We start from the raw sequence: 55,255 nt of genomic DNA, 5'->3' as shown, positions 1-55,255 counted from the left end.
GGGGCCCTTGGTCACGGAGACCGCGATGGACAGGTCCTGCGCCGGAAGGTAGGCCGAGACGGCCGCGTAGCCGGAGAAGGAAGGATTCGTCGCGATCCAGTCGCGCAGGACCAGGACGCCGAAGCCGAAGTGGAGGGCCTCGGTGTTCTTCCGGCAGTACGGGGCCGGGCACTCCTTGGTCGGGGTGCCGAGGCCGACCGTGCCGGGGTTCAGCTGGGTGCGGAAGGCTTCCTTCGACAGCAGGGCTCCCGTGCCGATGCCGCGGGCGGAGGTGGCCAGGTCGCAGATGTCCCCGGTGAGGACCGCGCCGGGGGCGGTCGTCCACGAAGGGTTCCAGTAGCTCGACTCCTCGTACTTACCGCGCTCCGAGGTGAAGGCGTGCAGGGCCGGGACCGGGATCTCGGGGGTCGCGGAGTTCCTCGTCTCGCGCAGGCCGAGCGGGCCGATCACGAGGTCCTGGAGCACCTGGTCGAGCGGCTTGCCGGTGATCTTCGCGAGGGCGGCGCCGAGCAGCTGGAAGTTCTCGTGGGAGTAGCTGAAGCTCGTGCCCGGCTCGTACCAGAGCGGGTGGCGGCTGGTGATGGCCAGGGTTTGCGCCGGGGTCCACGCGCGGAACGGCTTGGCCTCGATCTCCTTGAGGAACACCGGGTCGGTGACGTAGTCGTGGATGCCCGAGGTGGAACTGCCCAGCATGCGCAGCGTGATCTCGTCGGCGTGGGGGACGTCCGGCAGCCACTTCGAGATGAGGTCGTCGAGGCCGACCTGCCCCTCGTCGACGAGGGTGAGCAGTGCGGTGGCCATGTAGACGATGCCGACCGAGCCGGTGCGCAAGTGCATGGAGGGGTCGGCGGGGACTCCGGTCATCGAATTGCCGAGCGCTCCGGTGACGAGGTCCTGCTTGCCCGAGGTCACGCGCAGAATGACCGAGTTGAGCCCGAACTCCCTTTGTGCCGCACGGGCGATGTCGAGGACGCGGGCCGCCTGTCCCGAGGCCGTGGCCGGGTCCGGGGAGCTGACACACTTGCGCGCGGGTTCCGCGACGGCCGCGGCCGGGGCGGTCCCCGCCCCGAGCGGCAGGACCGCGGCGACCAGAGCGGCAGCGCAGACGCACGCCGTCCGAGTACGCGTCACGCCCCTCAGTATGGGACCGCCCCGCGCATCCTGCGCGGCGGCGAGCCGCTCGGCGGGCCCGCCGGCAGTTCGCCGCTCAGCGCGCCCGCTGGACGCGGCGTTCGTCCCAGACCGGCTCCGCGGTCTCCCTGACGACCCCGTCCGAGCCGAAGACCAGGTAGCGGTCGAAGGAGCGGGCGAACCAGCGGTCGTGCGTCACCGCCAGCACCGTGCCCTCGTACGCCGCCAGCCCCTCCTGCAGTGCCTCCGCGGACTCCAGGTCGAGGTTGTCCGTCGGCTCGTCGAGGAGCAGCGCCGTGGTGCCGGCCAGCTCCAGCAGCAGGATCTGGAAACGCGCCTGCTGGCCGCCCGACAGCTTGTCGAAGGGCTGGTCGCCCTGGCGCTCCAGCTCGTACCGGCGCAGCGCCGACATCGCCCCGCCGCGGTCCTTGGCGTGCTCCGTCCACAGGATGTCGACCAGGGTGCGCCCCATCAGCTCGGGGTGCGCGTGCGTCTGTGCGAAGTGGCCGGGAGCGACCCGGGCGCCCAGCTTCCACGTGCCGGTGTGGGCGACGGCATCGCCCGCCAGCAGCCGCAGGAAGTGGGACTTGCCCGAGCCGTTCGAGCCGAGGACCGCCACCCGCTCCCCGTAGAAGACCTCCAGGGAGAACGGCTTCATCAGGCCCGTGAGCTCCAGGTCCTCGCAGACCACCGCCCGTACGCCCGTCCTGCCGCCCTGCAGCCGCATCCGGATGTCCTGCTTGCGCGGCGGCTCCGGCGGCGGGCCGATCTCCTCGAACTTGCGCAGCCGGGTCTTGGCGGCCTGGTAGCGCGAGGCCATCTCGTCACTGCGCGCCGCGTACTGCTGCATGTCCTGCACGAGCCGCTTCAGCTGCGCGCGCTTCTCGTCCCAGCGCCGGCGCAGCTCGTCGAAGCGCGCGAACCGCTCCTCCCGCGCCTCGGGGAAGGTCGCGAAGCCGCCGCCGTGCACCCACACGTCGGATCCGGCCGGGCCGGGCTCCACCGCGACGATCCGCTGCGCGGCCCGGGCCAGCAGTTCCCGGTCGTGGGAGATGAACAGGACCGTCTTGCGGGTCTCCCGCAGCCGCTCCTCCAGCCACCGCTTTCCCGGCACGTCGAGGTAGTTGTCCGGCTCGTCCAGCAGCAGCACCTCGTCCGGCCCGCGCAGCAGCGCCTCCAGTACGAGCCGCTTCTGCTCGCCGCCGGACAGCGTGCGCACCTCGCGGAACTGCGCCCGGTCGTACGGCACGCCGAGGGCCGCCGTCGTGCACATGTCCCAGACGGTCTCGGCCTCGTACCCGCGGGCCTCGGACCAATCGCTCAGCGCCTGCGCGTACTTCAGCTGTGCGGCCTCGTCGTCCACCGTCATGATCAGGTGCTCGGCCGCGTCCACGGCCGCCGCGGCGGCCCGGATCCGCGGCTGCGACACCGATACCAGCAGGTCGCGGACCGTGCGCTCGTCCCGTACCGAGCCGACGAACTGGTGCATGACGCCGACGCCGCCGCTGGAGGTGACGGTTCCGCCGTGCGGGCGCAGCTCGCCCGAGATCAGCCGGAGCAGCGTCGTCTTGCCCGCGCCGTTGGCGCCGACGAGAGCCGCCACCGAACCTTCACCGACTCTGAACGAGGCATCGCCGAGCAGCACGCGCCCATCGGGCAGGTAGTACTCCAGGTGCGAGGCTTCCAGATGTCCCATGCTCCGCAACCCTGCCCGCCGTACGGCGGGGGCACAACGCGTTTTCGGCGTGCGCGGCGGGAGCGGTGCGGGGGGTGTGGAGGAGTGGGGTGGGTTCGTCCACGGGGTGCGCGGGGGCTGGTCAGGTGGGTTACCCGTAGGTAAATTACCGGCGGTAACTCCGGAGTCTAGTCGAGGAGATCGCCGTGGAAGCCGTACCCCATCTGGTACCGCCCGTGTTGACCGTCGTCGACGGGGTGGTGCGGGAGGCGGAGGTGCCCGCGCTGGTCGGGGTGCCGGGGAGCGGATCGCTCGGGGACATCCCCTTCCGGAACGCCCGGGAGGCCCCCGGTGAGGCGGTGCTCGCCCGCAAGGAGCGGGACGGCAGCTGGCGCGACGTCACCGCCGCCGAGTTCGCGGCCGAGGTGACGGCCGTCGCCAAGGGCCTGATCGCGGAGGGGCTGCGCGAGGGGGACCGGCTCGCGATCATGGCCAGGACCACGTACGAGTGGACCCTGCTGGACTTCGCGGGGTGGGCCGCCGGGCTGGTCACCGTACCGATCTACCCGACCTCGTCCGCGCTGCAGGCCCGCTGGATCATCCAGGACTCCGGGGCCGTGGCCTGCGCCGTCGAGGACACCGCGCAGGCCCGCATCATCAGCGCCGAGCGGGCCAACCTGCCCTGGCTGGCGCACCTGTGGGAGTTCGACACGGGCGCGATCGCGCGGCTGGTCAAGGCCGGCGAGGACCTGCCCGACGCCGTCGTGCACGCGCGCCGGTCCGTCCGTACGCCGGACTCCGTGGCCACGCTCATCTACACGTCCGGTACGACGGGACAGCCCAAGGGCTGCGTGATCACGCACGCCAACTTCTTCGCCGAGGCCGACAACGCGGTCGAACTCCTGCATCCCGTCTTCAAGTCCGCGACCACGGACGCGGCCTCGACGCTGCTCTTCCTGCCGCTCTCGCACGTGTTCGGGCGGATGGTGGCCGTCGGGTGCATGCGCGCGCGGGTCAAGCTCGGGCACGCGCCGAGCATCAAGACCGAGGAACTGCTCGCCGACCTCGCCGGGTTCCGGCCGACGTTCCTGCTGGCCATCCCGTACGTACTGGAGAAGGTCTACAACACCGCGCGCGCGACCGCCGAACGGATGGGCCGGGCCTCGTCGTTCGACCGCGCCGCGCGGATCGCGCAGCGGTACGGGGAGATCGCCGAGGGCCGTACCCCGGGGGTGAGCCTGAGGGCGGCGCGGGCGCTGTACGACCCGCTCGTCTACCGGCGGATCCGGGCGGCGCTGGGCGGGCGCGTCCGGTACGTCCTGAGCGGGGGCTCGCCGCTGGGGCGCCGGCTCGCGGCGTTCTACACGGGCGCCGGGATCGACGTCTTCGAGGGGTACGGGCTCACGGAGACCACCGGCGCCAGCACCGTGACCCCGCCGCTGAAACCGCGGCTCGGGACGGTGGGGTGGCCGCTGCCGGGCACCGCGGTGCGGATCGCGGAGGACGGGGAGGTGCTGCTGCGGGGGCGGCACGTGTTCGCGGGGTACTGGAACTCGGGGGAGGCGGTCGGGGGCTGGTTCCCGACGGGGGACATCGGGGAGCTGGACGCCGAGGGCTACCTGACCATCACCGGCCGGAAGAAGGACCTGATCATCACCTCCGGCGGCAAGAACGTGGCCCCGGCCCCGCTGGAGGACTGGCTGCGGGCCCACCCGCTGGTCGGCCAGTGCATGGTGATCGGCGACAGCCGGCCCTACATCACGGCGCTGATCACGCTGGAGCCGGAGGGGCTGGCGCACTGGCGGCAGATGCACAAGAAGACGGGCGTGCCGATGCGGGAGCTCGTACGGGACGAGGACCTGCGGGCGGACCTGCAGCGCGCGGTGGACGAGGCGAACCGGCTGGTCTCGCGGGCGGAGTCGATACGCCGCTTCGCGGTGCTGCCGGTGGAGTTCACGGAGGCGGGGGGCCACCTGACCCCGTCCCTGAAGCTGAAGCGCACCAGGATCGCCCGCGAATTCGAGCGCGAGATACACGACCTGTACCGCAGGTCGTGACCCCGGGGCGGGGGATGGGGGCGGGCCCCCGCCCCCGCCGGCGCGGCTATGCCGGGATCGCGGCGAGGCCGGCCTCGGCGATCTTGACGTCGTCCGACCAGTGGCCCCCCGAGACGCCGATACCGCCGACCAGCTGGCCGTCGACGACGATCGGCAGGCCGCCGCCGAAGGTGACCAGGCGGTCGATGCCGGTGCGGGCGCCCTGCGCCAGCTGCGCGTCGTTCTCCACGAACTCGTGCCAGTCGGTGGTGCTCAGGCCGAAGGCGGCGGCCGTGTAGGCCTTGTCCTGGGCGACCTGGATCGTCATCAGGCCCGAGCCGTCCATCCGCGCGAAGGCGCTGAGGTGGCCGGACTCGTCGACCACCGCGACGGCGTACCGCACCTCCGTCTCCCGTGCCGCGGCGAGGGCGGCGTCGACGACGGCACGTGCGAGGTCGTTGCCGAGGGCGGGGCGGGTACGGGCTGCGGTCATGGCGGGCTCCTTGCGGAAGGATGGCTGGTTGTTCGTACGCATGCAGCTAACAGCATGCTGATGGCTCTACGCAAGCTGCCTGCCATCTCGGCGTGAACTGGTGGCCGTCTCCTACACTCGGCGCATGCACTACTCCGAGCGGCTGCTGATGCACATCAAGCAGGCCGAGCGCATCACGCAGGCCGCCAAGGAGGCCGCGGTGCGCGAGGCCGGGATCACCGCTGCTCAGCAGGCGGCCCTCGCCGTGCTCAGCGACAACCCCGGCATCAACGCCGCCGAGCTCGCCCGCAAGCTCTCGGTGACTCCGCAGACGATGAACAGCCTGCTCGGCCGGCTGGAGGCCCGCGGCCTGGTCGCCCGTACCCCGCACCCGATACACGGCACTCTCATCGAGATCCGGATGACCGAGCGCGGCGCCGAGGTCTTCGCCCAGGCCGACGCGCTGGTCGCGAAGCTCGACGCCCGCCTCGCCGAAGGCCTCTCCCCGGACGAGGTGGCAGCCGTACGCGACCTCCTCGCCCGCATCGTCCGAAACGCCGAGGCCCCGGGCCGCTAGGCCCTGTCGTCGAAGTCCCGTCCGGCCGGCGGGGCGGCCGGCGTCAGCAGTCGGTGTGCGTCGGGCGGCCCGCGAAGCGGTCGGCGAGCCAGTTGCCTGCCGTCAGGGAGTGGGTGATCACGCCGCTGACGTGCTCGCCGACCAGGATGGTCCGCCACTCCACGTCGGCGCCCTTCGCGCACCACTCCGAGCGCAGCTGCCGCCCGACCGCGTACGGGATGAGCTCGTCGCCGAGCGCGTGGTACTGGTACACCGGCGCGGCCGGGGCCGTCCGCCCCAGCCGGCTCTGGTTCAACCGGGCCTGCCAGTCCGGCTGTTCGAGCGGGTTGCGGGTCGTCAGGTCGGAGATCCGCTTGAAGGAGCCCGCGATGGCGTCGATGGCCACGCACTTCTCCTTCATCCCGGCGACCAGCGCCTTGCCCGCCGGGTTGAGGTACGAGTCGAGCCGCAGCTCCGGGAAGGCCGCGTCCTGCCCGGCCGCCGCCATGAAGACGAGCCCCGACCCGTACGAGCCGTCGTTGAAGTCGGCCACCTTCAGCAGGTCGGCCGGGACCCCGCCCGTCGCCGTGCCCTTCACCTTCAGCTCGGGGGCGTACGAACCCTGCAGCTCGGCGGCCCAGCTGCTGGCCTGGCCGCCCTGGGAGTACCCCATGATCCCGACCGGGGTGTCGGCCGACAGCCCCGCTTCGGGGAGACGGGTGGCCGCCCGGGCGGCATCGAGCACGGCCCGCCCGGCCGACGGGCCCACCGTGTACGTGTGCACCCCCGGCGTGCCGAGCCCCTCGTAGTCGGTGACGACCACGGCCCAGCCGCGCAGGGTGAGCTGCTGGATGAGGTTGGCCTCCACGGCGGTGCCGTACGGCAGGTTGTTGCTCGGCGCGCAGGAGTCCCCCATGCCGACGGTGCCGACGGCGTACGTGACGAGCGGCCGCGGGCCGGTCCGGCCGTCCTGGGGGACGATCACGGTGCCGGAGACGGTGTCGGGGACACCGTCGGCGGTGGTGGACCGGTAGTGGATCTTCCACGCCCTGGTGCCGGTCGGCTGCCCGGGCAGCGGGTGGAAGGCGGACGGCGAGACACCGACGATGTCCCCGGCCCGGCCCTCCGCTGCGGACGCGGCGACGGGGGACGCGACGGGGGCGGCCAGCGCGGCCGCGATCGCGGCCACGGCTGCGGGGGTTCGAACACGCATGGGCGGCTCTCCCAACGGAACGTTTCGTGCGGGGAAGTGGGTGAGGAGAACGTAGTGACCGACCGGTCGGAACGTCGCTGACCGCACAGCTCACCTTTCCTGACCCGTCCTCGCACCCCGGGCCCGCCACCCGTAGGAGGGACAAGACGCGGCAGCCGGGCCAGTGCCCGCTTGCGGGGCGGGGGTGGGTGGGAGGGGTTGCGGTGCCGCTGCCGACCATCTTCGGAGGACCCGCATGGCTCGCCCCGTCATCACGGCCGGAGTCGTCACCGCCGCGCTGTTCGCCCTCGGGATGCCGGTCGCCGGAGCCGCCGCCGCGCCCGTGACCTGTTTCGGCGTCCCGGCCACCATCACCGGAAGCGGCACCCTCACCGGCACGCCCGGCGACGACGTCATCGTCGGCTCCGCGGGAGCCGACACCGTCAACGGGCTCGGCGGCAACGACCGCATCTGCGGGCTCGGCGGCGACGACCAGCTCGTCGGGGGCCTGGGCAACGACCGGCTCGACGGCGGCTCCGGCGGCGACGTCCTCCGCGGTGACACGGCCGTCGCCGCCGGCAACGCCACCGGAGGCGGCAACGACGAACTGCGCGGGGGCGACGGCGACGACGACATGGTCGGCGACTCGTTCACCGCGAGCGGCAACGCCACGGGCGGCGGCAACGACCTCCTGGACGGCGGTCCGGGCGCCGACTTCATGGTCGGCGACTCCGAGAGCGACGACGCCGGGACCGCCGCCGGCGGCGGCAACGACCGCATGTTCGGCGGCGACGGCGACGACGAGCACATGACCGGCGACAGCGTCGCCCTCGGAGGCGACGCCACGGGCGGCGGCAACGACCTTCTGGACGGCGGCAACGGCGACGACGGCCTGGTCGGCGACTCCGCGGCCCCCTTCCAGGGGACGGGAACCGGAGCCGGCAACGACATCCTGCGGGGCGGCGCCGGAACGGGCGACAGCATCCTCGGCGACAGCGAGGGCATCACCGCGGCCGTCGGCAGCGGCGGCAACGACCTGCTGGACCTGGGAGCCGACGGCGGCGTCTTCGCCGTGGGCGACCACAACATCGGCGACCCGGCCGGCGGACGGGCCAGGGGCGCGGGCAACGACCGGATCATCGGCGGGGCCGCGGCCGAGATCCTCATCGGCGACAGCTCGGTCGGCGACGCCTCCGTCACCACGGCCGGAAATGACACGATCGACGGCGGGGGCGGCGACGACACCCTCTTCGGCGACAACTCCAACTTCGACGGGGACGCGACCGCCGGCACCGCGGGCGGCCGGGACCAGCTCCGCGGCCAGGCCGGCGACGACTCGATCTTCGCCGGCCCGGCCGACGACTTCCTCGACGGCGGGGCGGACACCGACTTCTGCGACGGCCAGGGCGGCACCGCCGACGTCGCCGTCCGCTGCGAGACGACCGTCAACATCCCCTAGGGGCTGTCCGCGAAGTCCCGCCTGCCCCGCCCTCCGGGCGGCCGGCGCTACTTCGCGGACCTCCCTGGCCGGACGACTACGGCGCGCCCGACGCGATCCTGTACGCCCCCGGCGTCGTGCCCGTCCAGCGGCGGAACGCGCGGTGGAAGGCCGTGTCCTCCGAGAAGCCGAGGCGGGCCGCCAGCTCCGCGATCGGCTCGCCGCTCTCCGCCAGCCCCGCGATCGCCGCGTCCCGCCGTACGTGGTCCTTCAGCTGCTGGAACGACGTGCCCTCCTGCCGGAGCCGGCGCCGCAGCGTCGCCGGGGACACCGCGAGGCGCGCCGCCACCTCCCCCAGCGCCGGCAGCCGCGGCGAGGTCCGCAACTGCCCCGCCAGGGCCCGGCGGACCTGCTCCGCGACCGTCGTCCCGTACTCCGGCCGCGACAGCAGGTCGAAGGGGGCCCGCCGCAGCATCGCGTCCAGTGCCGCCTCGTCCCGTACGAGCGGTGCGGCCAGCCAGTGCGCGTCGAAGGCCGCCCCCGTACGGTCCGCCCCGAAGCGGACCGGGCAGTCGAACAGGATCTGGTACTCCGCCTCGTGCGGCGGCGCGGGGTACGCGAACGCGGCGTACGCCAGCGGGATGCGCCGCCCGATCAGCCAGCTGCTCAGCCGGTGCCAGATGGCGAGCACGCACTCGGTCAGGAAGCGCTCCTCGTCCCGCGCGAAATCGTTGCGCACCGTGAAACGGGCCTCCGCGCCGACGACCTCCAACACCAGTTCCGGGCCGCCCGCGAACAGGCCGTAGAAAGTCGCGGCACGCTCCACCGCCGCCCCGAGGTCCCGGCAGCCCAGCGAGGCGTGACACATCATCGCGAACGTGCCCGGGCGGCTCGGCACCCCCGACAGGCCGAGGAACTCGTCCTGCGTGGTCCGGTAGAGCGCCCGGAACAGCCGGGCGAACTGCGCCGGCGTGATCCGCGCCCGGTCGTCGCCGAGCAGCAGCGGCGGGATCTGCGCCTCCTGGAGCAGCGGCACGGTGTCGATGCCGCCCCGTGCCGCCCCCGCGAGCAGGGCGCGCACATGGTGCACGGTGATCGTCCGCCTCCCCATGGCTCCGACGGTAGCCCGGATGAGCGCTGCGGTCAGGGGGCATGACGCTTCCGGTCATGTCGCGCGGAGGGGTTGGCGCTCTAGCGTCGGTCCGACGTACGTCGTACGTACCCCAGGGAGGCGAACGCGATGGACGCTGTGCGACCGGAGACGCTGGCGGTGTTCACGGAGTGGACGGGGGAGCGGTACGGCGGCGAGAGCGCGATGCGCCACCGGGACCCGGGCGGCGGCTGGACCACCGTCACGTACGCCGAACTGCGCGAGCGCGTACGGCGGACCGGCCGGGCGCTGATCGGGCTGGGGGTCGGGCCCGGCGAGCGGGTGGCGGTCCTGGCCGAGACCCGCCCGGCGTGGACGTACACCCACTTCGGGGTCCTGGCGGCCGGCGCCGTACTCGTCCCGGTGTATCCGACGGCGGGGGAGGAGGAGCTGGCCTGGGTCCTCTCGGACGCCGAGGTGGTGGCCGTCGTCTGCGACGACGCGGCGCAGGCGGAGCGGGCGCAGGCGCTGCGGGCGAAGCTGCCGGCGCTGCGCGCGGTCGTGCGGATGGACGCGCTGCCGGGCCTCGAAGCGGCCCCGGAGGCGGAACTCCTGGAGCGGGCCCGGCGGGTGACCCCGGCCGCCGATGCGTCGATCATCTACACCTCGGGGACGACGGGCCTGCCGAAGGGCTGCCGCCTCACGCACGGCAACATGGGCGCCATCCAGGACGCGACACGCCCGCTGATCCACGGAGGACCGGGCGACTCCACGTACCTGTACCTGCCGCTGGCGCACGTGCTGGCCCAGCTGATCCAGTTCACGACCCTGCTGGAGGGCGGGGAGCTCTGCTACTTCGGCGGCCGGATCGAGGACGTGCTGTCCGAGCTGGCCGAGGCGCGGCCCACCCATCTCCCCTCCGTACCCCGGCTGTTCGAGAAGGTGCACTCGGTGGTGCTGTCGATGGCCGAATCCCAGGAGGGCGGCGCGCAGCGCTTCCGGGAGGCGGTGCGGATCGGGGTGCTCGCGGCGGAAGGGCGGCTGCCCGAGTCCGACCGGCCGGCCTGGGAGGAGGCGGAGAAGAACCTGTACTCGCTGGTCAGGAGCGCCTTCGGGGGTCGGCTGAACCAGGCGGTGACCGGCGCGGCGCCGATCGCCCCGGCGACCATGGACTTCCTGCGGGCCTGCGGGATCACCGTCTACGAGGGCTACGGCATGACCGAGACCGCCGGGCTGATCAGCATGAACCACGCGGAAGCCACCCGCCACGGCACGGTCGGCAAGCCCATCGCGGGCTGCGAGGTCCGCATCGCGCAGGACGGCGAGATCCTGGTCCGCGGGCCGATGGTCTTCCCCGGCTACCACGCCAACCCGGCCGCCACGGCGCAGGTGCTGGACGCGCAGGGCTGGCTGCGCACCGGGGACCTGGGGGAACTGGACGACGACGGGTTCCTGTCGATCACCGGGCGCAAGAAGGAGCTGATCATCACCTCGGCGGGCAAGAACATCACGCCGACGGAGGTCGAATTCGCCGTCCAGCGCTCCCGGTACGTCTCGCGGGCGGTCCTCATCGGTGACCGCCGGCCCCACCCCGTCGCCCTGATCACCCTGGACGCGGAGGAGGTCGCGGCCTGGGCGCGTCGCGAGGGCCTCGACCTGGCCCCGCCGGCCGCGGCCGCCCACCCCGCGGTCCGCGCCCTGGTCGAGGAGGCGGTCACGGCGGCCAACGCCACGGTCTCCCGCCCGGCCCGCATCCGCGCCTTCCACGTCCTGCCCGAGGACTTCACGGTCGAGGCGGGCACCCTGACCCCGACCCTGAAGCTCCGCCGCACGGCGGTGGCGCAGCGCTACGCGGCGGAGATCGGCGCGCTGTACGGGGACTGAGACCGCGGGCGCTGTCAGTGGGTCGGGCTACGGTGCCGCCATGGCGAACTACGTACTGGTGGCAGGCGCATGGCTCGGCTCGTGGGCGTGGGAGGAGGTGGCCGCGCCGCTGCGCGCGGCAGGGCACGAGGTCCACCCGCTGACGCTGTCCGGCCTCGCCGAACGCAGCGGCGTACCGGCCGGACAGCAGACGCACGTCCGGGACATCGTGGCCGAGGTGGAGCGCCTCGACCTGCGTGACGTGGTCCTGGTCGGCCACAGCTACTCGGGCATCCCGGTCGGCCAGGCCGCCGAGCGCATCGGCGACCGGCTGGCGCGGGCGGTGTTCGTGGACGCCAACGTCCCGGTGGACGGACGGTCGTTCTCGGATGGTTGGCCGGTGGAGGACGAGATCGCCGCCCACGGCGGCTTCTGGCCGCCCCTGACCGCGGCCGACTGCGCGGGCCAGGGCCTCACCGGGGAGCAGATCACCCGCTTCGTGAAGGGCGCGACCCCCCACCCGGGCGCCACCCTGACGGAATCGGCCGAGCTGGAGGCCCCGCTCTCCGAGCTCCCGGCGACGTACGTCAAATGCCTGCTGGACGGCGAGGACCCGGGCCCGGTCGTGAACGAGCTCCTGAAGAGCGAGCTCTGGACCCTGGTCCGCATGAACACCGGCCACTGGCCGATGTTCTCGCAGCCGGCGGAGCTGGCCCGGATCCTGGCGGCGGCGGGCACCCCCTAGCCGTCAGTCGCGCGCGTACGAGCCGAGCCCGACGAGGCGGGTCCCCCGGTCGAACGGGCTGGGGGCCGGCTCCTCGGAGGGCGGGGCGAGGGCGCCGGTGTCCGAGCTCACGGGCTGTGGGACGGGGACCGGCGGCCGGGTGGGGGAGGTGTACGAGGGAACGGGCGCCGGCGAGGCTGCGCCGTCACCGTCGTCGCCCCCGGTGTTCAGCAGGACCACGCCCACCACGACGGCGATGGCGACACCCAGCGCCACCAGGCACCCCCGCCCGTTCGACACGGGCGCCTGCGGCGCCGGCGCCCCGGCGACCCGGATCCGCACGAGCACCTCGCCCTGCCCGACCCGGGCCCGTACGAGGTCCCCGTCCCGGGAGGGCGGAATCCGCAGCCGGGCATGGCCCGTCGGCAGCGGCACGCTCAGGATCACCCCGTGGGCGGCCTGCTGCGGGGTGATCGTGATCGGTATCTCCGAAGACTCCACGGCGGCTCCACGGGGTGAGGGAATCGGCACGACGGACCCTCATCGAGTGTGCAGTGCGCGGGACTTGGGACGCAGTGGTTCCGCAGCGGTTCCGCCCGGGGAGCCGTAGGGGATCGGTCCGGGGTCAGCCGAACTGGCCGGGCTGGTAGCCGCCGGCCGGCTGCCGGACGAGCACGTTCATCCGGTTGTAGGTGTTGATCAGGGCGATGAGGGAGACCAGGGCCGCCAGCTGGTCCTCGTCGTAGTGCTTGGAGGCTTCGGTCCAGGCTTCGTCCGTGACGCCGCCGGCCGCGTCGGCGATGCGCGTGCCCTGCTCCGCGAGCTCCAGGGCCGCACGTTCGGCGTCGGTGAACATCGTGGCCTCACGCCAGGCCGCGACCAGATTGAGCCGCACCGCGTCCTCCCCGGCGTGCACGGCGTCCTTGTAGTGCATGTCGGTACAGAAGCCGCAGCCGTTGATCTGGCTGGCCCGCAGCTTCACCAGTTCCTGCGTGGCGTGCGGCAGGGTCGAGTCCGCGATGACCTTGTTCGCCGAGTTGATGTACCGCGCGAACTTGGCGGCGAGGGCGTTGCCGAAGAAGTCGAGCCGGGCGTCCATCGTCCTGATCTCCTTGCCGTGTGGGGCTGTTGCGCAGCACTGACGCAACAGCCCCAACGGACGCGCCGCCCCGCAGACACGGCCGGACGGCGCACGGGTCTCACCCGGCCGGCCGGCCGGCGGCTTCGGGGGCGGGGTCTGCCGGCTCGGGCCGGCCGTCGGCAGGCTCGTCCATGGGCCAGGCGATCTCCACGCGGTTGTCCGGGTGGTCCGGTGTCCCGGTCCACCGGCGGTAGACCATCCGGGTCGGGCCCGCGAAGACGAAGCCGTGCTCGGTGATCCACTCGGCGACGGCGTCGTACGCGCTGAGGATCTGCGGGAACGCGGCGGCCTCGCCCTCGACCTCCGTGCAGGCGAGGGCGGTCCCGGGCAGCTCGCGCACGGTCATGCCCTCGGGGAGGTCCGTGGGCTGCGCGCCGTCTTCCCAGAACGGCAGGCAGGCCTCGACGAGCGTCTCGTTCTCGTCGTCGCACACCCCGTGGAACCGGACGAAAGCGGGCCCGGTGAAGGTGAGCGGGCCGCGGCCGGCGACCGCGTACAGCTCCTGGTAGGCGACGCGGAGGAAGGCGTCGAGCCCGGAGTTGTCCAGGGTCGCCCCGCGGACGAGGATCCGTTCGGCGGCGCCCTGGCGGACGGTGACGCGGTGGGTCATCTCTGCTCCTTCGGCCAGTCGGCTCAACAGGCTGTGGACCACGGAGCGCTGCACCTCCAGCCGCCGCTCGGCCGTCCGCAGATGCGCCCGCAGGGCGGCGCCGATCCCCTCCTCGCCGCCGCCGAGCAGCCGGCGCACCTCCTCGACCGGGATGTCCAGCTGCCGCAGCGCCCTGATCGACTGCGCCGTACGCACCTGGTCACGCCGGAAGTACCGGTAGCCGCTGACCGGATCGACGAACGCCGGCAGCAACACGCCACTGGCGTCGTAGTGCCGGAGCGCGGTGACCGAGAGGCCGCTGGCCTGCGAGAACTGCCCTATCGGCAGCAGGTTTTTCCTGTCCACGGCATTGACTGTGCCGTCTCGCGTCACCCGAGAGTCAAGCCCGTCCCCGGATGGCGGCACCCGACCGGATCGGGCACAGGATGTCGGGTCCGCCAGGGTGGGTGCTGCCTAGCGTGGTGAGCGTAAAGAGGAAGGACACCGGACATGCTGGACCGGCTGAACCAGGCCATGGAGCACATCGAGCGCCATCTCGGCCAGGCGATCGAAGCGGACGAGCTGGCCCGCATCGCGGCCACCTCGGAGTACCACCTGCGCCGGATGTTCTCGGCACTGGCGGGCATGCCGCTGTCGCAGTACGTACGGCGCCGCCGGCTCACCCTCGCGGGCGCCGAAGTGCTCGCGGGGAACGCGACGTTGCTGGACATCGCGGTGCGCTACGGATACGGCTCGGGCGAGGCGTTCGCCCGGGCGTTCCGTGCCATGCACGGCATCGGACCCGGCGAGGCCCGCCGCACCGGCGCAGAGCTCAGCTCCCAGTCCCGGATGTCCTTCCGTCTCACCATCGAAGGGAGCAGCAGCATGCGCTACCGCATCGTGGACAAGCCGGCCTTCACCGTCGCCGGGCCCAAGGCCCGGGTACCCCTGGTGCACGCCGGCCCGAACCAGGCGATCATGGACTTCGTCCGCCGGATCGACCCGCGGACACTGGAGCGCCTGGTGCGGCTCTCGGACCAGGAGCCGCACGGCATCGTCGCCGTCTGCGACGACCTGGACCCCGGCCGAGCCGAGGGCACCGAACTCGACTACTACCACGCCGTGGTCACGTCCACGGCCCCGCAGGGCACGACGGCCCTGGCCGTCCCGTCCGGCACCTGGGCGGTCTTCACGGCCTCCGGCCCGATGCCGCAGGCCGTCCAGGAGCTGTGGCGCGACGTGTTCACCGAATGGTTCCCGTCGAACGCGTACCGCAGCCGCTCCGGGCCGGAGATCCTCCGCGTCCGCCCGTCGGACGGGGCCGAGGCCGAGGCCGAACTCTGGCTCCCGGTCGAGCCCGAGCACCGCTGACCGGAGGAGCCCCTCACTCCTCCCCGGTCAGTGCCTCGTCCTGCTGCACCAGCACCTGCTCCCAGGCCACCACGTGCCGGTCCCGGGCGGCTTCGTCGTGGAACCCCGCGTGCGTCAGCCGGACGTGGGTGCCGATCGGGTGCGGGAGCAGCTCGACCGTGACCACCGTCTCGGCGCCCTCCGTGCCGCCCCGGCCCGTCACCCAGGTCAGCTCCACCAGCCGGTTCGGGACCAGGCGCAGGAAACGCCCGTAGTGGGGGTGCCTGGTCCGCGGGCCCTCCGGCTCCGGCGCGAACTCGGTCTCGAAGAAGAACGGCGCGTTCACCTCGGCCCGCATCAGGACCGAGCCGGGAGCCGCGAACCAGCGGTCGAACTCCTCGGTCCACCCCGCGTACAGGGTGTGCTCGGTGGCGATCATCGACCGCTCGACGGTCAGCTGATGGGGGCGGTCCGACAGATCGGGGACGCGGACCGGCTCGATGGTGGTCATGGCATCCCACCGTAGGACCGGTCGAGCCGGATCCGTCCGGGGCGCACCGCCCGCCCCTCCTTCTTTGGAACGTGCCCCCGTCCGCCTCCTCCCGCTCCGCGCGGAGCCGTTCGCGGGCCTCGTGCCGCCGGTCGCTCTTGGTACTGGTCGCCATGAAACCACCCCAAGGAGGCATGGGCGGTCATACCGTAGGTCTTCGGGGCCTTTCCGGTACGGTCCAACGTCCTTTGTGCGAACGGTCGTGAGGAGCCGGTGAAGCCGAGACGAATGGTGTGTCATATCTGCCGGGGCGCCGGTGAGTCGTGTCCGAATACCTGATAGACAGTGAATATCCACGGCTCGACCCGCCGTCGTATACCTTGTCGGCCGCCTTGGGGGGATCGCCGAACTGTGAAGCCGCTTCACCGTCACCTAGTCAACACCTCGCGCAAGGTCCTGTGCACGGCCGCGCTCGCGGCCAGCCTGACGACCGCCGCGGTGGTGAGCAACACGTCCACCGCCGACGCGGGCGAGTCCGAGCCCACTCCGGACAGCCCCCAGGCCACCGACCGCGGCGATGCCCGCCTCGATCTGCCCGACCCGCTCGCCGACCCCGCCGTACCGCCGACCGCGGGTGCGGGCGCCGGCGAGGGGGCCAGTGGGATACCCGCGACCGCCCTCGACGCGTACAAGCGTGCCGAGCTCTCCGTGGCCGCCGCGCTGCCCGGCTGCAAGCTGCCCTGGCAGCTGCTCGCCGGCATCGGCCGCGTCGAGTCCGTCCACGCCTCCGGTTACGGGCTCAAGAACGACGGCTACACCGAGAAGCCGATCCGCGGCCCGCGCCTCGACGGCAACGGCTTCGCCGAGGTCAAGGACACCGACAAGGGCGAGTTCGACGGGGACGCCGTCTACGACCGCGCCGTCGGCCCGATGCAGTTCATCCCGTCCACCTGGGCGACCTGGGGCGCCGACGGCAACGGCGACTCCAAGCGCGACCCGAACAACATCTACGACGCGGCGCTGGGCGCGGGCCTCTACCTGTGCGCGGGCGACCGGAACCTGTCGGACCAGGCGCAGCTCGACCGGGCGATCCTCAGCTACAACAACTCGCGCGAGTACGTGAACACCGTGGTCGGGTACATGCACCAGTACCAGAACGGTGCGGCCGGGGTGCCGAACCCGCCGGCCGGGAGCTTCCCGACGCCGCCCACGACGACGCTTCCCACGCCGAAGCCGACTCCGACCCAGACCCCGGCTCCCACGCCGAAGCCCAAGCCGACGCCTACCCCGACGCCGACCCCGACTCCCACGCCTTCGAAGCCGCAGGAGCCGCAGAAGCCCACGCCGACGCCGACCCTGGCCAAGCTGGAACTGCTCGGCAGCGCGGAGCTCAAGGCCGAGGCCGGGTCCGCGTTCACGGCGGTCCCGCGGATCAAGGCGGTGCTCAGCGACGGCAAGCCGGCCGCCGCGAAGCCCATCCTGTTCGAGCTCAAGGACGACAGCACGGGCTCCTTCATCGCCGCCGAGGGCAAGACCTTCCTCGTGGTCGAGACGGACTCCGAGGGCATCGCCGCCCTGCCCGGCCTGAAGGCCGGCGCCAAGGCGGGCGGCTTCACCCTGCGGGTGGCGGCGTACAACACCGAGGCGCAGCTGACGGTGAACTTCACCGGCACGGTCACGGCGAAGCCCGCCCCGGTCGCGGACAAGCTGGCCCGGACCGACGCCGGTTCGGACAAGCCGCTGGAGGTCGAGGCGGGCAAGAGCCTCAAGGGCCTGGAGGTCACGGCCACGGCGCAGGGCAAGGCCGCGGAGGGTACGCAGGTCACGGCCGGTCTCGTGGAGAAGGACGTCGAGCATGACGGCGCGTGGGTGCCCGTGGACCCGGCCAAGTCCAAGGGGCCCTGGTTCAAGGACAAGGACGGCGCCAAGGTGACGAGCCTGCTCCTGGCCCCGACCGGCGCCGACGGCAAGATCGCGCTGCCGGAGCTGTTCACCACGGACGTCGCCCCGGGCACGTACCACCTGCGCCTGATCACGAAGGACAACGTGGTCCTGGTCCTGGTCCTGGAGTTGAAGATCACGGCGGCCCCGACCCCGGCCGCGTAAGCGGTCCGGTCCGCACACGCACACGAACCGCCCCCGGTCACCGTCTCGACGGTGACCGGGGGCGGTCCGCTTTCGCCCGGCCCTCCACCCGGGAGGGAAAGGCAGGAGCCCCGCGACCTCCGCTCGCACGGAGGAGGCAGGGCTCCTTGGGTACTGCTTATCCAACCGCGATTAGGTTGGCCCAGGCGACTAGGCCGGGGTGACGTTCTCCGCCTGCGGGCCCTTCGGACCCTGCGTGACGTCGAAGTTCACCATCTGGTTCTCCTCGAGGGAGCGGAAGCCAGAGGCGTTGATCGCGGAGTAGTGGACGAAGACATCCGGGCCGCCGCCGTCCTGGGCGATGAAGCCGAAGCCCTTTTCAGCGTTGAACCACTTCACGGTTCCGGTAGCCATGAGCCCTCCTATGGGCCAAAGGGTCGCCCTGCTCCAGAACCTGCTAAGAAGTCTGAAAACTACAAAAGCCTGCGGGTCACATTCTCCGCAGGCCTCGTACTGCAAGGGAAACCAAACTGCAACTTGCGACGAGCCTAGCACGCACCATGTGGCGGAGACCAGAGGGAAAGATCACGTCACCCGGACGTTTGAGGCCCGCCCGAAGGCTGACGGAGACCCGGGGGCTAGTCTCGCGATGTGGACGTCTATCGCAGCCGGCCCCGCGTCGGCCACATTCAGTTCCTGAACTGCCTTCCGCTCTACTGGGGACTGGCCAGAACCGGCACGCTGCTGGACTTGGAGCTGACCAAGGACACCCCCGAGAAGCTCAGTGAGCGGCTCGTCCAGGGGGAGCTCGACATGGGTCCGATCACCCTCGTGGAGTTCCTCCGCAACGCCGACCAGCTCGTCGCGTTCCCCGATCTCGCGGTCGGCTGTGACGGCCCGGTCATGTCCTGCGTGATCGTCTCGCAGGTGCCGCTGGAGCAGCTGGACGGTGCGCGGGTCGCCCTCGGTTCGACCTCCCGTACGTCCGTACGCCTCGCCCAGCTGCTGCTTTCCGAGCGGTACGGGGTACGGCCGGACTACTACACCTGCCCGCCCGACCTGGGCCTGATGATGCAGGAGGCGGACGCGGCGGTGCTGATCGGGGACGCCGCGCTGCGCGCCTCGCTGCACGACGCGCCCCGGCTCGGCCTCCACGTCCACGATCTGGGGCTGATGTGGAAGGAGTGGACCGGACTGCCGTTCGTCTTCGCCGTCTGGGCCGCCCGCAAGGACTACCTCGCCCGCGAGCCCGCCGTCGTGCAGAAGGTGCACGAGGCCTTCCTCGACTCCCGTGACCTCTCCCTGGAGGAGGTCGCCAAGGTCGCCGAGCAGGCGGCGCGCTGGGAGGCCTTCGACGCCGAACTCCTGGAGCGGTACTTCACGACGCTCGACTTCCGCTTCGGGCCCGAACAGTTGGCCGGTGTAAGGGAATTCGCCCGCCGGACGGGATCGAGTACGGGCTATGCCGCGGATGTCGCGGTGGAGCTGCTGAACGGGGACGCCGCGCGCTGTTGATTACTTCGGGTGATCGTTTTAGCGGGCGGTAGCGGAGGTTCCGCACAGGACCCCGCCGGGCGGAAATGCCATTTCCCGGGAATTCCCCCTCTTTTCGCTTTCCTGCCAGAGGCCGGGAATAGGGACGGAGAGGGTGGAGCCCCGCCCGCCGGGGCGATGAGGCCCCTAAGGTTCAGTTGGCCGGTCCGGGACCGGCGATCAGTGCGCAGTGCTCAGGGGACCGACGGGGGAGGGGGACGCGATGCAGCCGCTCGAAGCCGGCGAACCGCGGACCATCGGCGCGTACCGGCTGCTCGGCCGGCTCGGCTCGGGTGGCATGGGGCGGGTCTACCTCGGCCGCAGCGCCGGCGGCCGGACCGTCGCCGTCAAGATCGTGCACCCGCATTTCGCCTCCGACGAGGAGTTCCGCGCCCGCTTCCGCCGCGAGGTCGAGGCCGCGCGCCGCGTCGGCGGCGAGTGGACCGCGCCCGTACTGGACGCCGACCCGGAGGCGGCCGTGCCCTGGGTGGCCACCGGGTACGTGGCGGGCCCCTCGCTCGGCGGCGCCGTGGCCGCCCACGGGCCCCTTCCGGAGGCCTCCGTGCGGGCCGTCGGCGAGGGCCTGGCCCGGGCGTTGGCGGCCGTGCACGGGCTCGGCCTCGTCCACCGGGACGTGAAGCCGTCGAACGTGATGCTGACCCTCGACGGTCCCCGGCTCATCGACTTCGGGATCGCCCGGGCCACCGACGGGACGGCCTCGCTGACCTCCACCGGCGTCTCCATCGGCTCCCCCGGGTACATGTCCCCCGAGCAGATCCTGGGCAAGGGGATCACCGGGGCGGCCGACGTCTTCTCGCTCGGCGCCGTACTCGCCTTCGCGGCGACCGGACAGCCGCCGTTCACCGGGGACAACTCGGCGACCCTCCTCTACAAGGTGGTCCACGAGCCGCCGGACCTCGACGCGGTCCCGGCCGGCCCCCTGCGCGATCTGATCGCGGCCTGCCTGGCCAAGGCGGCCGCCGACCGGCCCGCCCCGGCGGCGATCGCGGTGGCGCTCGCCGGCGCGCTGCGCGCCCCCGGCTGGCTCCCCGCGCCGGTCGTGGAGGAGGCCAGCCGCGCGGCGATGGCCCTGCTGGACCTGGAGGCCGCTCCGCCGGGCCCCGCGCAGGGATCCGGGCCGGTGCCCGCCTCCGAATCCGCTTCGGGGCCGGTGCCGTTCACGGCCTCCTCGTACGGGGGACCCGCGGTCGGTTTCGGAGCGCCGGACCCCTCGTACGGGAGCGCCGCCGTCTCCGGCGCCGGCGGGGCGGGTCCCTCGTACGGGCCCTACGGGCCGCCGCCGACGGATGCGGCACACAGCCCCACCGAGACCGCCGGGGGCGGGGTGCCGCAGCCGCGGACCTCCCCCGACCAGGCGCGCCAGGTCAGCTTCAGCGCGGCCGGGCGGCGCTTCAGCTGCTCGCTGGTCCTCGCCGCGACGGCCGTCCTGGCCGTGCTGTCCGGCGGCGGCCTGTACGAGCTGGGGCTGCTCCCCGGCACCGGCGGCGAGCACGCGTCGGGCGACACCGCCGCCCGGCCCCCGTCGACGACGGCCTCCGGCACCCCGGCCCCGAAGGAATCGGCCACCCCCTCGGGCACCCCGTCCGGCACGCCCTCGACGACCAAGCCCTCGACGGGGTCCACCGGCACCCGGGGCGACGTCCCCAAGGAGCTCACCGGCACCTGGAAGGGGACGGTCACCACCGCCCGCGCGGGGGTCTCCAGCGAGTTCGAGATCACCATCAAGGGCGGCAAGGTCGGCGAGATCGTCGCCCGGGACAAGTCGATCCTCCCGGTCTTCGGCACCGACTGCAGCGGCGACTGGAAGCTGGCCTCCGCCACCGACCGCTCCCTCGTCCTGGACACCGCGGGCGGCCCCAACCCGGCACCCGGCATCTGCTCCAACGGGTCCGCCGACGAGCGCTTCACCCTCAACGCCAACGGGACGCTCCACTACAAGTCGGGCGACGGTCCGGCCGGAAACCCCGAAGGCGACCTGACCCGCATCCCCTGAAAGCCGTCGACGGGCCCTGGCGTAGGCTGGATCGGTCCGTACCTCTTGACACCGCCGAAAGGTGACGCACCGGTGACCGACCAGGCCGCTCTCCAGTCTGTCCTCGACCGCGCCGCCGCAGGGGGCCGGATCACCAGGGAAGAGGCGCTCGACCTCTACCGGAACGCCCCGCTGCACGCGCTCGGACAGGCCGCCGACGCGGCGCGCCGCCGCCGCTACGCCGGCACCGAGCACATCGCGACGTACATCATCGAGCGCAACATCAACTACACGAACGTGTGCGTCACGGCGTGCAAGTTCTGTGCCTTCTACGCGGCCCCGAAGGACACCAAGAAGGGCTGGTCCCGCGACCTCGACGACATCCTGCGCCGCTGCGCGGAGACCGTCGAGCTCGGCGGCACGCAGATCATGTTCCAGGGCGGACACCACCCGGACTACGGCGTGGAGTACTACGAGGAGCACTTCTCCGCGATCAAGAAGGCGTTCCCGCAGCTGGTCATCCACTCCCTCGGCGCGTCCGAGGTCGACCACATGGCCCGCATCTCCGGCGTCTCGGCGGAGGAGGCCATCAAGCGGATCCACGCGGCCGGCCTCGACTCCTTCGCGGGCGCCGGCGCCGAACTCCTGCCGGCGCGGCCGCGCAAGGCGATCGCCCCGCTGAAGGAATCCGGCGAGCGCTGGCTGGAGATCATGGAGATCGCCCACGAGCTGGGCGTGGAGTCCACCTCCACCATGCTGATGGGCACCGGTGAGACCAACGCCGAGCGCATCGAGCACATCGCGATGATCCGGGACACGCAGGACCGGACGGGCGGCTTCCGCGCCTTCATCCCGTACACCTACCAGCCCGAGAACAACCACCTCAAGGGCCGGACCCAGGCGACGGTCTTCGAGTACCTGCGCATGATCGCGATCGCGCGGCTCTTCCTCGACAACATCGCCCACATCCAGGGCTCCTGGCTGACCGTGGGCAAGGAGGCGGGCCAGCTCTCGCTGCACTACGGAGCGGACGACCTCGGCTCGATCATGCTGGAGGAGAACGTCGTCTCCTCGGCGGGCGCGAAGCACCGCTCGAACCGCCAGGAGATCATCGACCTGATCCGCAAGGCGGGCCGCGTCCCGGCGCAGCGCGCCACGACGTACGAGCACCTCCTCGTGCACGAGGACCCGGCGAACGACCCGGTCGACGACCGCGTGGTCTCGCACATCTCGTCGACGGCGATCGAGGGCGGTACGGCGCACCCCGAGCTGAAGCTCATCTCGACGAACTGACGCGCCCGTGCTGACGCTTCACACCGCCGACGTCCTCCTGTCCGGGCCCGGCCGCACGCCGCTGCCCGCCGGGGCGGTCCTGGTCGAGGGCGACCGGATCGCCCGGGTGGGCCCGTACGAGGAGGAGGAGCTCGCCGCGGCCTGGCCGCACGCGCGGGTCCGGCGCTGGCCCGGGGTGCTCACCCCGGGGCTGCTGGTGCGCGGCGCGGACGTGCTGCTGGAGCGGACGTACTACCCCGACGACCCGTACGAGAGCGCAGAGCTCGGGGCCGACCCGATCAGCGGCGCCGAGGCGCTCGACGCCCTCGGGCCGACCGAGTCCCGCTGGGGCAGCAGCGCCCGCCGGGCCACGCAGAAGCTGCTGGCCCGCGGGGTGGTGGCGGTGGCCGGGAAGCTCACCGTCCCGGCGGTCCGCACGGCGGTGGTCCGCTCGGGACTGACGCTCCTGCCGCCGGCGCCCGCAGGCGGGACCCCCTCGCTGGACCCCTTCGCCGGCCGCGCGTCGGCCGAGGAGGCCTTCCACGGGGCACTCGACGCGGGCGCCCCGGCCCGCTTCGCGGTGTTCGCCGTGGCCGGTCCGGCGGAGCTCCTCACGCAGGGCGCGACCACCTGCGTGGCCACGGTCACAGGCGGCCGCCTGCTCCACCGCCGCCGCTGAGCGGCTTGGGTCCCGCGGACTCCCGGGCCAGGGCGGCCAGGAGGCAGGCCTGGAGGCGGCTGATGCCGCCCAGCTTCGACCGTATGTTGTGGACGTGGAACTTGACCGTGCTGACGGACAGTTGCAGCTCGCCCGCGAGCTCCGCGTTCGAGGCGCCGGTCGCCAGGCACAGGAACACGGCCGACTCCTGCTCGGTGAGCTGGGCCTGCGGCCGTACTTCCTGTTCGCCGCGGGGCGGAAACCAGACGGGGACGTTGAAGCTGACGACGCGCACGGTTTCCACTCCTCGCCCCCGGCCGGGGACCGAGTGGTCAACTCGTCCGGCCCGTCGGATCTCTCTGCCCTATGGGACGGGTGGTCCTGACAGGTAGGTTCCATTTCCGTCGAACGGCCAGGCATTCGCCGTGCAGCCGAGCAGCCCCTTGATCTGCTGCATCATCGCCGGAGCGGGCTTTCCGGGGCCCGGGCAGGTCTCGTGGTCGTGGCCCAGCTCGTGGCCCACCTCGTGGTTGACGATCAGCGCCCGGTACTCCTCGACAGCCCCCTTGAACTGCGGAGATCCCTCGAGCCAGCGCTTGAGGTTCACCACGACGGTGTGACCGGCCCGGCAGTTCGTCTCGCCGATGAGCTCCGGGGTGACCACCTCGCACAGCCGGTCGGTGGTCGTGGGTGTGGCGATCTTCACGGTGAAGTCCACCGGCTGGCCGGCCCCGACGAGCTGGAAGCCGTACGCCGGGTCCTTGATCCAGCCGCGCGGTCCCCGAGGATCTTCTCCACGGACTGCGCGGCGGCGTTCGCCTCGACCCCGCTGCCCTCCTCGACCTCGATCCGCCACTTGCGGGCGGTCCCCTTGCCCTGCGGCTGCCCCGAGCGGGAGGAGGCCGCGAAGGTGCCCGGGCCGGACTGGGGGGTCTTGCCCGCGGTCGGTCCGCCGCCGCCGGGCTTGGAGGCGTCGGCGGAGGGTTCCCCGGATGCGGCGGACCCGGCGGAGGCCGAAGGGGACGCGGTCGAGGCGGCGGGATCCCCGGCGGGCGTGCCGGAGGCGGCACCGGGCGTACCCGAGGGCGGCGCGGCCACGGAGTCGGCGGCGGAGGAGGCGTCGTCGAGCGGAACGACCGCGTACGCGGTCGCCGCGAGGGCGACCACCGCGGCCGATCCGAGGAGCGTGCGGTGGAGCCGCTTGCGCCGCTCGGCCCGCCGCTGCGCGCGGGGGCCGAGACGGGTACTTCGACCGTGACCGGTGGGTTGGCCTGCCGGCATCGTGGAGCCCTTTGTTCGTGAATATCGTCTTTCGGTAGGCCTTGTTCAGGCCATGGTCGCCAGTCAACGCGGACGCGCGTGCTCCGCGTAACTGTCCATCGGGCCAGTTGTGCCCCCGGCGGTGGTGCCCGGTGCCGCCTGCGAGAATGGCCCGGTATCAGCCCACCCGTACCGCACCGCACCTGAGGGGCCAACGCCAGTGACCCGCGCTTCCCTGGACAAGCAGCCGCACGAAGTCGCCTCCATGTTCGACGGTGTGGCGGCGAACTACGATCTCACCAACGACGTCCTCTCCCTCGGGCAGGCCCGTCTGTGGCGCAAGGAGGTCGCCAAGGCGGTCGGTGCGCGCCCCGGGCACAAGGTGCTGGACCTCGCCGCCGGGACCGCGACCTCCTCGCTGCCCTTCGCCGCGACGGGCGCCTACGTCGTCCCCTGCGACTTCTCGCTCGGGATGCTCCGCGAGGGCAAGAAGCGGCACGCCTGGCTGCCGCTGACCGCGGGCGACGCGACGAAGCTGCCGTTCAAGGACGACGTCTTCGACACGGTGACGATCTCCTTCGGGCTGCGCAACGTGCAGGACACGGACGCGGCGCTGCGCGAGCTGTACCGGGTGACCAAGCCGGGCGGGCAGGTCGTGATCTGCGAGTTCTCGCAGCCCACGTGGGGCCCTTTCCGGACGGTGTACATGGAGTACCTGATGCGCGCCCTGCCGCCGGTGGCCCGTGCGGTCTCCTCCAACCCCGACGCGTACGTGTACCTCGCCGAGTCGATCCGCGAGTGGCCGGACCAGCCGGCGCTGGCCGGCCTGCTGCAGAAGGCCGGCTGGTCGAAGGTGGCCTGGCGGAACCTGAGCGGCGGCATCGTGGCGCTGCACCGCGGCGTCAAGACGGCGTAGCGGGCCGTGGACTACCAGCCCCTCCTGGAGCAGATAGCGGCGGACGTCGCCCCCCTGGTGGGCGGTGGCACGCCGGCCGAGTACATCCCGGCGCTCGCGTCGGTGGACCCGGGGCAGTTCGGGATGGCCGTCGCCGATCTCGACGGGAACGTGTACGGGGTGGGGGACTGGCAGGTTCCGTTCTCGGCCCAGTCGATCACGAAGGTCTTCGCGCTGGCCCTGGCGCTGGCCGAGGGCGGCGACAGCCTGTGGGAGCGGGTCGGCCGGGAGCCGTCGGGCAACCCGTTCAACTCGCTGGTGCAGCTGGAGTACGAGAACGGCATTCCGCGCAATCCGTTCATCAACGCGGGCGCGCTGGTGGTCACGGACCGGCTGCAGACGCTGACGGGCGACGCGAGCAGCGAGCTGCTGAAATTCCTCCAGGAGGAGAGCGGGAACCCAGAGCTGGGCTTCGACGCGGAGGTGGCGGCCTCGGAGCACGAGCACGGCGACCGCAACGCCGCGCTGGCGCACTTCATGGCCTCGTACGGGAACATCGACAACCCCGTGCCGACGCTGCTGGACCACTACTTCTGGCAGTGCTCGATCGAGATGAGCTGCGCCGATCTGGCGCGGGCGGCGCGCTTCCTGGCCCGGCACGGGCTGCGGACGGACGGGTCGCGGCTGCTGACGCGGAGCGAGGCGAAGCAGGTCAACGCGGTGATGCTGACCTGTGGGACGTACGACGCGGCAGGCGAGTTCGCGTACCGCGTCGGCCTCCCCGGCAAGAGCGGCGTGGGCGGCGGGATCGTGGCGGTGGTCCCGGGCGTGTGCACGCTGGCCGTCTGGTCACCGGGCCTCGACCCGCACGGCAACTCCGTCGCGGGCGTGGCCGCCCTGGACCGCTTCACGACCCTGACCGGCCTGTCCGTTTTCTGACGCGCCGCTCGCACGGCTCGGCCCTGGCGGGCCTCACCGGCTTCGCGGCGCTGCGCCGGACTCCGCCGTCGGCCGGGAGCGGAATTCCGCGTGCGCCCGGCGGGGGCTACCCCGCGGCCAGTACGAGCTCGTAGCGGCGGCCGTAACTGCGGCCGTTGGGGAGCAGGAAGCGCTCCGCCAGGGTCATGCCCAGGCGTTCCGCGACGGCGATCGAGCGGCGGTTCTCGTCGTTGATCATCGCCACCACCTGCCCGAGCCCCGCCGCGCGTACGCGCTCCAGCGTCGCCAGGGCGGCCGCGTACGCGTAGCCCTTGCCCCACGCGGAGCGGCCCAGGCGCCAGCCGATCTCGATCTCGCCGACCGGCCCCCACGCCTTCTCCTGCGGCCACGGCTGGGCGCCCGTGAAGCCGATGACCGCGCCGTCCGCGTCCAGCAGCGTCCACAGGCAGAAGCCGAGCTGCGCGTCGTGCATCCGCTGGCGCGCCGTGAACTCCTCGTACAGGGACAGCTCGGCGGGGCCGCCGAGGAACTCCATGACGTCGGGGTCGTCGAAAACCTCGTGCCAGGCCCGGGCGTCCTCGTCGGTCGGCACGCGCAGCCGGACGGTCGGGAGCGAGGCGGGCGAGGTGGGCGAAGCGGTCATCGGGGCAGCCCTTCGGTTCGTGATCTCTCTCGCTGCATAGACTGCACATGTCCCGTGCCGTTGGGCACCCCTTATCGAGCCTTCGGGAGACCCCGCAGTGACCGAGCCCCTCTCCGAACACTCCGCGGACGTGATCGTCGTCGGGGCCGGGCCCGCCGGCTCGACCACCGCCTACTACCTCGCCAAGGCCGGACTCGACGTCCTGCTCCTGGAGAAGACGGCGTTCCCGCGCGAGAAGGTCTGCGGCGACGGACTGACCCCGCGCGCCACCAAGCAGCTGGTGGCGATGGGCATCGACGTCTCCGAAGAGGCCGGCTGGCTCCGCAACAAGGGCCTGCGGATCATCGGCGGCGGCCAGCGCCTCCAGCTGGACTGGCCGGAACTCGCCTCCTTCCCGGACTACGGACTCGTCCGCAAGCGCGACGACTTCGACGAGACCCTGGCCCGCCAGGCCCAGAAGGCCGGCGCCCGCCTGTACGAGCGCTGCAACGTCGGCGAGCCCGTCCGCGATCCGCGCACCGGCCACATCACCGGCGTGCAGGCGAAGCTGGGCGAGGAGAAGACCCCGGTCACCTTCAGCGCCCCGCTCGTGGTCGCCGCCGACGGCAACTCCTCGCGGCTCTCGCTCGCGATGGGCCTGCACCGGCGCGAGGACCGTCCGATGGGCGTCGCCGTCCGCACGTACTTCACCTCGCCCCGGCACGACGACGACTACCTGGAGTCCTGGCTGGAGCTGTGGGACCGGCGCGGTGCGCAGGACCGGCTGCTGCCCGGCTACGGCTGGATCTTCGGCATGGGCGACGGCACGTCCAACGTCGGCCTCGGCATCCTCAACTCCTCCTCCGCCTTCCGGGAGCTGGACTGGCGCGAGGTCCTCAAGGCCTGGTGCGCCTCCATGCCGGAGGACTGGGGCTACACCCCCGAGAACATGACGCAGCCCATCCGCGGCGCGGCCCTGCCGATGGCCTTCAACCGGCAGCCGCACTACACCAAGGGCCTGCTGCTCGTCGGCGACGCGGGCGGGCTCGTCAACCCGTTCAACGGCGAGGGCATCGCGTATGCGATGGAATCCGGGCAGATCGCGGCCGACGTCATCGTGCAGGCGCACGCCCGGGCCACCCCGGCCCAGCGCGAGCTGGCGCTGCACAGCTACCCGAAGGTGCTCAAGGAGACGTACGGCGGCTACTACTCGCTGGGCCGCGCCTTCGTGAAGCTGATCGGCAACCCGAAGGTCATGAAGGTCGCGGCGCAGCGCGGCCTGACGCACCCGGTGCTCATGCGGTTCACGCTGAAGATGCTGGCCAACCTGACCGACCCGGCGGGCGGCGACGCGATGGACCGCATCATCAACGGCCTCTCGAAGGTGGCCCCCAAGGCTTGATCGGTCAAGGCCGGGTCGCTCGTCGGGTAATCGAGCGGCCCGGCTCGTGGCGTTGGCCGTCACACGTTGACGATTTTCACCTTCGGTGAGCCGGGAAGCTCCTCGGCAGCCTTGCACAGCGCTGGGATGTGTGACTTGTCAGAAGTGACGAGGAGCACCGGGGGAGTGCAGAGTGCGGCCGTGGCGACCACGAGTGCGTCCACGAGGCATTCGTGCCCGTCGAGGCCCGAGGCATCCAGCAGCTTCGCCGCGGCTTCTGTCACCGCGTCGTTGACCGGTTTCACATCAAAACGGGAAAGCAGGAGCTGGAGTCGCTTGCCGGCCTCGCCGGTTCGGCGCACCTCCAAGGGAGTCAGGGCGGACAGCGCGACGTGCCGGCCGCTCTGCTGAGCGACCTCGATGCGCGCGCGCATCCCCTCGTCGCCGTCGACATGCAGTGAGAGACCTTGGGCATCCAGGACGAGTGTGCCCTCGCTCTTTGCCTTGATCTTGAGGCGCTTGCTTACCACTCCTGTTCCGCCTGCCGCCGTGCTTCAGCGGAGACGGGGCCGAACGCCTTGCGGTCGGCGGTCACGACCTCGCGGAGCTTCTGCGCGGCGAGCCATTCCTCCAGAGCTTCGGCCACAACGGAGGAGAACCCGCTCTTGCCCGCGCGTTCCTCGACTTCCTTGATCAACGACTGGGCGAGCGACACGGATCTCTTACCGGCCCGCTCGACGGCCTGGGGTGTCACGTGACTGCTCATACCAAAAACGTACCACCGGCGGTAGGAAATTTCTCGTCCGATGGTTACCTCAGTGGGACCAAGGTGGCCCCCAAGGCCTGATGTTCCGGGGGCGAGACACCCCCTAGGGAGCGGGTCGGGCCGGGGTTCCACCGGTTCGGCCCGCTTCGTCCGTTCCGCCCCCGTACGCCGGCCGCTGCCGCGGGGCGTGGACCGTCCGTACGCAGCGGGCGACCAGTACGACGCCCCAGAGCAGCAGCGTGAAGGCAACGGCCCAGCCGAGTCCCAGAATGACGGGATGTCCGGGTTTGTGCCAAGGGCGGGTGGTGTTCAGGAGCCAGCCGCCGACGGCGAGCAGGAAGAGCCCGGCGGCGGCGGGTACGGGGGTGGGGTCGGCCGTGTCGCCCTGTTCCTCGTACGCGTCGGTCATCACGGGTCCGCCACCTCCTGGCCTGAATCGGGCGCTGCGCACCACCATCCTCTCAGGGCGCCGGTGAACGCGGAAAGGGCCGGCACTCCGCCCCCGAGCGGGGGAGTGCCGGCCCTCGGGCCGTGCTGTGGGCCATGCCGAGGCATGCCGGGACGCGCTGAGAGGGGCTCAGGAGCCCCTGGGGAACCTCAGGGGACCCAGGGAGACCTCAGGGGACCTCAGAGGACGCGGCGGGCGCCCGTCGGCGGGTCGTAGCTCAGGGAGCGCTCGACGACGCCCGTGCCGGAGTTCTGGGCGCCCACGAACTTGCCGCCGCCGACGTAGATGGCGACGTGGTAGGCGCTGCCGCTGGGGCCCCAGTACAGGATGTCGCCGGGCTGGAGGGCGCTCAGGGAGACCGAACGGCCCTTCGTGGACTGGTCCTGCGACACGCGCGGCAGGGAGACGCCGACCTGGCGGTAGGCGGCCTGGACGAGGCCGGAGCAGTCGAACGAGCCGTTCGCGCCGGTGCCGCCGCTGATGTACGCCTTGCCGACCTGCGCGCGGACGTAGTTGACGATCGCGGCGGCGGAGCCGGTCGCGGGGGCGGTGACGGTGCCCGAGCCCAGCTCGGAGCCCGAGTCCGAGTCCGACGCGGAGGCGTTCTGGAGCGTGTTGCGGGAGGAGCTGCGGGTGGCGCGCTCGGCGTCGGCCTTGCGGTCCGCCTCCTCCTTCGCCTTCTTCTCGGCGTCGGCCTTCTGGGCGTCCTCCTTGGCCTTCTTGGCCTCGGCGGCGGCGCCGGTGCGGGCCTGCTCCTCCTGCGTGCGCAGCTCACCGGTGACGGCGGCGGCGGCCGTGTTCTCGGCGGCGGTGGTGACGGCGGAGGAGACGTCGGCGGCCAGGTCCAGGTTCAGGACCGGCATTTCGAGCGTCGTCTCGGTCACGGGCTCGGACGGGGACGCGCTCGCCGTGCCGGCCATCGCCAGGGTGCTGAGGACGCCACCGGCAACTCCGGCACGGACCGCGAGCTTCGAGGCGCTGCGACGGGGCTTCCGGTGGCTGGGTATGTGAGCGGTGTGGGACATGAGGACAACCGCTATCAGGGGGTCCGGGTTCCCATCAAGAAACGTGGTCTGCGCCACAGTTGTCCGCGAACCGGGCTAACCGGGCGCGTCGCGCGTCTTATTGACGCCGTAACGGACGTATCGGACACGCCGTCACAAGGCTGTGATCAAGGGGTTTCCGCAATAAGTCCGAATTGATCCACGACCTACCATCACTGCGGACAGATGGCCAAGCCCCGTTTCGGAACCGAGAATTCGGTGTGGCGCAGGTCACAGATTCATCTCACTGTGAGGGCGCTGTGGCCCGTCCGTGATCCGTCCGTGAACTTCCCGTGCGGTGGCCGTCGGCGCTCGTGAACGCGCGCACGCGCCGGGCGGCCGTCCACTCCGGTCCCCGGGGCTCCCCCGGCCGGGCGACGGCGATTTCCTTTACCGTGCAAGGCTTGATCCTGCAAATTTGCCTGCACTCGGCATCATTTGATAGGGACATCGGCCTTCTACCTGCGGTAACGCGGCCGGATGTCACCTTTGGTGATCATGTGGATGCTTCGCGTATGAAGATCACCACCTATTGGTCTTGATGATCGTTCGTCAGGTGGTGGAGATCACAAACTCGGTGTTGTTACCCGTGTCGCAGATCACAGAGGAGCGGGCATAAGATGCGCACCAGTCCGGCTTGTGAACTGCCTCACATGAGATCCCGTCGAGTTGGACGATCTTCGCGAGGCGGCCGGCACGGCGGTCCAACGGTCAAGGACGACTGGAAGGAGCGAGGAGCGTGAATGCGTACGCGCCCATCCTCGTGCTCGGCGCCCTCGGCGCAGGGTTTGCGATCTTCTCCGTGGTCATGGCCACGCTGATCGGCCCAAAACGGTACAACCGGGCGAAGCTCGAGGCGTACGAGTGCGGCATCGAGCCGACGCCCACGCCGGCCGGCGGCGGTCGCTTCCCCATCAAGTACTACCTGACGGCGATGCTCTTCATCGTCTTCGACATCGAAGTTGTCTTCCTCTACCCCTGGGCGGTCACCTTCGACTCCCTGGGGATCTTCGGGCTCGTCGAGATGCTGCTCTTCGTGCTCACCGTCTTCGTCGCCTACGCCTACGTGTGGCGCCGCGGCGGCCTGGAATGGGACTGAGGGGCTGAATTTCCCATGGGACTGGAAGAGAAGCTGCCGAGCGGCTTTCTGCTGACCACCGTCGAACAGGCCGCGGGCTGGGTGCGCAAGTCATCCGTGTTCCCCGCGACCTTCGGCCTGGCCTGCTGCGCCATCGAGATGATGACCACCGGAGCGGGCCGGTACGACCTGGCCCGCTTCGGCATGGAGGTCTTCCGCGGATCCCCGCGCCAGGCCGATCTGATGATCGTGGCCGGGCGGGTCAGTCAGAAGATGGCGCCGGTGCTGCGGCAGGTGTACGACCAGATGCCCGCTCCCAAATGGGTCATCTCCATGGGGGTTTGCGCATCCTCGGGCGGAATGTTCAACAACTACGCGATTGTCCAGGGCGTCGACCACATCGTCCCGGTGGACATCTACCTCCCCGGCTGCCCGCCGCGCCCCGAGATGCTGATGGACGCGATCCTCAAGCTCCACCAGAAGATCCAGGGCGGAAAGCTCGGCGTGAACCGGGAAGAGGCGGCGCGCGAGGCGGAGGCGGCGGCCCTCAAGGCCCTCCCCACGATCGAGATGAAGGGGCTGCTCCGGTGAGCGACGCGAGCGAGACCTCCCCGGCCACCGACGGCAACGGCAACGGGAACAACGTTCCTGCCCCGCGGGGTTCCGCCGCCGGCCCCGAGGTGATCGGCGTCCGCAAGGGCATGTTCGGCGCCCAGGGCGGCGGCGACACCAGCGGCTACGGCGGCCTCGTCCGCACCGTGGCCATGCCGGGCGAGAGCCACCGCCCCTACGGCTCCTACTTCGACGAGGTCGTCGACGAGCTCGAAGGGGCGCTGGAGGAGCAGGACCTGCTCCCGGAGAACGCGATCCAGAAGGTCGTCGTCGACCGGGGCGAGCTGACGCTCCACATCGCCCGCGAGCACCTCCTCCGCGTCGCGAAGACCCTGCGCGACGACCCGGCCCTGCGCTTCGAGCTCTGCACCGGCGTCAGCGGGGTCCACTTCCCCGACGACAAGAGCCGCGAGCTGCACGCCGTCTACCACCTGCGCTCGATCACCCACGGCCGGGTGGTGCGCCTGGAGGTCACCGCCCCGGACGCGGACCCGCACGTCCCGTCGATCGTCTCCGTCTATCCGACGAACGACTGGCACGAGCGCGAGGCGTACGACTTCTTCGGCCTGGTCTTCGACGGGCACCCGGCGCTCACGCGGATCATGATGCCGGACGACTGGCAGGGCTTCCCGCAGCGCAAGGACTACCCGCTCGGCGGCATCCCCATCGAGTACAAGGGCGCCCAGATCCCGGCTCCCGACCAGCGGAGGTCGTACAGCTGATGAACGCCCAGAACGCATCGAACAACGCCTCCTCGGACCCCGCGGCCACCCGGGAGACCACCGAAGGCACCGTCTACACCGTCACCGGCGGCGACTGGGACGAGATCGTCCAGTCCGCGGCGAAGGCCGACGACGAGCGGATCGTCGTCAACATGGGCCCGCAGCACCCGTCCACCCACGGCGTGCTCCGGCTGATCCTGGAGATCGACGGCGAGACCGTCACCGAGGCCCGCTGCGGCATCGGCTACCTGCACACCGGCATCGAGAAGAACCTCGAATTCCGGAACTGGACGCAGGGCACCACCTTCGTGACGCGCATGGACTACCTGACGCCGTTCTTCAACGAGACGGCGTACTGCCTCGGCGTCGAGAAGCTCCTCGGCATCACCGACCAGATCCCGGACCGCGCCACCGTCATCCGCGTCCTGCTGATGGAGCTCAACCGGCTCTCCTCCCACCTGGTGTGCATCGCCACCGGCGGCATGGAGCTGGGCGCGACCACGATCATGATCTACGGGTTCCGGGACCGCGAGCTGATCCTCGACATCTTCGAGCTGATCACGGGCCTGCGCATGAACCACGCGTTCGTCCGCCCCGGCGGTCTCGCCCAGGACCTGCCCCCGGGCGCCGTGGACCAGCTGCGCGACTTCCTCAAGACCATGAAGAAGAACCTGCCGGAGTACGACAAGCTCGCCACCGGCAACCCCATCTTCAAGGCCCGCATGCAGGACGTCGGCTACCTCGACCTCACCGGCTGCATGGCGCTCGGCGCCACCGGCCCGATCCTGCGCTCGGCCGGCCTGCCGCACGACCTGCGCAAGTCGGACCCGTACTGCGGGTACGAGACGTACGAGTTCGACGTGCCGACCACCGAGAGCTGCGACTCGTACGGGCGGTTCCTGATCCGCCTGGAGGAGATGCGCCAGTCCCTGCGGATCGTCGAGCAGTGCCTGGAACGGCTGGAGCCGGGCCCGGTCATGGTCGCCGACAAGAAGATCGCCTGGCCGGCGCAGCTCGCGATGGGCCCGGACGGCCTCGGCAACTCGCTCGACCACATCAAGAACATCATGGGCACTTCCATGGAGGCCCTCATCCACCACTTCAAGCTGGTGACCGAGGGCTTCCGGGTACCGGCCGGGCAGGCGTACGCGGCCGTCGAGTCGCCCAAGGGCGAGCTCGGGGTCCACGTCGTCTCCGACGGCGGCACCCGCCCCTACCGGGTCCACTTCCGCGACCCGTCCTTCACCAACCTGCAGGCCATGGCCGCGATGTGCGAGGGCGGCCAGGTCGCCGACGTCATCGTCGCCGTCGCCTCCATCGACCCCGTGATGGGAGGCGTCGACCGATGACAGCCAATCCGCCCGGTGCAGGGGTGAGTCTGGGCATGCCCCGGCTTCCGGCCCCCGATTTCCCGGCCGACGTACGCGCCCGGCTCGAAGCGGACGCGAAGGAGGTCATCGCCCGCTACCCCGACAGCCGGTCCGCGCTGCTGCCGCTGCTGCACCTGACCCAGGCCGAGGAGGGCTACGTCTCGCGCACCGGCATCCGGTTCTGCGCCGAGGTGCTGGGCCTGACCACGGCCGAGGTCACCGCCGTGGCCACCTTCTACACGATGTACCGGCGCAAGGCCTCGGGCGACTACCAGGTCGGGGTCTGTACGAACACCCTGTGCGCGGTCATGGGCGGCGACGCGATCTTCGACGAGCTCAAGGAGCACCTCGGGGTCGGCAACGACGAGACCACCCCCGACGGCAAGGTCACGCTGGAGCACATCGAGTGCAACGCGGCCTGCGACTACGCCCCCGTGGTGATGGTCAACTGGGAGTTCTTCGACAACCAGACCCCCGAGTCCGCCAAGGCCATGGTCGACGACCTGATCGCCGGCCGGCCCGTCGCACCGACCCGGGGCGCGCCGCTGTGCACGTACAAGGAGACGGCCCGGATCCTGGCCGGCTTCCCGGACGAGCGCGAGGGCGCGGTCGAGGCGAGCGGCGGCGCCGGCCCCGCCTCCCTGATCGGGCTGCGCATCGCGCGCGGCGAGACCCCGCAGCTCGGCAAGGTCGTGCACCCGCGTGGTGAGGCTTCTGCTGCCACCGAGGAGGGGGAGTGATGACGGTGACTGCCGAAATGCATGAGAACGGCGCCCCGGAGAAGCTGCTGGCGCCCGTACTGTCGGCCTTCTGGGACGAGCCGCAGTCGTGGACGCTGGAGACCTACCGGCGGCACGAGGGGTACGAGGGCCTGCGCAAGGCGCTCGCGATGACCCCGGACGACCTCATCGCATACGTGAAGGACTCCGGTCTGCGCGGCCGCGGCGGCGCGGGCTTCCCCACCGGAATGAAGTGGCAGTTCATCCCGCAGGGCGACGGAAAGCCGCACTACCTCGTCGTGAACGCGGACGAGTCGGAGCCGGGAACCTGCAAGGACATCCCCCTCCTCTTCGCCAACCCGCACTCCCTCATCGAGGGAATGATCATCGCCTGCTACGCGATCCGGTCGGAGCACGCCTTCATCTACCTGCGCGGCGAGGTCGTGCCGGTACTGCGGCGCCTGCACGAGGCGGTGCGCGAGGCGTACGAGGCCGGCTACCTCGGCGAGAACGTCCTCGGGAGCGGACTGAAGCTCGACATCACGGTGCACGCGGGAGCGGGCGCGTACATCTGCGGCGAGGAGACGGCACTCCTCGACTCCCTCGAAGGCCGGCGCGGGCAGCCCCGGCTGCGTCCTCCCTTCCCTGCCGTCGAGGGGCTCTACGCGTGCCCCACCGTCGTCAACAACGTGGAGTCGATCGCCTCGGTTCCCGCGATCCTGAACCGCGGCAAGGACTGGTTCAAGGCGATGGGGACCGAGAAGTCCCCCGGCTTCACCCTGTACTCGCTGTCCGGGCACGTCGCCGGACCCGGCCAGTACGAGGCCCCGCTCGGCATCACCCTGCGCCAGCTCCTCGACATGAGCGGCGGGATGCGCCCCGGACACCGGCTGAAGTTCTGGACCCCGGGCGGCTCCTCCACCCCCATGTTCACGGCCGAACACCTGGACGTGCCGCTGGACTACGAGGGCGTCGGCGCGGCCGGCTCCATGCTCGGCACCAAGGCGCTGCAGTGCTTCGACGAGACGACCTGCGTGGTGCGGGCCGTCACCCGCTGGACCGAGTTCTACGCCCACGAGTCCTGCGGCAAGTGCACCCCCTGCCGCGAAGGCACCTACTGGCTGGTCCAGTTGCTGCGCGACATCGAGGCCGGCAAGGGCGTCATGTCGGACCTCGACAAGCTGAACGACATCGCCGACAACATCAACGGCAAGTCGTTCTGCGCGCTCGGCGACGGCGCCGCCAGCCCGATCTTCTCCTCGCTCAAGTACTTCCGCGAGGAGTACGAGCAGCACATCACGGGCAAGGGCTGCCCCTTCGACCCCAGGAAGTCGACCCTCTGGGCTGACACGGAGGTGAACGCATGACCGTCACCACTAATGCTCCGACCGGTGGCGGAGAGGCCGCCGTCCCGCCCGAGGACCTGATCTCCCTGACCATCGACGGCATCGAACTGTCGGTGCCCAAGGGGACCCTGGTCATCCGGGCCGCCGAGCAGATCGGCATCGAGATCCCCCGGTTCTGCGACCACCCCCTCCTCGACCCGGTCGGCGCCTGCCGCCAGTGCATCGTCGAGGTCGAGGGCCAGCGCAAGCCGATGGCCTCCTGCACCATCACCTGCACCGACGGCATGGTCGTCAAGACGCAGCTGACCTCCCCGGTCGCCGAGAAGTCCCAGCGCGGGGTGATGGAGCTGCTGCTCATCAACCACCCGCTGGACTGCCCGGTCTGCGACAAGGGCGGCGAGTGCCCGCTGCAAAACCAGGCGATGTCCCACGGGCAGAGCGACTCGCGTTTCGAAGGCAAGAAGCGCACGTACGAGAAGCCGGTCCCGATCTCCACGCAGGTGCTGCTGGACCGCGAGCGGTGCGTGCTGTGCGCGCGCTGCACCCGCTTCTCCACACAGGTCGCGGGCGACCCGATGATCGAGCTCCTGGAGCGCGGCGCGCTCCAGCAGGTCGGCATCGGCGAGGGCGACCCCTTCGAGTCGTACTTCTCCGGCAACACCATCCAGATCTGCCCCGTCGGCGCCCTCACCTCGGCCGCCTACCGGTTCCGCTCCCGCCCGTTCGACCTCGTCTCCTCCCCGAGCGTGTGCGAGCACTGCGCGGGCGGCTGCGCGACCCGGACCGACCACCGCCGCGGCAAGGTGCTGCGCCGGATGGCCGCCGAGGACCCCGAGGTCAACGAGGAGTGGATCTGCGACAAGGGCCGCTTCGGGTTCCGCTACGCGCAGCGCCCCGACCGGCTCACCACCCCGCTGGTGCGCGGCACGGACGGGGTCCTCGCCCCGGCGAGCTGGCCCGAGGCCCTGGAGGCCGCGGCCGCCGGGCTCGCCGCCGCGCGCGGCCGGGCCGGCGTCCTGACCGGCGGGCGGCTCACCGTGGAGGACGCGTACGCGTACGCCAAGTTCGCCCGGGTCGTCCTCGACACCAACGACATCGACTTCCGGGCCCGGATCCACAGCGCGGAGGAGGCCGAGTTCCTGGCCGCCACCGTGGCCGGCACCGGCAAGGACCTCGACGGCAGCGGAGTCACGTACGCGAAGCTGGAGGCGGCCCCCGCCGTCCTGCTCGCCGGCATCGAGTCCGAGGAGGAGGCCCCCGGCGTCTTCCTGCGGCTGCGCAAGGCCCACCGCAAGCACAAGCAGCGGACCTTCGCCCTCGCCCCGTTCGCCACCCGCGGCCTGGAGAAGGCGGGCGGCACCCTGCTCGCCGCCGCCCCCGGCACCGAGCCCGAATGGCTCGCCGCGCTGGCGTCCCGTACCGGCCTGGAGGCCGGCGGGGCCGGGGCCGCCGAGGCGCTGCGCCAGGCCGGCGCGGTCATCGTCGTCGGCGAGCGGCTGGCCGGGGTGCCCGGCGCGCTGACCGCCGCCGTACGGGCCGCCGCCGCGACCGGCGCGCAGCTCGTGTGGATCCCGCGCCGGGCCGGGGAGCGGGCCGCCGTCGAGGCGGGCGCGCTGCCCTCGCTGCTGCCGGGGGCCCGTCCGGCCACCGACCCGCGGGCCCGCGACGAGGTCGCCACCGCCTGGGGGCTGGACGAACTCCCGCACCGCTACGGCCGCGACACCGGCCAGATCGTCGAGGCCGCCGCCGGGCGGGAGCTCTCCGCCCTGCTGGTCGCGGGCGTCGAGATCGCCGACCTGCCGGACCCGGAACGGGCGCTGGTCGCCCTCCGGGAGGCCTTCGTGGTCTCGCTGGAACTGCGGCCCGGCCAGGTCACGGACCACGCGGACGTGGTCTTCCCGGTCGCCGCCGTCGCCGAGAAGGCCGGCGCGTTCATCAACTGGGAGGGCAGGGTCCGGCCGTTCGAGGCCGCGCTCAAGCCCGACCAGATGACCCGCCGGCTCGCCCCCGCCGACGCCCGCGTGCTGCACATGCTGGCCGACGCGGCCGACCGGCCGATCGCGCTGCCCGATGTGCACGCCGTACGCCGCGAGCTCGACGCGCTCGGCCCGTGGGCCGGAGAGCGCGCCGCCGAGCACTCCGCGGACACCGCGCCGCTGCCCCGCCCCGGAGCGGGCGAGGCGGTCCTCGCGGGCCACCGGCTCCTGCTCGACCTGGGCCGGCTCCAGGAGGGCGACGACGCCCTGGCCGGCACCCGGCACGAGGCGAGCGCCCGGCTGTCGGCCGCCACGGCCGCCGAGACCGGCGTCAAGGACGGCGACGTCCTCGCGGTGACCGGCCCGGCCGGCTCCGCGGAACTCCCCCTGCGGATCACCGAGATGCCCGACCGGGTGGTCTGGCTCCCGCTGAACTCCACCGGGCACGGCGTCCTCGCCGACACCGGGGCCCACCCGGGCACCCTCGTACGGATCGGCCCGGCGACCCCGGCCGACAGCAGCGGCACCCCTGCGGAGGTGGGCGCGTGAACGCGGTACAGCTCGCGGCCGAGGACCTCTCCCTGTTCGGCAGGGACGTCTGGTGGCTGGTCGTCGTCAAGGCGGTGTTCTGCTTCGCCTTCCTGATGGTGACCGTGCTCTTCTCCATCGTGTGGGAGCGCAAGGTCGTCGCCTGGATGCAGTTGCGCATCGGCCCCAACCGGCACGGTCCCTGGGGCATGCTCCAGTCGCTCGCCGACGGCGTGAAGCTGATGCTCAAGGAAGACCTCATCGTCAAGCGGGCCGACAAGGTGGTGTACGTCCTGGCCCCGATCATCGCGGCGATCCCGGCCTTCATGGCCATCGCGGTGATCCCGTTCGGCCCGGCGGACGACGAGGTCTCGATCTTCGGCCAGCGCACCACGATGCAGCTGACCGACCTGCCGATCGCGATGCTCTACATCCTCGCGGTCGCCTCGGTCGGCATCTACGGCATCGTCCTGGCCGGCTGGTCCTCGGGCTCCACGTACCCGCTGCTCGGCGGCCTGCGCTCCTGCGCGCAGATGATCTCGTACGAGATCGCGATGGGCGCGGCCTTCGCCTCCGTCTTCCTCTACTCCGGGTCGATGTCGACCTCGGCGATCGTGGAGGCCCAGGCGGACCGCTGGTACATCGTGCTGCTGCCGGTCTCGTTCATCATCTACGTCATCACGATGGTCGGCGAGACGAACCGCGCGCCGTTCGACATGCCGGAGTCCGAGGGCGACCTCGTCGGCGGCTTCAACACCGAGTACTCCTCCATCAAGTTCGCGCTGTTCATGCTGGCCGAGTACGTCAACATGGTCACCGTCTCGGCGGTCTCGGTCACCCTCTTCCTGGGCGGCTGGCGGGCCCCGTACCCGATCAGCCACTTCTGGGAGGGCGCGAACCACGGCTGGTGGCCGATGCTCTGGTTCGTCATCAAGGTCCAGCTGCTGCTGTTCTTCTTCATCTGGCTGCGCGGCACGCTGCCCCGCGTCCGCTACGACCAGCTGATGAAGCTCGGCTGGAAGGTCCTGATCCCGGTCTCCGTGGTCTGGCTGATGCTGGTCGCGACCGTCCGGGCGCTGCGCAACGAGAGCTACGACTTCTCGGAGATCGTCCTGTACGTCGGCGGCGCGGTCGTCGCGATCCTGCTGCTGTCCTTCGTCGCGGACCTCTTCCGCGACCGGAAGGAGAAGGCTTCCGCCGAGCTGGCCGAAGAGGCCGCCGGGGCAGAGCCCTTCGACCCGCTGGCGGGCGGGTTCCCCGTACCGCCCAAGCCCGGCCAGCACCTGGCACCCGTACCGCGCAGGCGGCCTCGCAGTGAGCGGGAGCTGATTGTCAGTGGCGGGACGAATACTGACAGTGACCGAGAGGAGGGTGCTGAGAATGTCTGACAAGTCTGATGCCGAGCAGGGCGAGAAGTGGCAGAACCCGGTGGCCGGCTTCGGCGTGACCTTCAAGGCCATGTTCAAGAAGCGCCTCACCGAGCAGTACCCGGAGCAGCAGAAGACCACCGCTCCGCGCTTCCACGGACGGCACCAGCTGAACCGGCACCCGGACGGCCTGGAGAAGTGCATCGGCTGCGAGCTGTGCGCCTGGGCCTGCCCCGCCGACGCCATCTACGTGGAGGGCGCGGACAACACCGAGGAGGAGCGCTACTCCCCGGGTGAGCGGTACGGGCGGGTCTACCAGATCAACTACGCCCGCTGCATCCTGTGCGGGCTGTGCATCGAGGCCTGCCCGACGCGGGCGCTGACGATGACGAACGAGTTCGAACTGGCCGACGCCAGCCGCGAATCGCTCATCTACACCAAGGAGCAGCTGCTCGCGGGTCTGACCGAGGGCATGGTGGAGTCTCCGCACTCGATCTTCCCGGGCACGGACGAGCAGGACTACTACCGCGGGCTGGTGACGGGGGCGGCTCCCGGGACGGTGCGGCAGGTGGCCGTCTCCAAGGGCGAGACCGCGGCCGATGCCGAGGAGGTGCAGGCATGAGCGCCCTCGCAGCGGCCACCTCGACCTCCACGGGCGAGGCGGTCCAGTTCTGGGTCCTCGGCACCGTCGCCGTCATCGGCGCGCTGTCCACGATCCTGATGAAGAAGGCCGTGCACAGCGCGCTGAGCCTGGCCGGGACGATGATCATCCTGGCGGTCTTCTACCTCGCCAACGGGGCGTACTTCCTGGGCGTGGTCCAGGTCATCGTCTACACCGGCGCGATCATGATGCTCTTCCTCTTCGTGGTCATGCTCGTCGGCGTCACCGCCGCCGACTCGCTGAAGGAGACCCTCAAGGGGCAGCGCTGGCTGGCCGTCCTGTGCGGGCTCGGTTTCGGCGTCCTGCTGATCGCCGGCATCGCCAACGCCAAGCTCACCCACTTCAACGGGCTCGGCCGGGTCAACTCCGCCGGGCACGTGGAGGGGCTGGCCACGCTGATCTTCACCAAGTACGTGTTCGCCTTCGAGATCACCGGCGCGCTGCTGATCACGGCGGCCGTCGGCGCGATGGTCCTCACCCACCGCGAGCGCACCGAGCGGGCCGCCACCCAGCGCGAGCTCGCCGAGCGGCGCGTGCGCGCGGGCGTCCAGCTCCCGCCGCTGCCCGCACCCGGCGTCTACGCCCGGCACAACGCGGTGGACGTCGCCGGCCTGCTGCCGGACGGCATCCCGTCCGAGCTGACCGTCAACAAGACGCTGCGCGCCCGCGGCCAGATCCGGGACGTGTCGAGCGAGGCGCTGAACGACCTGAAGGCGCTGGAGCAGGCGTCGGCGGAGCGCCTCGGCCGCGAGGAGGCATCGAAGTGAATCCGGTCAACTACCTCTATCTGGCCGCCCTGCTGTTCACCATCGGCGCGGCCGGCGTGCTCATCCGGAAGAACGCGATCGTGCTGTTCATGTGCGTCGAGCTGATGCTCAACGCCTGCAACCTCGCGTTCGTCGCCTTCTCCCGGATGCACGGCAACCTCGACGGCCAGATCATCGCCTTCTTCACGATGGTCGTCGCCGCCGCGGAGGTCGTGGTGGGCCTCGCGATCATCGTGTCGCTGTTCCGAACCCGCCACTCGGCCTCGGTCGACGACGCCAGCCTGATGAAGCTGTAAGGGGCGCTCACAGTGGAGAATCTGATTGGGCTGCTGATCGCGGCGCCCCTGCTCGGAGCGGTGGTGCTGCTTCTCGGCGGCCGGCGCCTCGACAAGGCCGGGCACTGGCTCGGCACCCTGTTCGCCGCCGCCTCCTTCGGGATCGGCGTGGTCCTGTTCGCCGACCTCCTCGGGCGCGGCGCCGAGGACAGGACCCTGTACGAGAAGCTGTACACCTGGATCCCCGTCGAGGGCTTCCAGGCGGACGTGGCCTTCCAGCTCGACCAGCTGTCGATGACCTTCGTCCTGCTGATCACCGGGGTCGGCACGCTCATCCACGTCTACTCCATCGGGTACATGGAGCACGACGAGCGCCGCCGCCGCTTCTTCGGCTACCTCAACCTCTTCCTCGCGGCGATGCTGCTGCTGGTCCTCGCCGACAACTACCTGCTGCTGTACGTCGGGTGGGAGGGCGTCGGCCTCGCCTCGTACCTGCTCATCGGCTTCTGGCAGCACAAGCCCAGCGCGGCGACCGCCGCGAAGAAGGCCTTCCTGGTCAACCGGGTCGGCGACATGGGCCTGTCGATCGCGATCATGCTGCTGTTCACCACCTTCGGGACCTTCGCCTTCGGGCCGGTGTTCGCCTCCGTGGGGAACGCGACCGAGGGCAAGCTGACGGCGATCGCCCTGATGCTGCTGCTCGCCGCCTGCGGCAAGTCGGCCCAGGTGCCGCTCCAGTCCTGGCTCGGGGACGCGATGGAGGGCCCGACCCCGGTCTCGGCCCTGATCCACGCGGCGACGATGGTGACGGCCGGCGTGTACCTGATCGTCCGCTCGGCCGCCGTCTTCAACGGGGCGCCGGACGCCCAGCTGGTGGTCACCATCGTGGGCGCGGTCACGCTGATCTTCGGTGCGATCGTCGGTTGCGCGAAGGACGACATCAAGAAGGCCCTCGCCGGGTCGACGATGTCGCAGATCGGGTACATGATCCTGGCCGCGGGCCTCGGCCCCGTCGGATACGTCTTCGCGATCATGCACCTGGTGACGCACGGCTTCTTCAAGGCCGGCCTCTTCCTCGGCGCGGGTTCCGTGATGCACGGGATGAACGACGAGGTGGACATGCGCAAGTACGGAGCCCTGCGGAAGTTCATGCCGGTCACCTTCGTCACCTTCGGCCTCGGCTACCTGGCGATCATCGGCTTCCCGGGTCTGTCCGGCTTCTTCTCCAAGGACATGATCATCGAGGCGGCCTTCGCCAAGGGCGGCACCCAGGGCTGGATCCTCGGCGGGGTCGCCCTGCTGGGCGCCGGCATCACCGCCTTCTACATGACCCGGGTCATGCTCCTCACCTTCTTCGGCGAGAAGCGCTGGCAGCCCGACGCGTCGGGGCACGAACCGCACCCGCACGAGTCCCCGAAGTCCATGACCATCCCGATGGTCATCCTGGCGTTCGGGTCGGTGTTCGCCGGCGCGTTCTTCGAGATCGGCGAGCGCTTCCTGAAGTGGCTGGAGCCCGTCACCGGCTACGAGCACGGCAACTCGCCGGTCAGCGCCATGACGGTGACCGCGTCCACCATGGTCGTCCTGGTCGTCGGCGTCGGCATCGCCTGGTCGATGTACGGCCGGGGGCCCGTCCCGGTGGTCGCCCCGCGCGGCTCGCTCCTCACGCGGGCGGCCCGGCGGGACCTGCTCCAAGACGACTTCAACCACGTCGTGCTGGTGCGCGGCGGGGAGCACCTGACCCGCTCGCTCGTGTACGTCGACCACAGCCTGGTCGACGGGGCGGTCAACGGGACGGCCGCCGCGGTCGGCGGGGCCTCGGGCCGGCTGCGCAAGCTGCAGAACGGCTACGCCCGCAGCTACGCGGTCTCGATGTTCGGGGGCACGGCGATCCTCATCGCCGCGACCCTGCTGATGAGGGCGGTGTGAGATGAGTTTCCCGCTTCTTACGGTGACGGCCGCGCTCCCCGCGGTCGGCGCCGTCCTGACGGCGGCCGTCCCGGCCGCCCGCAGGACCGCCGCCAAGTGGCTGGCGCTGCTCTTCTCGCTGGCGACACTGGCGTTGGCCGTGCTCGTCGCGGTCCGCTTCGAGCCCGGTGGAGCCCGCTACCAGCTCACCGAATCGCACGCCTGGATCGCCGACTTCGGCGTCCGCTACGAACTGGGCGTCGACGGCATCGGGGTGGCGCTGATCGCGCTCACCGCGCTGCTGATCCCGTTCGTGATCGCGGCCGGCTGGAACGACGCCGACCCCCTGGAGACGCAGTCCACGCGCTGGCGGCCGACACAGGGCTTCTTCGCCCTGATCCTGATGGTCGAGGCGATGGTGATCATCTCCTTCGAGGCCACCGACGTCTTCCTCTTCTACATCTTCTTCGAAGCCATGCTCATCCCGATGTACTTCCTCATCGGCGGCTTCGGGGACCGGGCCCACGCGGGCTCCGATGAGAACGCGGCCGCGCAGCGCTCGTACGCGGCGGTCAAGTTCCTCCTCTACAACCTGGTCGGCGGCCTGATCATGCTGGCCGCCGTCATCGGCCTGTACGTGGTCGCCGGGAACTTCTCGCTCCAGGAGATCACCGCCGCCCGCGCCGCGGGCACGCTCGACATGGCGACCAACACCGAGCGGCTGCTGTTCCTCGGCTTCTTCTTCGCCTTCGCGGTGAAGGCCCCGCTGTGGCCGCTGCACACGTGGCTGCCGAACGCGATGGGAGAGGCCACCGCCCCGGTCGCCGTCCTGATCACCGCGGTCGTCGACAAGGTCGGCACCTTCGCGATGCTCCGCTTCTGCCTCGGGCTGTTCCCCGACGCCAGCAAGTGGGCCACGCCGGCGATCCTCGTCCTGGCGCTGATCAGCATCGTCTACGGCGCGCTGGTCGCGGTCGGGCAGCGGGACATCAAGCGCCTGGTCGCGTACGCCTCGATCTCCCACTTCGGGTTCATCATCATGGGCATCTTCGCGATGACCTCCCAGGGGCAGTCGGGCGCGACGCTCTACATGGTCAACCACGGGATCTCGACGGCCGCCCTGATGCTGGTCGCCGGCTTCCTGATCTCGCGCCGCGGCTCCCGGCTCATCGCCGACTACGGCGGCGTGCAGAAGGTGGCCCCGGTGCTGGCCGGCACCTTCCTGATCGGCGGCCTCGCCACCCTGTCGCTGCCGGGCCTCGCGCCCTTCGTCAGCGAGTTCCTGGTCCTGGTCGGCACGTTCGCCCGGTACCCCGTCATCGGCATCATCGCCACCATCGGCATCGTGCTGGCCGCGCTCTACACCCTGGTGCTCTACCAGCGCACGATGACCGGCCCCGTGAAGGAGGAGGTCCGCACCATGCCGGACCTGCGCCTGCGCGAGGTGCTGGTGGTCGCCCCGCTCATCGCGCTGCTGATCGGGCTGGGCGTGTACCCGAAGCCGCTCACCCAGATCGTCAACCCGGCGGTGGAGCACACCTTGTCCGACGTACACGAGAAGGATCCGAAGCCACAGGTGGCCGTCGAGGCCAAGAACGGGGAGGCGGCGAAGTGAGCACCATGGCTGCGGCCCGTGGGCTGCTGACGCTGGCGGCCGGAGAGCCGATCGACCGGATCCCGGCCCCGCACATCGAGTACGCGCAGCTCGCGCCCACGCTGATCGTGGTGGGCGCGGCGGTCCTCGGAGTCCTCGTCGAGGCCTTCGTACCGCGCAAGTCCCGCTACTACGTCCAGGTGTTCCTCGCCGTCGCCGCTCTGGCCTCGGCCTTCGCGGCGGTCGTCGGCCTCGCCGCCGGCGGGTACGGCGGCGACAAGGCGCACATCGCGGCGATGGGCGCCGTGGCCGTGGACGGCCCGGCGCTGTTCCTCCAGGGGATCATCCTGCTGTCCGCGATCGTCGCCGTCTTCACCTTCGCCGAGCGGCGGCTGGACCCGGCCGCCCACGGCAACCGGGTGGACTCCTTCGCCGCACAGGCGGCGTCCGTACCGGGCAGCGAGAGCGAGAAGGCCGCCGTCAAGGCGGGCTTCACCACCACCGAGGTCTTCCCGCTGGCCCTGTTCGCGGTCGCCGGCATGCTGATCTTCCCGGCGGCCGACGACCTGCTGACGCTGTTCGTGGCCCTGGAGGTCTTCTCCCTCCCGCTGTACCTGCTCTGCGCCGTCGCCCGCCGCCAGCGGCTGATGTCGCAGGAGGCCGCGGTCAAGTACTTCCTGCTCGGCGCCTTCTCCTCGGCCTTCCTCCTCTTCGGCATCGCTCTGGTCTACGGGTACGCGGGCTCGGTCTCGTACGCGGCGATCGCCGACGTGGTCGACGGCACGGTCACCAAGATCGACCCGGCGCTCGCCGACACCATGGGCAACGACGCGCTGCTGCTGATCGGCGGGGCGCTGATCCTGACGGGCCTGCTCTTCAAGGTCGGCGCTGTCCCGTTCCACATGTGGACCCCGGACGTCTACCAGGGCGCCCCGACCCCGGTCACGGGCTTCATGGCGGCGGCGACGAAGGTGGCGGCGTTCGGCGCGCTGCTCCGCCTGCTGTACGTGGTCCTGCCCGGACTGCGGTGGGACTGGCGGCCGGTGATGTGGGGCGTGGCCATCGTGACGATGCTGGCCGGCGCGGTGATCGCGGTGACCCAGACCGACGTCAAGCGGCTGCTGGCCTACTCCTCGATCGCGCACGCGGGCTTCATCCTGGCCGGTGTGATCGCGACGTCGGCGCAGGGCGTCCAGTCCGTCCTCTTCTACCTGGGCGCGTACTCCTTCGTGACGATCGGCGCGTTCGCGGTGGTCACGCTGGTGCGCGACGCGGGCGGCGAGGCGACGCACCTGTCGAAGTGGGCCGGTCTGGGCCGCCGTTCGCCGCTGACGGCGGCGGTCTTCGCGGTGTTCCTGCTGGCCTTCGCCGGCATCCCGCTGACCTCCGGCTTCGCCGGGAAGTTCGCCGTGTTCAAGGCGGCGGCGGAGGGCGGCGCAGGGGTGCTGGTCGTGGTCGGTGTGATCTCGTCCGCGATCGCCGCGTTCTTCTACATCCGGGTGATCGTCCTGATGTTCTTCAGCGAGCCGAAGGCGGACGGCCCGACGGTGGCCGTCCCGTCGCCGCTGACGATGACGACGATCGCGGTGGGCGTGGCGGTGACCCTGGTCCTGGGTGTGGCACCCCAGTACTTCCTGGAGCTGGCGGGGCAGGCGAGCACGTTCGTCCGCTGACGCCTGCCACACGACTGGGCCCGGCTCCCCGACGGGAGCCGGGCCCAGGTGCGTTTCCTCACCGGGCGCCTGTGAGGTCGAGGTCAACGCCGTACGGCACCGAGACTTGGAGCCGGTCGCGGAAGATGCCGGTGGCGACGTACACCGTGGTGGCCGGGTCGAGTTCGTAGACGTAGACCACGGCTCGGCCGTCGTCGTTCTCCACCCGCCAGAAGTGCGGGATCCCGGCGCGGGCGTACGCGAGCGGCTTGCTGTGACGGTCGCGCGGGACGGAATCGAGGGAGACGACCTCGACGGCGAGCCGCACGCGCTCCGCAGGCAGACGGGTCTGCTCCATGCTCCGGACGGCGGCTTCGTCGACCACGATGACATCGGGCTCGAGCCGGTTGTGACGGATCAGCTCATCGAGGCGGCAGTTGATGAAGGAGACCGTCTGCATGGGGAAGCGGGTCTGCGGACTCCTGAAGACCAGGCTTCCGTCGATCAGTTCGGTGTGCGGCGGCAAGTCGGGGAGAAGGCCGAGGTCGTCTGCCGTCCAGCCGGCCGTAGGGGGGATCGGCCAGCGGTATGCCGACTCGATGTCCTCGGGTTCCATGCCCGTCCACACGTGTGAACGGGCCCGCAATATTGACAGTGTCAGTGGCGGGCCGCATATGCGCGGACATCCGCGTCCGGGTCCGAGACGGCCGTGGCCAGGGCCGTGCGGGCCTCCGGGTGGGCGCGGTGGGCCCGGAGGGAGAGGACCGCGGCCTTGCGGACGTCCGCGTTGGCGTCCTTCAGGGCAGCGGCGAGGGCCGGTACGGCCTGCTCCGGAGCCGCGGAGGACAGGGCGGCGGCCGCGCCCGCGCGGACCTGCCAGGCCGGGTCGGCCAGGGCCGCGATGGCCCTGGCGGCGTACGGGGGCGGGCAGCCCGTGGCGGCCAGCGCCGCCAGGGCCGCGGCGCGGACCAGCGGGTCCGGGTCCGTGAGGAGCGGGTCCAGCGGGGCCGGCGCCGGGGCGTGGACCGCCGCGAGGCCCTTGGCCACCGCGACCCGGACCTCCCGCGCCGGATCCGCCGCGGCCCGCGCGAGGGCGTCGACGGCGTCCACCGAGACCAGCGCCCGGACCGCGTGGATGCGGACCTCCGGGTCGGGGTCCGCGAGGGACTCCGCGTACAGGCCGGCGTCGCCGAGGCGCAGCGCGCGCAGGGCCTCCAGGGCTGCCGCGCGCACCACCGGATCCGGTACGGGGAGTGCCGCGCGCAGGGCGGCCCCCAGCTCCGGATCACCCGGCAGGACCTCCAGAAGCTCCCGCAGCGAGCCCGCGGCGGCCGCCCGTACGGCCGGATCCGCATCGCCGAGGCGGGCCGCCAGCTCCGGGCCCGCCCCGGTCGGGACGGTCTCGCCGATCACGGTGACGGCCGCGGCCCGCACCGCGGGGTCGGGGTCGCCGAGGTACGGCCGCAGGGCCGTGAGGCCAGGGGACTCCTCGGCCAGGGCGAGGAGTTCGAGGATCCGGGGGGAGCCGCCGCCGGCCGTCGTGGCAGCGCCGGCGGAGGTTCCCGCAGTGGCGGGGAGGGGCACGGCGGGTGACTGCGGCTGCGTGCCCCGGCCCCCGAGCGGAGCGGCCCGGCGCGGGCCCGCCGTGGCCACGCCCACCAGTTCGACCTCGCCCAGGTGGCGGGAGGGGCCGCCCGGCGGGGTGAATTCGGGGACGGGGACCACGTACGGCTCCACCGGCCGGGCCGTGAACTCCATCGCACCCGACGGCGACTTGCGCAGGTCCAGGTGGTGCAGCCAGGCCGGGTCGTCGCGCTCCGGGTGGTCGAGCCGCTCGTGGTACAGGCCCCAGCGCGACTCCGTGCGCGCCAGCGAGGCCCGCGCCGCCATCTCCGCGCAGTCCCGGATGAACGACACCTCGGCGCACCGCATCAGCTCGTGCGGGGTCCGCGCCCCCATCTCCGCGATCTCGCCGCCCATCCGGGTGAAGGCCTCCACGGCCAGGGACAGCTTCGCTCCCGTCTTCGGCGGGGCCACGTAGTCGTTCACGAACCGCCGCAGCTTGTACTCCACCTGCGGCTGCGGCGGCCCGTCCGGCCGGCGCAGCGGCCGGTAGACCAGCTCGTGCGCCGCCGCCACCTGGTCCGCGGGAAGCGGGCCCTCGTACGCGGTGTACTGCGCCGCGTCCTCGCCCGCCAGGTCGCCGAAGACGAACGCCCCGATCATGTAGTTGTGCGGTACGGAGGCCAGGTCCCCGGCCGCGTAGAGCCGCGGGACGGTGGTGCGCGCGTGGTCGTCGACGCGCACGCCCGACGCCGAGTGGCCTCCGCACAGTCCGATCTCCGAGATGTGCATCTCGATGTCGTGGGTGCGGTAGTCGTGGCCGCGGCCCTCGTGGAAGGTGCCTCGGGTCGGCCGCTCGGTGGTGTGCAGGATCGATTCGAGGGCGGCGACCGACTCCTCCGGGAGGTGGCTGAGCTTCAGGTACACCGGCCCCCGGTCCGAGGCGAGTTCGGCCGCGAACTCCGACATCATCTGCCCCGACCAGTAGTCGGAGTCGACGAACCGCTCGCCGTGCCGGTTGACCTGGTAGCCGCCGAAGGGGTTCGCCACGTACGCGCACGCCGGCCCGTTGTAGTCCTTGATCAGCGGGTTGATCTGGAAGCACTCGATCCCGGTGAGGGCCGCTCCCGCGTGGTAGGCCATGGCGTAGCCGTCACCGGCGTTGGTGGGGTTCTCGTACGTCCCGTACAGGTAACCGGAGGCGGGGAGTCCGAGACGGCCGCAGGGGCCGGTCGCCAGGATCACGGCGCCCGCACGGACCGTCACGAAGGCGCCGGTACGGGTGTTGAAGGCGGCGGCGCCGATGGCCCGGCCGTCCTCGGGAGAGGTGAGGACCCGTACCGGCATCACCCGGTTCTCGATCCGGATCCGCTCGCGCATCTCGCGGCGCCTCAGCCGGCGGTAGAGGACCTTCTTGACGTCCTTGCCCTCGGGCATGGGCAGCACGTACGAGCCGGAGCGGTGGACTCGGCGGACCGCGTACTCGCCGTGCTCGTCCTTCTCGAACTTCACTCCGTACGACTCCAGCCGCTGCACCATCGCGAAGCCGCGGGTGGCGGTCTGGCGGACGGTGGACTGGTCGACGACGCCGTCGTTGGCGCGGGTGATCTCGGCGACGTAGTCGTCGGGCTCGGCGCGGCCGGGGACGACCGCGTTGTTGACCCCGTCCATGCCCATGGCGAGGGCGCCGGAGTGGCGTACGTGCGCCTTCTCCAGCAGCAGGACCCGCGCGCCGCGTCCGGCGGCGGTCAGGGCCGCCATGGTGCCGGCGGTGCCGCCGCCGATGACGAGGACGTCGCAGGAGATTTCCTCGGCGCCGGCGAGTGCGGGGATGTCCATGGCGGGGGTCGCCCTTCGAGGGTCAGAGGGAGGAAAGGATCCGGGTACGCAGGGCGCGGCGATCGGCGGACCGGTCGCGGGGGGCCGGTACGTCGAGCACCGCGCCGGTGGCGAGCAGGGCGACGCGGTCGCCGACGAACAGGGCCTCGTCCACGTCGTGGGTGACGAAGACGACGGTGGCCCCGGTGCCGGCGAGGACGTCGACCAGGAGGTCCTGCATGTCGGCGCGGGTCTGGGCGTCGAGCGCGCCGAAAGGCTCGTCCATGAGGACGGCGCGGGGGCGCGCGGCAAGGGCGCGGGCGAGCTGGATGCGCTGGCGCTGGCCGCCGGAGAGCTGGTGGGGGAGCTTGTGGGCGTGGTCGGCGAGACCGACGCGCGCCAGCCAGTCGGCGGCGGTGCGGCGCCGCTCGGCGCGGGGCACGTGCTGGATGGCGAGGGGCAGTTCGACGTTGGCCCGTGCGGTGCGCCAGGGCAGGAGGGCGTCGTCCTGGAAGACGAGCGCCCGGTCGGCGGCGGGCCGGGTGACGGGGGCGCCGTCCTGGGTGACGGCGCCGGCGAGCGGGGGCAGCAGTCCGGCGAGGGTGCGGAGCAGCGTGGACTTCCCGCATCCCGAGGGCCCCACGACGGCCAGCACCTCGCCGGGCCGGATGTCGAGGTCGAGCCCGTCGAGGACGGCCCGGCCGCCGGCGCGGCCCAGCCGCACCCCGTCGAGCCGCAGGGCCGCGCCGGGAGGTGCGGTGGCGTCGGGGAGTACGGTCGCTGCTGCGGACATCGGGATACCTCCTGTGAAAGGTCGAATTCCGGTCGGCCGTGCGCCCCGGGGCGGTGGGACGCGGGCTCAGGGAACGGCCGGTTCCGGGGCCGTGCGGCGGGCGCCCGACCCCGGGGCGGCGGCTTCGGTGGCGGGCGGCGGCCCTGCGGAGGGGCGCTCGGACCGCGTCGGGAGCCATCGCGTCAGGCGGCGGCCCAGGCGTTCCACCGCCGTCGACGTCAGCCAGCCCAGGGCGCCGATCGTGGCCATGCCGACGAAGACCCCCGGGTAGTCCACCACCGTGTAGTCCTGCCAGGTGCGGTAGCCGACCCCGTACTCCCCGGAGATCATCTCCGCCGAGATCACGCAGATCCAGGAGACCCCGATCCCGACCGACAAGCCCCCGAAGACGCCGGGCAGGGCGCCCGGGAGGATGACGGAGAGCAGCACCCGCCCCCGCCCCGCGCCCATCGTGAGGGCCGCTTCCTCCCAGGCCGGGGAGAGGGCCGCCACCGCGTGCCGAGTCGACACCAGCACCGGGAAGAACGCCGCCGCGCACGTGATGAACACGATCCCCTGCTCGTTCGAGGGGAACAGGAGGATGGCGACGGGGACGAGCGCGATCGCCGGGATCGGCCGCAGGACCTCCAGCACCGGCCCCAGCACGTCCGCCGCCACCCGCGAGCGGGCGATCGCCGTGCCGACCGCCATCCCCAGGACCGCCGCCAGCGCGAAGCCCGACACGATCCTGCGCAGGCTGGAGAGGAGGTCCTCCCAGTACGGGCCGGTCGACGCCCGCTCCGCCAGCTTCGAGGCCACCTCCGTCACCGTCGGGAACTGCCCGAACCGGAGCCACAGTTCGACGTCCAGGGAAGTCAGCAGCTGCCAGGCCAACAGGGCCGCCCCGAGCGAAGCCAGCCGCAGCAGCCTGCGCCCGGCGTCACGACACCATGCCTTCGGCTTCGGCGAAGCCGACGATCCGCGCCCCGGATCCCGCGTGCCCGTCGACGTACGACTTCGCGCCCGCCGGCGTGACGAAGGCCCGCAGCTCGGCGCCCTCCGCCACCCACACCGCCTTGTCGGCGAACCAGGTGGTCCCGGTCACCGCATCCGGCACGTACGCCGCCCTGACCGCCGCCGGGCCCGCGCTCTTCAGGGCCTTCAGCAGGGCCGCCGGGGTGTCGAACGTCCGCGTCGCCGGCTCCCCGCTCTTCAGCCACAGCTCCGGGCGGGCGGGACCGGCCACCGGGTAGCCCGCCTCCGGCACGGCCCGCTTCAGCGGCGCCGGGTCCACGAACGCGTCCACGTCCACGTCCCCGACCAGCTTCGCGTCCTTCAGGACCGGCACGTCCTCCATCAGCGCCGCCAGCAGCTCCGGCCGCAGCGCCGGGTCGAAGGTCGCGATCCCGTTCGCGCCGTTGTACAGGTACACGACCTCCGCCGGCAGCCCCGTCTCCTTCGCCACCGACTCCGCCGCCGCGACCGGCTGCGTCCGCAGGTACTCGGTCGCCTTGCGCTGCGCCCGCAGGAAGTCGTCCAGCACGCCGGCCCGCTGCGCCGCGAACTTCTGCCGCACCGTGACCCCGTGGAACGTCGGCAGGTTCAGCTCGGCGCCGTCGTACAGCGCCTTGGCCTTCCCCTCGTACGCGAGCTGCCCCGGCCAGGCCACGAACTGCGACAGCGCGTCCGCACTGCCCGCCTGGAGGGCCGAAGCCCCGACGCTGGGCTGCTGGTTGAGCTTCTGGATGCCGGTCGCGGGATCGATCCCGGCGCGCTGGAGGGCCCGTACGAGGGTCCCGTCGGCGGCCGAGCCGACCGAGGTCGACACCTTCCTGCCGCGCAGATCGGCCAGCGATCCGTACGTCGCGCCGGGCGCGGTGACGATCGTGTTGAGGCCGCCGCGCAGGTTGTAGCCGGTCACGGAGACGAGCCGGGTCGGCTGCCCCAGCTCCTTGCCGCGCGCCGCGTTGATCAGCAGCGGGAAGTCACCCATCGAACCGATGTCGATCTTCCCGGCTGTCATCTGGGCGGTGATGGGCGCGCCCGTGGCGTAGTCCTGCCAGTCGACCTTGTACGTGACGCCGTCCTGGCGGCCGCGCCCCGCGAGCTCCTGCTCGAAGTAGCCGAGGGAGCGCAACAGGGTGCCGGCGGTGACGGTGTTGATGGTCTTGGACTGGTAGCCGACGGTCACCGTCACCGTCCTGGGGCCGTCCGCCCCGGACGCGCTCCCGCCGCACCCGCCGGCCAGCGGGGCGAGGAGCAACAGGGCAGGTGCGAGAGCTCTCGTACGGCGCATCGGAACAGGGCCTTTCACCAGGGTCGGCAGGGTCGGCAGGGTCAGCGGAGCAGGTAGGGCATGTTGACGGTCACCGCGCCCGTCGGACAGCGGGCGGCGCACGGGCCGCAGTACCAGCACTCGTCCACGTGCATGTACGCCTTGCCGTTGTCCTCGCGGATCGCGAGCGAGTCGAGCGGGCACATGTCGACGCAGAGGGTGCAGCCGTCGATGCACAGGGACTCGTCGACGGTCACGGGCACGTCGCCGCGCTGGGGGACCACGGGCATGGCTGTCTCCAGGGAAGGGTGGGGAGGGGCTCGGAGGGGAGGGGCTCAGAGGGAGCGGCGGAGCAGGCCGCTCATGGTGATCCGGTCGCCGCGGAAGCGGATGAACTCCAGGTCCACGGGCCGGCCGTCGCCCAGGTGGGTGAGCCGCTCCAGCATCAGCACGGCGGCCCCGCGCGGGGCCTGCAGCACGGCGGCGGAGTGCGCGTCGGCGTTGACGGCCTCCAGGGTGATCTCGGCGTGGCCGAGGGGCTGCCCGGTCAGGGACTCCAGCAGCCGGAAGACGTCGGTGTTCTCCAGATCGCAGCCGAGCAGTTCGGCGCCGATGTCGAGGGGGACGTAAGTGAGGTCGAGGGAGAGCGGCAGCCCGTTCAGCCGCCGCAGCCGCTCGATGTAGAGCACGTCGGCGTGCTCGGGGAGCCCCAGCCGGCCGGCGACGGGGGCGGGGGCGCGCACCGGGCCGACCGTACGGACCTCGTTGGTCACCCGGCCGTGCTCGTGCAGGGTCTCGGCCAGGCCCTGGAGGCGGTCGAGGCCGTGCGGGTACTTCTCGCAGACGACGACGGTGCCGACGCCCGGGCGGCGTTCGACGAGCCGCTCGCCGCGCAGCAGGTCGAGGGCCTGGCGGACGGTGTTGCGGCCGGCTCCGTACTCGGCGGCGAGGACGTCCTCCAGCGGGAGGACGCCGCCGGGGTAGCCGCCGGCCAGGATCTGGTGGCGCAGCAGGTCGGCGAGCTGCCGCGCCCGGTCCGCGCGCAGCCGCCGCCGGCGCGCTGCGGCGACCGGGACGGTGTGCTCACGGGTGCGTTCGGCTGGCATGGCACGGAACATACCGACGGCTTCCGGCCAGTGGTGTTGCCGCAGTATTGCGCCACCGCGAGGGCTCGGCGGCAGGTCTGTGACCTGCTACGACGCCGGGGTGGCGGAAAGTTCCGCCACCCCGGCACCGCGCTCCGTCCCGAGGGGCGGACTAGCGGGATCCCACAATGCGGCCCGTGACCTCGCCGAGGCCGACGCGGGTGCCCTCGGGGCCCGGGGCCCAGGCGGTGAGGGTGACGGTGTCGCCGTCCTCAAGGAAGGTGCGCTTGCCGTCGGCGAGCTCGATGGCGTCGCGGCCGTTCCACGTCAGCTCCAGCAGCGAGCCGCGCTGCCCGACCTCGGGGCCGCTGACCGTGCCCGAGCCGTAGACGTCGCCGGTGCGCAGGGAGGCGCCGTTGACCGTCATGTGCGCGAGCTGCTGGGCGGCGGTCCAGTACATGGACGCGAACGGCGGCCGCGCTACCTCCTGCCCGTTGATGGAGACGGTGATGTGCAGGTCGAAGC

54 protein-coding genes (2 of these 54 running past the window's edge) are annotated in these 55,255 nt (G+C 71.7%); 28 read left to right on the top strand and 26 right to left on the bottom strand.

The genetic code is table 11. The annotated features are described in order from the left end of the window. A protein-coding gene (locus ACFXGI_RS23660; RefSeq protein WP_384709953.1) for a serine hydrolase domain-containing protein crosses the window boundary here: on the bottom strand, positions 1-1,131 show its 5' portion. It extends 87 nt beyond the left edge of the window; 1,131 of the gene's 1,218 nt are visible here — the first part of the coding sequence; its start codon is at positions 1,129-1,131; the stop codon falls past the left edge of the window. A gap of 76 nt (positions 1,132-1,207) precedes the next feature. Continuing rightward, complete coding sequence (locus tag ACFXGI_RS23655) at positions 1,208-2,827, bottom strand: ABC-F family ATP-binding cassette domain-containing protein (protein WP_384709950.1); 1,620 nt, start codon at positions 2,825-2,827, stop codon at positions 1,208-1,210. A gap of 179 nt (positions 2,828-3,006) precedes the next feature. On the opposite strand from ACFXGI_RS23655, the gene ACFXGI_RS23650 reads away from it, so the two are divergent. Continuing rightward, positions 3,007-4,863 carry an AMP-dependent synthetase/ligase gene (locus tag ACFXGI_RS23650; RefSeq protein ID WP_384710011.1) on the top strand — a complete coding sequence of 619 codons (1,857 nt, stop codon included), beginning with the start codon at positions 3,007-3,009 and terminating at the stop codon, positions 4,861-4,863. 46 nt (positions 4,864-4,909) lie between these two features. Here ACFXGI_RS23650 and ACFXGI_RS23645 read toward each other — a convergent pair whose 3' ends face one another. Continuing rightward, positions 4,910-5,335, bottom strand: coding sequence for a heme-binding protein (locus ACFXGI_RS23645; protein ID WP_384709947.1), 426 nt, complete (start codon positions 5,333-5,335; stop codon positions 4,910-4,912). A 124-nt stretch (positions 5,336-5,459) separates the two neighbouring features. On the opposite strand from ACFXGI_RS23645, the gene ACFXGI_RS23640 reads away from it, so the two are divergent. After that, positions 5,460-5,891 (top strand): MarR family winged helix-turn-helix transcriptional regulator, encoded by a 432-nt coding sequence (locus ACFXGI_RS23640; protein ID WP_384709944.1) that lies wholly within the window; start codon positions 5,460-5,462, stop codon positions 5,889-5,891. A 43-nt stretch (positions 5,892-5,934) separates the two neighbouring features. Here ACFXGI_RS23640 and ACFXGI_RS23635 read toward each other — a convergent pair whose 3' ends face one another. After that, positions 5,935-7,083, bottom strand: a complete 1,149-nt coding sequence (locus ACFXGI_RS23635) for a lipase family protein (RefSeq protein WP_384709941.1) — start codon at positions 7,081-7,083, stop codon at positions 5,935-5,937. A 235-nt stretch (positions 7,084-7,318) separates the two neighbouring features. On the opposite strand from ACFXGI_RS23635, the gene ACFXGI_RS23630 reads away from it, so the two are divergent. Continuing rightward, positions 7,319-8,521: a calcium-binding protein gene (locus ACFXGI_RS23630; protein WP_384709938.1), complete on the top strand. Its 1,203-nt coding sequence runs from the start codon at positions 7,319-7,321 to the stop codon at positions 8,519-8,521. A gap of 76 nt (positions 8,522-8,597) precedes the next feature. On the opposite strand, the gene ACFXGI_RS23625 is transcribed toward ACFXGI_RS23630, so the two are convergent. Then, positions 8,598-9,611: an AraC family transcriptional regulator gene (locus ACFXGI_RS23625; protein ID WP_384709935.1), complete on the bottom strand. Its 1,014-nt coding sequence runs from the start codon at positions 9,609-9,611 to the stop codon at positions 8,598-8,600. A 129-nt stretch (positions 9,612-9,740) separates the two neighbouring features. On the opposite strand from ACFXGI_RS23625, the gene ACFXGI_RS23620 reads away from it, so the two are divergent. After that, positions 9,741-11,474: an AMP-dependent synthetase/ligase gene (locus ACFXGI_RS23620; RefSeq protein ID WP_384709932.1), complete on the top strand. Its 1,734-nt coding sequence runs from the start codon at positions 9,741-9,743 to the stop codon at positions 11,472-11,474. A 40-nt stretch (positions 11,475-11,514) separates the two neighbouring features. Beyond that, positions 11,515-12,198, top strand: a complete 684-nt coding sequence (locus ACFXGI_RS23615; RefSeq protein ID WP_384709929.1) for an alpha/beta fold hydrolase — start codon at positions 11,515-11,517, stop codon at positions 12,196-12,198. Positions 12,199-12,201: 3 nt separating this feature from the next. Here the strand turns inward: ACFXGI_RS23615 and ACFXGI_RS23610 are convergent, their stop codons facing one another. From ACFXGI_RS23610 to ACFXGI_RS23600, 3 genes are all read right to left on the bottom strand, one after another. Beyond that, the gene (locus ACFXGI_RS23610; protein ID WP_384709926.1) at positions 12,202-12,678 is read right to left on the bottom strand and encodes a hypothetical protein; all 477 of its coding nucleotides are present in this window, start codon (positions 12,676-12,678) and stop codon (positions 12,202-12,204) included. 124 nt (positions 12,679-12,802) lie between these two features. Beyond that, on the bottom strand, positions 12,803-13,276 hold the full coding sequence (locus ACFXGI_RS23605; protein ID WP_384709923.1) for a carboxymuconolactone decarboxylase family protein: 474 nt from the start codon (positions 13,274-13,276) through the stop codon (positions 12,803-12,805). Between the two features lie 100 nt (positions 13,277-13,376). Next, a complete protein-coding gene (locus ACFXGI_RS23600; RefSeq protein ID WP_384709920.1) occupies positions 13,377-14,273 on the bottom strand; it encodes a MerR family transcriptional regulator in 897 nt (298 codons plus the stop codon). A gap of 144 nt (positions 14,274-14,417) precedes the next feature. Here ACFXGI_RS23600 and ACFXGI_RS23595 point away from each other — a divergent pair, with 144 nt between their 5' ends. Beyond that, complete coding sequence (locus tag ACFXGI_RS23595) at positions 14,418-15,278, top strand: GyrI-like domain-containing protein (RefSeq protein ID WP_384709917.1); 861 nt, start codon at positions 14,418-14,420, stop codon at positions 15,276-15,278. Positions 15,279-15,291: 13 nt separating this feature from the next. Here ACFXGI_RS23595 and ACFXGI_RS23590 read toward each other — a convergent pair whose 3' ends face one another. Further along, positions 15,292-15,768 carry an SRPBCC domain-containing protein gene (locus ACFXGI_RS23590; protein WP_384709915.1) on the bottom strand — a complete coding sequence of 159 codons (477 nt, stop codon included), beginning with the start codon at positions 15,766-15,768 and terminating at the stop codon, positions 15,292-15,294. Between the two features lie 390 nt (positions 15,769-16,158). Here ACFXGI_RS23590 and ACFXGI_RS23585 point away from each other — a divergent pair, with 390 nt between their 5' ends. After that, positions 16,159-17,853 carry a lytic transglycosylase domain-containing protein gene (locus ACFXGI_RS23585; RefSeq protein WP_384709912.1) on the top strand — a complete coding sequence of 565 codons (1,695 nt, stop codon included), beginning with the start codon at positions 16,159-16,161 and terminating at the stop codon, positions 17,851-17,853. Between the two features lie 189 nt (positions 17,854-18,042). Here ACFXGI_RS23585 and ACFXGI_RS23580 read toward each other — a convergent pair whose 3' ends face one another. After that, the gene (locus tag ACFXGI_RS23580) at positions 18,043-18,246 is read right to left on the bottom strand and encodes a cold-shock protein (protein ID WP_030162033.1); all 204 of its coding nucleotides are present in this window, start codon (positions 18,244-18,246) and stop codon (positions 18,043-18,045) included. A gap of 237 nt (positions 18,247-18,483) precedes the next feature. Here ACFXGI_RS23580 and ACFXGI_RS23575 point away from each other — a divergent pair, with 237 nt between their 5' ends. The 4 genes from ACFXGI_RS23575 (at position 18,484) to ACFXGI_RS23560 (ending at position 23,309) form a co-directional block, all read left to right on the top strand. Further along, positions 18,484-19,347, top strand: coding sequence for a menaquinone biosynthetic enzyme MqnA/MqnD family protein (locus ACFXGI_RS23575; protein ID WP_384709909.1), 864 nt, complete (start codon positions 18,484-18,486; stop codon positions 19,345-19,347). Between the two features lie 241 nt (positions 19,348-19,588). After that, a complete protein-coding gene (locus tag ACFXGI_RS23570) occupies positions 19,589-21,379 on the top strand; it encodes a protein kinase (protein ID WP_384709906.1) in 1,791 nt (596 codons plus the stop codon). 72 nt (positions 21,380-21,451) lie between these two features. Then, entirely contained in the window at positions 21,452-22,651 is a 1,200-nt protein-coding gene (gene mqnC, locus ACFXGI_RS23565; RefSeq protein ID WP_384709903.1) for a cyclic dehypoxanthinyl futalosine synthase, read from the top strand. 7 nt (positions 22,652-22,658) lie between these two features. Continuing rightward, a complete protein-coding gene (locus ACFXGI_RS23560) occupies positions 22,659-23,309 on the top strand; it encodes a hypothetical protein (protein ID WP_384709900.1) in 651 nt (216 codons plus the stop codon). Here ACFXGI_RS23560 and ACFXGI_RS23555 read toward each other — a convergent pair. The 3 genes from ACFXGI_RS23555 to ACFXGI_RS23545 all read right to left on the bottom strand — a co-directional run bounded on the left by ACFXGI_RS23555 (position 23,275) and on the right by ACFXGI_RS23545 (position 24,569). Next, positions 23,275-23,583 carry a response regulator transcription factor gene (locus tag ACFXGI_RS23555; RefSeq protein ID WP_384709897.1) on the bottom strand — a complete coding sequence of 103 codons (309 nt, stop codon included), beginning with the start codon at positions 23,581-23,583 and terminating at the stop codon, positions 23,275-23,277. The genes ACFXGI_RS23560 and ACFXGI_RS23555 overlap by 35 nt on opposite strands. 69 nt (positions 23,584-23,652) lie before the next feature. Then, a complete protein-coding gene (locus ACFXGI_RS23550) occupies positions 23,653-24,006 on the bottom strand; it encodes a DUF3152 domain-containing protein (protein ID WP_384709894.1) in 354 nt (117 codons plus the stop codon). Next, positions 23,991-24,569, bottom strand: a complete 579-nt coding sequence (locus tag ACFXGI_RS23545) for a hypothetical protein (protein ID WP_384709891.1) — start codon at positions 24,567-24,569, stop codon at positions 23,991-23,993. Before ACFXGI_RS23545 ends, ACFXGI_RS23550 begins: the two co-directional genes overlap by 16 nt. A 199-nt stretch (positions 24,570-24,768) precedes the next feature. On the opposite strand from ACFXGI_RS23545, the gene ACFXGI_RS23540 reads away from it, so the two are divergent. Both ACFXGI_RS23540 and ACFXGI_RS23535 read left to right on the top strand, forming a co-directional pair. Then, positions 24,769-25,464 carry a demethylmenaquinone methyltransferase gene (locus ACFXGI_RS23540; protein ID WP_229337115.1) on the top strand — a complete coding sequence of 232 codons (696 nt, stop codon included), beginning with the start codon at positions 24,769-24,771 and terminating at the stop codon, positions 25,462-25,464. A 6-nt stretch (positions 25,465-25,470) separates the two neighbouring features. After that, positions 25,471-26,382, top strand: coding sequence for a glutaminase (locus ACFXGI_RS23535; RefSeq protein WP_384709888.1), 912 nt, complete (start codon positions 25,471-25,473; stop codon positions 26,380-26,382). A gap of 106 nt (positions 26,383-26,488) precedes the next feature. Here the strand turns inward: ACFXGI_RS23535 and ACFXGI_RS23530 are convergent, their stop codons facing one another. Beyond that, entirely contained in the window at positions 26,489-27,025 is a 537-nt protein-coding gene (locus ACFXGI_RS23530) for a GNAT family N-acetyltransferase (RefSeq protein ID WP_384709885.1), read from the bottom strand. 97 nt (positions 27,026-27,122) lie between these two features. Between ACFXGI_RS23530 and ACFXGI_RS23525 the strand changes: the two genes are divergently transcribed. Further along, positions 27,123-28,406: a geranylgeranyl reductase family protein gene (locus ACFXGI_RS23525; RefSeq protein ID WP_030162011.1), complete on the top strand. Its 1,284-nt coding sequence runs from the start codon at positions 27,123-27,125 to the stop codon at positions 28,404-28,406. Positions 28,407-28,465: 59 nt separating this feature from the next. On the opposite strand, the gene ACFXGI_RS23520 is transcribed toward ACFXGI_RS23525, so the two are convergent. The 4 genes from ACFXGI_RS23520 to ACFXGI_RS23505 all read right to left on the bottom strand — a co-directional run bounded on the left by ACFXGI_RS23520 (position 28,466) and on the right by ACFXGI_RS23505 (position 30,624). Beyond that, the gene (locus ACFXGI_RS23520) at positions 28,466-28,915 is read right to left on the bottom strand and encodes a DNA-binding protein (RefSeq protein WP_384709881.1); all 450 of its coding nucleotides are present in this window, start codon (positions 28,913-28,915) and stop codon (positions 28,466-28,468) included. Beyond that, complete coding sequence (locus tag ACFXGI_RS23515; protein WP_384709878.1) at positions 28,909-29,151, bottom strand: hypothetical protein; 243 nt, start codon at positions 29,149-29,151, stop codon at positions 28,909-28,911. Before ACFXGI_RS23515 ends, ACFXGI_RS23520 begins: the two co-directional genes overlap by 7 nt. 103 nt (positions 29,152-29,254) lie before the next feature. After that, positions 29,255-29,560: a hypothetical protein gene (locus tag ACFXGI_RS23510; RefSeq protein WP_384709875.1), complete on the bottom strand. Its 306-nt coding sequence runs from the start codon at positions 29,558-29,560 to the stop codon at positions 29,255-29,257. A 218-nt stretch (positions 29,561-29,778) separates the two neighbouring features. Next, a complete protein-coding gene (locus tag ACFXGI_RS23505) occupies positions 29,779-30,624 on the bottom strand; it encodes a C40 family peptidase (RefSeq protein ID WP_384709872.1) in 846 nt (281 codons plus the stop codon). A gap of 757 nt (positions 30,625-31,381) precedes the next feature. Here ACFXGI_RS23505 and ACFXGI_RS23500 point away from each other — a divergent pair. The 14 genes from ACFXGI_RS23500 to nuoN are packed head-to-tail and all read left to right on the top strand — an operon-like array spanning position 31,382 to position 47,238. Continuing rightward, complete coding sequence (locus ACFXGI_RS23500) at positions 31,382-31,741, top strand: NADH-quinone oxidoreductase subunit A (RefSeq protein WP_030028256.1); 360 nt, start codon at positions 31,382-31,384, stop codon at positions 31,739-31,741. A 15-nt stretch (positions 31,742-31,756) separates the two neighbouring features. Continuing rightward, complete coding sequence (locus ACFXGI_RS23495; RefSeq protein ID WP_030028258.1) at positions 31,757-32,311, top strand: NADH-quinone oxidoreductase subunit B family protein; 555 nt, start codon at positions 31,757-31,759, stop codon at positions 32,309-32,311. Next, the gene (locus ACFXGI_RS23490; protein WP_384709868.1) at positions 32,308-33,054 is read left to right on the top strand and encodes an NADH-quinone oxidoreductase subunit C; all 747 of its coding nucleotides are present in this window, start codon (positions 32,308-32,310) and stop codon (positions 33,052-33,054) included. The genes ACFXGI_RS23495 and ACFXGI_RS23490 overlap by 4 nt, the downstream gene beginning before the upstream one ends. Next, entirely contained in the window at positions 33,054-34,403 is a 1,350-nt protein-coding gene (locus ACFXGI_RS23485) for an NADH-quinone oxidoreductase subunit D (RefSeq protein ID WP_384709865.1), read from the top strand. The genes ACFXGI_RS23490 and ACFXGI_RS23485 overlap by 1 nt, the downstream gene beginning before the upstream one ends. Then, positions 34,400-35,164: an NADH-quinone oxidoreductase subunit NuoE gene (gene nuoE / locus ACFXGI_RS23480; protein ID WP_384709862.1), complete on the top strand. Its 765-nt coding sequence runs from the start codon at positions 34,400-34,402 to the stop codon at positions 35,162-35,164. The genes ACFXGI_RS23485 and nuoE overlap by 4 nt, the downstream gene beginning before the upstream one ends. Then, positions 35,164-36,510, top strand: coding sequence for an NADH-quinone oxidoreductase subunit NuoF (gene nuoF / locus ACFXGI_RS23475; RefSeq protein ID WP_384709859.1), 1,347 nt, complete (start codon positions 35,164-35,166; stop codon positions 36,508-36,510). The genes nuoE and nuoF overlap by 1 nt, the downstream gene beginning before the upstream one ends. Continuing rightward, on the top strand, positions 36,507-39,014 hold the full coding sequence (locus tag ACFXGI_RS23470; RefSeq protein WP_384709856.1) for an NADH-quinone oxidoreductase subunit G: 2,508 nt from the start codon (positions 36,507-36,509) through the stop codon (positions 39,012-39,014). The genes nuoF and ACFXGI_RS23470 overlap by 4 nt, the downstream gene beginning before the upstream one ends. Beyond that, positions 39,011-40,381: an NADH-quinone oxidoreductase subunit NuoH gene (nuoH, locus tag ACFXGI_RS23465; RefSeq protein WP_384709853.1), complete on the top strand. Its 1,371-nt coding sequence runs from the start codon at positions 39,011-39,013 to the stop codon at positions 40,379-40,381. The genes ACFXGI_RS23470 and nuoH overlap by 4 nt, the downstream gene beginning before the upstream one ends. Continuing rightward, complete coding sequence (nuoI, locus tag ACFXGI_RS23460; protein ID WP_229337095.1) at positions 40,374-40,982, top strand: NADH-quinone oxidoreductase subunit NuoI; 609 nt, start codon at positions 40,374-40,376, stop codon at positions 40,980-40,982. Before nuoH ends, nuoI begins: the two co-directional genes overlap by 8 nt. After that, positions 40,979-41,788: an NADH-quinone oxidoreductase subunit J gene (locus ACFXGI_RS23455; protein ID WP_384709849.1), complete on the top strand. Its 810-nt coding sequence runs from the start codon at positions 40,979-40,981 to the stop codon at positions 41,786-41,788. Before nuoI ends, ACFXGI_RS23455 begins: the two co-directional genes overlap by 4 nt. Continuing rightward, positions 41,785-42,084 carry an NADH-quinone oxidoreductase subunit NuoK gene (gene nuoK / locus ACFXGI_RS23450; protein ID WP_030864698.1) on the top strand — a complete coding sequence of 100 codons (300 nt, stop codon included), beginning with the start codon at positions 41,785-41,787 and terminating at the stop codon, positions 42,082-42,084. Before ACFXGI_RS23455 ends, nuoK begins: the two co-directional genes overlap by 4 nt. A gap of 12 nt (positions 42,085-42,096) precedes the next feature. Further along, a complete protein-coding gene (gene nuoL, locus ACFXGI_RS23445; protein ID WP_384709846.1) occupies positions 42,097-43,992 on the top strand; it encodes an NADH-quinone oxidoreductase subunit L in 1,896 nt (631 codons plus the stop codon). A 1-nt stretch (position 43,993) separates the two neighbouring features. Continuing rightward, positions 43,994-45,586 carry an NADH-quinone oxidoreductase subunit M gene (locus ACFXGI_RS23440; RefSeq protein WP_384709843.1) on the top strand — a complete coding sequence of 531 codons (1,593 nt, stop codon included), beginning with the start codon at positions 43,994-43,996 and terminating at the stop codon, positions 45,584-45,586. A 5-nt stretch (positions 45,587-45,591) separates the two neighbouring features. Further along, positions 45,592-47,238, top strand: coding sequence for an NADH-quinone oxidoreductase subunit NuoN (nuoN, locus tag ACFXGI_RS23435; protein ID WP_030864706.1), 1,647 nt, complete (start codon positions 45,592-45,594; stop codon positions 47,236-47,238). A 58-nt stretch (positions 47,239-47,296) separates the two neighbouring features. On the opposite strand, the gene ACFXGI_RS23430 is transcribed toward nuoN, so the two are convergent. The 8 genes from ACFXGI_RS23430 to fahA all read right to left on the bottom strand — a co-directional run. Continuing rightward, complete coding sequence (locus tag ACFXGI_RS23430) at positions 47,297-47,833, bottom strand: Uma2 family endonuclease (RefSeq protein ID WP_384709840.1); 537 nt, start codon at positions 47,831-47,833, stop codon at positions 47,297-47,299. A 41-nt stretch (positions 47,834-47,874) separates the two neighbouring features. After that, positions 47,875-50,619, bottom strand: a complete 2,745-nt coding sequence (locus tag ACFXGI_RS23425) for a fumarate reductase/succinate dehydrogenase flavoprotein subunit (RefSeq protein ID WP_384709837.1) — start codon at positions 50,617-50,619, stop codon at positions 47,875-47,877. A gap of 22 nt (positions 50,620-50,641) precedes the next feature. Further along, positions 50,642-51,391: an ABC transporter ATP-binding protein gene (locus tag ACFXGI_RS23420; RefSeq protein WP_384709834.1), complete on the bottom strand. Its 750-nt coding sequence runs from the start codon at positions 51,389-51,391 to the stop codon at positions 50,642-50,644. Positions 51,392-51,457: 66 nt separating this feature from the next. Beyond that, positions 51,458-52,297, bottom strand: coding sequence for an ABC transporter permease (locus tag ACFXGI_RS23415; protein WP_384710007.1), 840 nt, complete (start codon positions 52,295-52,297; stop codon positions 51,458-51,460). 13 nt (positions 52,298-52,310) lie between these two features. Next, complete coding sequence (locus ACFXGI_RS23410; RefSeq protein ID WP_384709831.1) at positions 52,311-53,666, bottom strand: ABC transporter substrate-binding protein; 1,356 nt, start codon at positions 53,664-53,666, stop codon at positions 52,311-52,313. 41 nt (positions 53,667-53,707) lie between these two features. Beyond that, on the bottom strand, positions 53,708-53,935 hold the full coding sequence (locus tag ACFXGI_RS23405) for a ferredoxin family protein (protein ID WP_030864722.1): 228 nt from the start codon (positions 53,933-53,935) through the stop codon (positions 53,708-53,710). A 45-nt stretch (positions 53,936-53,980) separates the two neighbouring features. Further along, positions 53,981-54,751: a GntR family transcriptional regulator gene (locus ACFXGI_RS23400; protein ID WP_384709827.1), complete on the bottom strand. Its 771-nt coding sequence runs from the start codon at positions 54,749-54,751 to the stop codon at positions 53,981-53,983. Positions 54,752-54,902: 151 nt separating this feature from the next. Next, positions 54,903-55,255: the 3' end of a fumarylacetoacetase gene (fahA, locus tag ACFXGI_RS23395; protein WP_384709824.1), read on the bottom strand. It continues 874 nt past the right edge of the window; the window shows 353 of its 1,227 coding nt (coding positions 875-1,227); its start codon lies beyond the right edge, outside the window — the gene reads right to left on this strand; its stop codon occupies positions 54,903-54,905.

Source organism: Streptomyces sp. NPDC059355, from assembly GCF_042752335.1.
Classification (GTDB): Bacteria; Actinomycetota; Actinomycetes; order Streptomycetales; family Streptomycetaceae; genus Streptomyces.
This window is presented reverse-complemented; position numbering and strand designations above follow the sequence as displayed.

What these genes read in the sequence shown, in the direction of transcription:
- ACFXGI_RS23495 (WP_030028258.1), top strand. Translation starts at nt 31,757, where the DNA reads ATGGGACTGGAAGAGAAGCTGCCGAGCGGCTTTCTGCTGACCACCGTC.
- nuoF (WP_384709859.1), top strand. Translation starts at nt 35,164, where the DNA reads ATGACGGTGACTGCCGAAATGCATGAGAACGGCGCCCCGGAGAAGCTG.
- ACFXGI_RS23420 (WP_384709834.1), bottom strand. Translation starts at nt 51,391, where the DNA reads ATGTCCGCAGCAGCGACCGTACTCCCCGACGCCACCGCACCTCCCGGC.
- ACFXGI_RS23595 (WP_384709917.1), top strand. Translation starts at nt 14,418, where the DNA reads ATGCTGGACCGGCTGAACCAGGCCATGGAGCACATCGAGCGCCATCTC.
- ACFXGI_RS23440 (WP_384709843.1), top strand. Translation starts at nt 43,994, where the DNA reads ATGAGTTTCCCGCTTCTTACGGTGACGGCCGCGCTCCCCGCGGTCGGC.
- ACFXGI_RS23545 (WP_384709891.1), bottom strand. Translation starts at nt 24,569, where the DNA reads ATGCCGGCAGGCCAACCCACCGGTCACGGTCGAAGTACCCGTCTCGGC.
- ACFXGI_RS23640 (WP_384709944.1), top strand. Translation starts at nt 5,460, where the DNA reads ATGCACTACTCCGAGCGGCTGCTGATGCACATCAAGCAGGCCGAGCGC.
- ACFXGI_RS23470 (WP_384709856.1), top strand. Translation starts at nt 36,507, where the DNA reads ATGACCGTCACCACTAATGCTCCGACCGGTGGCGGAGAGGCCGCCGTC.
- ACFXGI_RS23400 (WP_384709827.1), bottom strand. Translation starts at nt 54,751, where the DNA reads ATGCCAGCCGAACGCACCCGTGAGCACACCGTCCCGGTCGCCGCAGCG.
- ACFXGI_RS23590 (WP_384709915.1), bottom strand. Translation starts at nt 15,768, where the DNA reads ATGACCACCATCGAGCCGGTCCGCGTCCCCGATCTGTCGGACCGCCCC.
- ACFXGI_RS23430 (WP_384709840.1), bottom strand. Translation starts at nt 47,833, where the DNA reads ATGGAACCCGAGGACATCGAGTCGGCATACCGCTGGCCGATCCCCCCT.
- ACFXGI_RS23580 (WP_030162033.1), bottom strand. Translation starts at nt 18,246, where the DNA reads ATGGCTACCGGAACCGTGAAGTGGTTCAACGCTGAAAAGGGCTTCGGC.
- ACFXGI_RS23625 (WP_384709935.1), bottom strand. Translation starts at nt 9,611, where the DNA reads ATGGGGAGGCGGACGATCACCGTGCACCATGTGCGCGCCCTGCTCGCG.
- ACFXGI_RS23405 (WP_030864722.1), bottom strand. Translation starts at nt 53,935, where the DNA reads ATGCCCGTGGTCCCCCAGCGCGGCGACGTGCCCGTGACCGTCGACGAG.
- ACFXGI_RS23630 (WP_384709938.1), top strand. Translation starts at nt 7,319, where the DNA reads ATGGCTCGCCCCGTCATCACGGCCGGAGTCGTCACCGCCGCGCTGTTC.
- nuoN (WP_030864706.1), top strand. Translation starts at nt 45,592, where the DNA reads ATGGCTGCGGCCCGTGGGCTGCTGACGCTGGCGGCCGGAGAGCCGATC.
- ACFXGI_RS23635 (WP_384709941.1), bottom strand. Translation starts at nt 7,083, where the DNA reads ATGCGTGTTCGAACCCCCGCAGCCGTGGCCGCGATCGCGGCCGCGCTG.
- nuoE (WP_384709862.1), top strand. Translation starts at nt 34,400, where the DNA reads ATGACAGCCAATCCGCCCGGTGCAGGGGTGAGTCTGGGCATGCCCCGG.
- ACFXGI_RS23410 (WP_384709831.1), bottom strand. Translation starts at nt 53,666, where the DNA reads ATGCGCCGTACGAGAGCTCTCGCACCTGCCCTGTTGCTCCTCGCCCCG.
- ACFXGI_RS23655 (WP_384709950.1), bottom strand. Translation starts at nt 2,827, where the DNA reads ATGGGACATCTGGAAGCCTCGCACCTGGAGTACTACCTGCCCGATGGG.
- ACFXGI_RS23485 (WP_384709865.1), top strand. Translation starts at nt 33,054, where the DNA reads ATGAACGCCCAGAACGCATCGAACAACGCCTCCTCGGACCCCGCGGCC.
- nuoI (WP_229337095.1), top strand. Translation starts at nt 40,374, where the DNA reads ATGTCTGACAAGTCTGATGCCGAGCAGGGCGAGAAGTGGCAGAACCCG.
- ACFXGI_RS23530 (WP_384709885.1), bottom strand. Translation starts at nt 27,025, where the DNA reads ATGACCGCTTCGCCCACCTCGCCCGCCTCGCTCCCGACCGTCCGGCTG.
- ACFXGI_RS23570 (WP_384709906.1), top strand. Translation starts at nt 19,589, where the DNA reads ATGCAGCCGCTCGAAGCCGGCGAACCGCGGACCATCGGCGCGTACCGG.
- ACFXGI_RS23515 (WP_384709878.1), bottom strand. Translation starts at nt 29,151, where the DNA reads ATGAGCAGTCACGTGACACCCCAGGCCGTCGAGCGGGCCGGTAAGAGA.
- ACFXGI_RS23620 (WP_384709932.1), top strand. Translation starts at nt 9,741, where the DNA reads ATGGACGCTGTGCGACCGGAGACGCTGGCGGTGTTCACGGAGTGGACG.
- ACFXGI_RS23645 (WP_384709947.1), bottom strand. Translation starts at nt 5,335, where the DNA reads ATGACCGCAGCCCGTACCCGCCCCGCCCTCGGCAACGACCTCGCACGT.
- ACFXGI_RS23425 (WP_384709837.1), bottom strand. Translation starts at nt 50,619, where the DNA reads ATGGACATCCCCGCACTCGCCGGCGCCGAGGAAATCTCCTGCGACGTC.
- ACFXGI_RS23455 (WP_384709849.1), top strand. Translation starts at nt 40,979, where the DNA reads ATGAGCGCCCTCGCAGCGGCCACCTCGACCTCCACGGGCGAGGCGGTC.
- ACFXGI_RS23505 (WP_384709872.1), bottom strand. Translation starts at nt 30,624, where the DNA reads ATGTCCCACACCGCTCACATACCCAGCCACCGGAAGCCCCGTCGCAGC.
- ACFXGI_RS23605 (WP_384709923.1), bottom strand. Translation starts at nt 13,276, where the DNA reads ATGGACGCCCGGCTCGACTTCTTCGGCAACGCCCTCGCCGCCAAGTTC.
- ACFXGI_RS23615 (WP_384709929.1), top strand. Translation starts at nt 11,515, where the DNA reads ATGGCGAACTACGTACTGGTGGCAGGCGCATGGCTCGGCTCGTGGGCG.
- ACFXGI_RS23510 (WP_384709875.1), bottom strand. Translation starts at nt 29,560, where the DNA reads ATGACCGACGCGTACGAGGAACAGGGCGACACGGCCGACCCCACCCCC.